Annotated in this window: 50 protein-coding genes and 1 pseudogene (2 of these 51 cut by a window edge); 18 read left to right on the top strand and 33 right to left on the bottom strand. The window is 43.7% G+C overall.

Annotated elements, in window-relative coordinates; genetic code table 11:
• Nucleotides 1–584 carry the start of a glycoside hydrolase family 127 protein gene (locus PAHA3_RS09495; protein ID WP_062834511.1) on the bottom strand. It extends 1,357 nt beyond the left edge of the window, so the window shows 584 of its 1,941 coding nt (coding positions 1–584); it begins with the start codon at nucleotides 582–584; the stop codon falls past the left edge of the window.
• A gap of 102 nt (nucleotides 585–686) precedes the next feature.
• Here PAHA3_RS09495 and PAHA3_RS09490 point away from each other — a divergent pair, with 102 nt between their 5' ends.
• Nucleotides 687–1,565: a helix-turn-helix domain-containing protein gene (locus tag PAHA3_RS09490; RefSeq protein WP_062836042.1), complete on the top strand. Its 879-nt coding sequence runs from the start codon at nucleotides 687–689 to the stop codon at nucleotides 1,563–1,565.
• 272 nt (nucleotides 1,566–1,837) lie between these two features.
• Here PAHA3_RS09490 and PAHA3_RS09485 read toward each other — a convergent pair whose 3' ends face one another.
• The 12 genes from PAHA3_RS09485 to PAHA3_RS09430 all read right to left on the bottom strand — a co-directional run bounded on the left by PAHA3_RS09485 (nucleotide 1,838) and on the right by PAHA3_RS09430 (nucleotide 14,800).
• Entirely contained in the window at nucleotides 1,838–2,971 is a 1,134-nt protein-coding gene (locus PAHA3_RS09485) for an NADH-dependent flavin oxidoreductase (RefSeq protein ID WP_062834510.1), read from the bottom strand.
• 137 nt (nucleotides 2,972–3,108) lie between these two features.
• Nucleotides 3,109–3,681: a TetR/AcrR family transcriptional regulator gene (locus tag PAHA3_RS09480; RefSeq protein ID WP_062836041.1), complete on the bottom strand. Its 573-nt coding sequence runs from the start codon at nucleotides 3,679–3,681 to the stop codon at nucleotides 3,109–3,111.
• Between the two features lie 330 nt (nucleotides 3,682–4,011).
• Nucleotides 4,012–4,869 carry a BglG family transcription antiterminator LicT gene (gene licT / locus PAHA3_RS09475; RefSeq protein ID WP_062836040.1) on the bottom strand — a complete coding sequence of 286 codons (858 nt, stop codon included), beginning with the start codon at nucleotides 4,867–4,869 and terminating at the stop codon, nucleotides 4,012–4,014.
• Between the two features lie 17 nt (nucleotides 4,870–4,886).
• The gene (locus PAHA3_RS09470) at nucleotides 4,887–6,329 is read right to left on the bottom strand and encodes a glycoside hydrolase family 1 protein (protein ID WP_062834509.1); all 1,443 of its coding nucleotides are present in this window, start codon (nucleotides 6,327–6,329) and stop codon (nucleotides 4,887–4,889) included.
• A 59-nt stretch (nucleotides 6,330–6,388) separates the two neighbouring features.
• The gene (locus PAHA3_RS09465; RefSeq protein ID WP_062834508.1) at nucleotides 6,389–8,347 is read right to left on the bottom strand and encodes a beta-glucoside-specific PTS transporter subunit IIABC; all 1,959 of its coding nucleotides are present in this window, start codon (nucleotides 8,345–8,347) and stop codon (nucleotides 6,389–6,391) included.
• Nucleotides 8,348–8,562: 215 nt separating this feature from the next.
• Nucleotides 8,563–9,465 carry a formyltetrahydrofolate deformylase gene (gene purU / locus PAHA3_RS09460; RefSeq protein WP_062834507.1) on the bottom strand — a complete coding sequence of 301 codons (903 nt, stop codon included), beginning with the start codon at nucleotides 9,463–9,465 and terminating at the stop codon, nucleotides 8,563–8,565.
• Between the two features lie 60 nt (nucleotides 9,466–9,525).
• Nucleotides 9,526–10,905 (bottom strand): aminomethyltransferase family protein, encoded by a 1,380-nt coding sequence (locus PAHA3_RS09455; protein ID WP_062834506.1) that lies wholly within the window; start codon nucleotides 10,903–10,905, stop codon nucleotides 9,526–9,528.
• A 54-nt stretch (nucleotides 10,906–10,959) separates the two neighbouring features.
• Nucleotides 10,960–11,247: a hypothetical protein gene (locus PAHA3_RS09450; RefSeq protein WP_062834505.1), complete on the bottom strand. Its 288-nt coding sequence runs from the start codon at nucleotides 11,245–11,247 to the stop codon at nucleotides 10,960–10,962.
• A 549-nt stretch (nucleotides 11,248–11,796) separates the two neighbouring features.
• Nucleotides 11,797–12,249 carry a MarR family winged helix-turn-helix transcriptional regulator gene (locus tag PAHA3_RS09445; protein ID WP_062834504.1) on the bottom strand — a complete coding sequence of 151 codons (453 nt, stop codon included), beginning with the start codon at nucleotides 12,247–12,249 and terminating at the stop codon, nucleotides 11,797–11,799.
• 44 nt (nucleotides 12,250–12,293) lie between these two features.
• Complete coding sequence (locus PAHA3_RS09440; protein WP_062834503.1) at nucleotides 12,294–13,061, bottom strand: pirin family protein; 768 nt, start codon at nucleotides 13,059–13,061, stop codon at nucleotides 12,294–12,296.
• 30 nt (nucleotides 13,062–13,091) lie between these two features.
• On the bottom strand, nucleotides 13,092–13,448 hold the full coding sequence (locus tag PAHA3_RS09435) for a DoxX family protein (RefSeq protein WP_082762756.1): 357 nt from the start codon (nucleotides 13,446–13,448) through the stop codon (nucleotides 13,092–13,094).
• Nucleotides 13,449–13,837: 389 nt separating this feature from the next.
• Entirely contained in the window at nucleotides 13,838–14,800 is a 963-nt protein-coding gene (locus PAHA3_RS09430; RefSeq protein WP_062834502.1) for a helix-turn-helix transcriptional regulator, read from the bottom strand.
• A gap of 129 nt (nucleotides 14,801–14,929) precedes the next feature.
• On the opposite strand from PAHA3_RS09430, the gene PAHA3_RS09425 reads away from it, so the two are divergent.
• Nucleotides 14,930–16,054, top strand: a complete 1,125-nt coding sequence (locus PAHA3_RS09425; protein WP_062834501.1) for a GerAB/ArcD/ProY family transporter — start codon at nucleotides 14,930–14,932, stop codon at nucleotides 16,052–16,054.
• A gap of 123 nt (nucleotides 16,055–16,177) precedes the next feature.
• Here the strand turns inward: PAHA3_RS09425 and PAHA3_RS09420 are convergent, their stop codons facing one another.
• Nucleotides 16,178–17,077, bottom strand: a complete 900-nt coding sequence (locus PAHA3_RS09420; protein ID WP_235599400.1) for a sugar-binding transcriptional regulator — start codon at nucleotides 17,075–17,077, stop codon at nucleotides 16,178–16,180.
• A 227-nt stretch (nucleotides 17,078–17,304) separates the two neighbouring features.
• On the opposite strand from PAHA3_RS09420, the gene PAHA3_RS09415 reads away from it, so the two are divergent.
• The 6 genes from PAHA3_RS09415 (at nucleotide 17,305) to PAHA3_RS09390 (ending at nucleotide 23,680) form a co-directional block, all read left to right on the top strand.
• Nucleotides 17,305–18,069, top strand: a complete 765-nt coding sequence (locus PAHA3_RS09415; RefSeq protein ID WP_235599399.1) for an MBL fold metallo-hydrolase — start codon at nucleotides 17,305–17,307, stop codon at nucleotides 18,067–18,069.
• A gap of 27 nt (nucleotides 18,070–18,096) precedes the next feature.
• On the top strand, nucleotides 18,097–18,963 hold the full coding sequence (locus PAHA3_RS09410; protein ID WP_062834499.1) for a Cof-type HAD-IIB family hydrolase: 867 nt from the start codon (nucleotides 18,097–18,099) through the stop codon (nucleotides 18,961–18,963).
• 119 nt (nucleotides 18,964–19,082) lie between these two features.
• On the top strand, nucleotides 19,083–20,078 hold the full coding sequence (locus PAHA3_RS09405; protein WP_062836037.1) for an ABC transporter substrate-binding protein: 996 nt from the start codon (nucleotides 19,083–19,085) through the stop codon (nucleotides 20,076–20,078).
• A 17-nt stretch (nucleotides 20,079–20,095) separates the two neighbouring features.
• On the top strand, nucleotides 20,096–21,850 hold the full coding sequence (locus PAHA3_RS09400; RefSeq protein WP_153028188.1) for an ABC transporter permease: 1,755 nt from the start codon (nucleotides 20,096–20,098) through the stop codon (nucleotides 21,848–21,850).
• Entirely contained in the window at nucleotides 21,847–22,896 is a 1,050-nt protein-coding gene (locus PAHA3_RS09395) for an ABC transporter ATP-binding protein (RefSeq protein WP_062834498.1), read from the top strand. Before PAHA3_RS09400 ends, PAHA3_RS09395 begins: the two co-directional genes overlap by 4 nt.
• A gap of 4 nt (nucleotides 22,897–22,900) precedes the next feature.
• Nucleotides 22,901–23,680, top strand: coding sequence for a Cof-type HAD-IIB family hydrolase (locus tag PAHA3_RS09390; protein WP_062834497.1), 780 nt, complete (start codon nucleotides 22,901–22,903; stop codon nucleotides 23,678–23,680).
• Between the two features lie 100 nt (nucleotides 23,681–23,780).
• Here PAHA3_RS09390 and arsC read toward each other — a convergent pair whose 3' ends face one another.
• The 5 genes from arsC to codB all read right to left on the bottom strand — a co-directional run bounded on the left by arsC (nucleotide 23,781) and on the right by codB (nucleotide 28,703).
• A complete protein-coding gene (gene arsC / locus PAHA3_RS09385; protein WP_062834496.1) occupies nucleotides 23,781–24,200 on the bottom strand; it encodes an arsenate reductase (thioredoxin) in 420 nt (139 codons plus the stop codon).
• Nucleotides 24,201–24,224: 24 nt separating this feature from the next.
• Nucleotides 24,225–25,526 carry an arsenic transporter gene (locus PAHA3_RS09380; RefSeq protein WP_167350864.1) on the bottom strand — a complete coding sequence of 434 codons (1,302 nt, stop codon included), beginning with the start codon at nucleotides 25,524–25,526 and terminating at the stop codon, nucleotides 24,225–24,227.
• A gap of 72 nt (nucleotides 25,527–25,598) precedes the next feature.
• Nucleotides 25,599–25,925, bottom strand: coding sequence for an ArsR/SmtB family transcription factor (locus tag PAHA3_RS09375; RefSeq protein WP_062834494.1), 327 nt, complete (start codon nucleotides 25,923–25,925; stop codon nucleotides 25,599–25,601).
• A gap of 263 nt (nucleotides 25,926–26,188) precedes the next feature.
• Nucleotides 26,189–27,457 (bottom strand): cytosine deaminase, encoded by a 1,269-nt coding sequence (locus PAHA3_RS09370; protein WP_062834493.1) that lies wholly within the window; start codon nucleotides 27,455–27,457, stop codon nucleotides 26,189–26,191.
• Nucleotides 27,426–28,703, bottom strand: coding sequence for a cytosine permease (codB, locus tag PAHA3_RS09365; protein WP_062834492.1), 1,278 nt, complete (start codon nucleotides 28,701–28,703; stop codon nucleotides 27,426–27,428). Before codB ends, PAHA3_RS09370 begins: the two co-directional genes overlap by 32 nt.
• Nucleotides 28,704–29,203: 500 nt before the next feature.
• On the opposite strand from codB, the gene PAHA3_RS09360 reads away from it, so the two are divergent.
• Nucleotides 29,204–30,154 (top strand): ABC transporter substrate-binding protein, encoded by a 951-nt coding sequence (locus PAHA3_RS09360; RefSeq protein WP_062834491.1) that lies wholly within the window; start codon nucleotides 29,204–29,206, stop codon nucleotides 30,152–30,154.
• Between the two features lie 170 nt (nucleotides 30,155–30,324).
• Nucleotides 30,325–32,043 (top strand): AraC family transcriptional regulator, encoded by a 1,719-nt coding sequence (locus tag PAHA3_RS09355; protein ID WP_062834490.1) that lies wholly within the window; start codon nucleotides 30,325–30,327, stop codon nucleotides 32,041–32,043.
• 42 nt (nucleotides 32,044–32,085) lie between these two features.
• Here the strand turns inward: PAHA3_RS09355 and PAHA3_RS09350 are convergent, their stop codons facing one another.
• The 3 genes from PAHA3_RS09350 to PAHA3_RS09340 all read right to left on the bottom strand — a co-directional run bounded on the left by PAHA3_RS09350 (nucleotide 32,086) and on the right by PAHA3_RS09340 (nucleotide 34,724).
• A complete protein-coding gene (locus PAHA3_RS09350) occupies nucleotides 32,086–32,703 on the bottom strand; it encodes a hypothetical protein (RefSeq protein ID WP_167350863.1) in 618 nt (205 codons plus the stop codon).
• A gap of 225 nt (nucleotides 32,704–32,928) precedes the next feature.
• The gene (locus PAHA3_RS09345) at nucleotides 32,929–33,963 is read right to left on the bottom strand and encodes a ketopantoate reductase family protein (protein WP_062834488.1); all 1,035 of its coding nucleotides are present in this window, start codon (nucleotides 33,961–33,963) and stop codon (nucleotides 32,929–32,931) included.
• A 14-nt stretch (nucleotides 33,964–33,977) separates the two neighbouring features.
• On the bottom strand, nucleotides 33,978–34,724 hold the full coding sequence (locus tag PAHA3_RS09340; protein ID WP_082762754.1) for an acetoacetate decarboxylase: 747 nt from the start codon (nucleotides 34,722–34,724) through the stop codon (nucleotides 33,978–33,980).
• Nucleotides 34,725–34,876: 152 nt separating this feature from the next.
• Between PAHA3_RS09340 and PAHA3_RS09335 the strand changes: the two genes are divergently transcribed.
• Nucleotides 34,877–35,764, top strand: a complete 888-nt coding sequence (locus PAHA3_RS09335) for a LysR family transcriptional regulator (protein ID WP_062834486.1) — start codon at nucleotides 34,877–34,879, stop codon at nucleotides 35,762–35,764.
• Between the two features lie 260 nt (nucleotides 35,765–36,024).
• Here PAHA3_RS09335 and PAHA3_RS09330 read toward each other — a convergent pair whose 3' ends face one another.
• Entirely contained in the window at nucleotides 36,025–39,807 is a 3,783-nt protein-coding gene (locus PAHA3_RS09330) for an S-layer homology domain-containing protein (protein WP_062834485.1), read from the bottom strand.
• Between the two features lie 374 nt (nucleotides 39,808–40,181).
• A complete protein-coding gene (locus PAHA3_RS09325) occupies nucleotides 40,182–41,588 on the bottom strand; it encodes a family 4 glycosyl hydrolase (protein WP_062834484.1) in 1,407 nt (468 codons plus the stop codon).
• Between the two features lie 175 nt (nucleotides 41,589–41,763).
• Here PAHA3_RS09325 and PAHA3_RS09320 point away from each other — a divergent pair, with 175 nt between their 5' ends.
• Nucleotides 41,764–42,615 carry an AraC family transcriptional regulator gene (locus PAHA3_RS09320; RefSeq protein WP_062834483.1) on the top strand — a complete coding sequence of 284 codons (852 nt, stop codon included), beginning with the start codon at nucleotides 41,764–41,766 and terminating at the stop codon, nucleotides 42,613–42,615.
• Nucleotides 42,616–42,717: 102 nt separating this feature from the next.
• Here the strand turns inward: PAHA3_RS09320 and PAHA3_RS30815 are convergent, their stop codons facing one another.
• The 3 genes and pseudogenes from PAHA3_RS30815 to PAHA3_RS09310 form a co-directional block, all read right to left on the bottom strand.
• Nucleotides 42,718–42,981 carry a hypothetical protein gene (locus tag PAHA3_RS30815; protein WP_235599497.1) on the bottom strand — a complete coding sequence of 88 codons (264 nt, stop codon included), beginning with the start codon at nucleotides 42,979–42,981 and terminating at the stop codon, nucleotides 42,718–42,720.
• A gap of 104 nt (nucleotides 42,982–43,085) precedes the next feature.
• Nucleotides 43,086–43,424: pseudogene (locus PAHA3_RS30810) on the bottom strand (phosphotransferase); the annotation flags it as partial.
• Between the two features lie 268 nt (nucleotides 43,425–43,692).
• On the bottom strand, nucleotides 43,693–44,619 hold the full coding sequence (locus PAHA3_RS09310; protein WP_062834482.1) for an ArsR/SmtB family transcription factor: 927 nt from the start codon (nucleotides 44,617–44,619) through the stop codon (nucleotides 43,693–43,695).
• Nucleotides 44,620–44,845: 226 nt separating this feature from the next.
• Here PAHA3_RS09310 and arfA point away from each other — a divergent pair, with 226 nt between their 5' ends.
• Entirely contained in the window at nucleotides 44,846–46,339 is a 1,494-nt protein-coding gene (arfA, locus tag PAHA3_RS09305) for an arabinosylfuranosidase ArfA (RefSeq protein WP_167350906.1), read from the top strand.
• A 398-nt stretch (nucleotides 46,340–46,737) separates the two neighbouring features.
• Here arfA and PAHA3_RS09300 read toward each other — a convergent pair whose 3' ends face one another.
• Both PAHA3_RS09300 and PAHA3_RS09295 read right to left on the bottom strand, forming a co-directional pair.
• Complete coding sequence (locus tag PAHA3_RS09300; RefSeq protein ID WP_062834480.1) at nucleotides 46,738–47,319, bottom strand: hypothetical protein; 582 nt, start codon at nucleotides 47,317–47,319, stop codon at nucleotides 46,738–46,740.
• Nucleotides 47,320–47,430: 111 nt separating this feature from the next.
• The gene (locus tag PAHA3_RS09295; RefSeq protein ID WP_062834479.1) at nucleotides 47,431–48,345 is read right to left on the bottom strand and encodes a DsbA family oxidoreductase; all 915 of its coding nucleotides are present in this window, start codon (nucleotides 48,343–48,345) and stop codon (nucleotides 47,431–47,433) included.
• A gap of 134 nt (nucleotides 48,346–48,479) precedes the next feature.
• Here PAHA3_RS09295 and PAHA3_RS09290 point away from each other — a divergent pair, with 134 nt between their 5' ends.
• Nucleotides 48,480–48,827: a winged helix-turn-helix transcriptional regulator gene (locus PAHA3_RS09290; protein WP_062834478.1), complete on the top strand. Its 348-nt coding sequence runs from the start codon at nucleotides 48,480–48,482 to the stop codon at nucleotides 48,825–48,827.
• Nucleotides 48,828–48,987: 160 nt separating this feature from the next.
• Here PAHA3_RS09290 and PAHA3_RS09285 read toward each other — a convergent pair whose 3' ends face one another.
• Together PAHA3_RS09285 and PAHA3_RS09280 are read right to left on the bottom strand one after the other, a co-directional pair.
• Entirely contained in the window at nucleotides 48,988–49,452 is a 465-nt protein-coding gene (locus PAHA3_RS09285) for an NUDIX domain-containing protein (RefSeq protein ID WP_062834477.1), read from the bottom strand.
• Nucleotides 49,453–49,563: 111 nt separating this feature from the next.
• Nucleotides 49,564–50,448 carry a LysR family transcriptional regulator gene (locus PAHA3_RS09280; protein WP_062834476.1) on the bottom strand — a complete coding sequence of 295 codons (885 nt, stop codon included), beginning with the start codon at nucleotides 50,446–50,448 and terminating at the stop codon, nucleotides 49,564–49,566.
• A gap of 124 nt (nucleotides 50,449–50,572) precedes the next feature.
• Between PAHA3_RS09280 and PAHA3_RS09275 the strand changes: the two genes are divergently transcribed.
• From PAHA3_RS09275 to PAHA3_RS09260, 4 genes are all read left to right on the top strand, one after another.
• On the top strand, nucleotides 50,573–51,583 hold the full coding sequence (locus tag PAHA3_RS09275) for an alpha/beta fold hydrolase (RefSeq protein ID WP_062834475.1): 1,011 nt from the start codon (nucleotides 50,573–50,575) through the stop codon (nucleotides 51,581–51,583).
• Between the two features lie 186 nt (nucleotides 51,584–51,769).
• Nucleotides 51,770–53,371: an extracellular solute-binding protein gene (locus PAHA3_RS09270; RefSeq protein WP_062834474.1), complete on the top strand. Its 1,602-nt coding sequence runs from the start codon at nucleotides 51,770–51,772 to the stop codon at nucleotides 53,369–53,371.
• An 88-nt stretch (nucleotides 53,372–53,459) separates the two neighbouring features.
• Nucleotides 53,460–54,350 (top strand): ABC transporter permease, encoded by an 891-nt coding sequence (locus PAHA3_RS09265; protein ID WP_062834473.1) that lies wholly within the window; start codon nucleotides 53,460–53,462, stop codon nucleotides 54,348–54,350.
• Between the two features lie 18 nt (nucleotides 54,351–54,368).
• Nucleotides 54,369–55,259: a carbohydrate ABC transporter permease gene (locus PAHA3_RS09260; protein WP_062834472.1), complete on the top strand. Its 891-nt coding sequence runs from the start codon at nucleotides 54,369–54,371 to the stop codon at nucleotides 55,257–55,259.
• Nucleotides 55,260–55,298: 39 nt separating this feature from the next.
• Here the strand turns inward: PAHA3_RS09260 and PAHA3_RS09255 are convergent, their stop codons facing one another.
• Nucleotides 55,299–56,963, bottom strand: a complete 1,665-nt coding sequence (locus tag PAHA3_RS09255; protein WP_235599396.1) for a cache domain-containing sensor histidine kinase — start codon at nucleotides 56,961–56,963, stop codon at nucleotides 55,299–55,301.
• Between the two features lie 109 nt (nucleotides 56,964–57,072).
• Nucleotides 57,073–57,671, bottom strand: the final stretch of a protein-coding gene (locus PAHA3_RS09250; protein ID WP_062834470.1) for a helix-turn-helix domain-containing protein. 1,018 nt of this gene lie beyond the right edge of the window; 599 of the gene's 1,617 nt are visible here — the last part of the coding sequence; its start codon lies beyond the right edge, outside the window; the stop codon is at nucleotides 57,073–57,075.

Below are 57,671 nucleotides of genomic sequence, written 5' to 3'. Positions count from 1 at the left end.
GTAATCCCGTATAATTTAACCAGAGCCAATTCAATTTCCTGATGGCCGCAGTAGGCTCTTATCTGTCCAGGCTTGGTTCCGAACATACGATCAATCAGATCAGCGAATTGGCAAGAGATGTCTAGCAATTTACGCTTGCCTGTCGCCTGATAATACGCAACAGCTGCTTCAATTAAATGGCCTGCACAATACAGCTCATGAGCTTCATATAGATTGGTCCATTGCTTCCCAGGTTCTTTGATCGTGAAGTAGGTATTCAGATAACCATCGTCATGTTGGGCTTGGCCAATCAATTCGATGGATTCATCGGCGATCTTCTCTAACCTCTGATCTGGATGATGACGGAGCGAATAAGCAACGGCCTCTAACCACTTGTAGAGATCACTGTCCTGAAATACCCATCCGCCAAATTCACCTTGCTCCAAGCCGGCAGCAATACGGAAATTTCGAATGGCATGACTAGGCTCAGCGTCCTCTACCCTATCGTTTAGAGCTTCCCATTGATAGGGAATAACCGTTTCTCGTACAAGATCGGAATATGTATTCCAAAATTGGTCTTGAATTTGGATCTGATTCTGTCCCATTATACACACCTCAAAAGTATAAAATTTGACTCTTTCCAAAGTCGAGTATATGCTTTTTCTTAAAGTGAGAATAGGAATGGAATGAGCTTTTTTCTATACAAAATGACACTAAAAAATGAGGTTAATTCATTGAAGGAAGAATTAATTGTTGCGTTACAAACCCCACCTCTTCCATATTATTGGGAATCGGGTCGTTCAACGTTCCGAGTAGGCGACCGTCATCCTAACCGAAGAAACTTCGGCCTGTTTGATGTACTGCTCGTGGTTGATGGGGAATTACATATCGGTGAGAACGGGACGGAATGGACACTCGGCATAGGTGATGCACTATTATTACTGCCGGAAGGTGAGCATTATTCATTCAGTCCCTGCGAACAGGAAACAACGTTTTACTGGGTTCATTTTGAGCATGTGGACTGGCATCAGAGTCCTTTAATAGAAGAATCGGAAGCAGCCATTCCGTTATCACCATTCGATAAGCCAAAATCCATACGAATACCTAAGAAATCCACGGTGCTAAGTCCCCAGCTCGCATTTGATCTAATGCAACAGCTTCTGGAGCTGCCGGTAGGTGATTCCTTCTGGGAGAAGCAGCAACTGCTGTTCCGCTTTCTGGCTATGCTCGAAAATGGCATCTCGGATATGGCCAAAACACCTGCTTCACGGCTTGGCGAGAAAGTAGCTGTTTTCATCCAGCAACACTACCAAGAAGAGATCACCAATGAAACACTCTCGTCGGCACTACACTTCCACCCCAGCTACATCGTTCGCTGTATGAAAATGAAATACGGTGTCACACCGGTTCATTACTTACTACAATTTAGGATTGAGCGGGCCAAGCAGCTTCTAGTCTCCACGGAATGGTCGATTGATCGTATAGCGGCTGAAGTGGGCTTTCAATATGCTCCTTACTTTTCTACCTGCTTCAAGCGAAGTGTTGGAATATCTCCCCTCCAGTTTCGCAAGAAATATCTTAACTAGTTAAATGCATACTCTTCTATATCATCCGAAATCAGATATTGTGCGAAATGGGCTTCCTTCAATTGGAGGAAACCCATTTCTTTAAAATTAGATAAACAGATTGTGATTAGCTTGAGATGCTTGTCCGAGATAATAACCGACACCACCAATGAACATGATTGTTCTTCACAAGGGCACGGATCATCTTCGAACGCAGTGCTGACCACTCGGACTGCATCGCTTCCGTAATATTCGATTTCTAAATCATTACATCCACAGTCTGATGGTTAATCCTATTCCTCGATATTGAACCATGGACCAGAAGCTTGAATGAAGCCCCACAGTTTTTCAGGTAGCTCAAGCTCATTTACCTTCGAAGCCTTGATCGTAGTTTGTATCTCAGACTCACGTCCACCTTGAACTTTCTCAACCCAGTCCGGATTCATGATTAACGTTTGGCCAATCGCTGCCAAGGATATGCCCTGATTCATAGCTTTATTAACATCTTCCGGAGTTACCATCGAACCTGCAGCCAGTAGAGTTACTCGACCTCTCACATGTTCAGCAATGAATTCTAAGTGTGTTTTTTCATCTTGAGTGTCAGCGGGTTTAGATGTAAAGACATCCCCCAATGAAGCATGGATATAATCAACACCCACTTCAATCAGGCGATCAATCAGCACATAGGTATCCTTCATTCTTAGACCACCTTCCTGATGTTCGTCAGGAGAAATCCGGTATCCGAGAATGAAAGGTTTGGTAGCATGTTTTTGAATGACACGTTTCATCTCATCAATGACAGCCAGCGGAAAGCGTAAGCGATTTTCTATGGAACCACCCCATTGATCCTCTCGTCTGTTGAAGAATGGAGAAAAGAAGTTTTGCAGCAGGAATCCATGAGCACCATGAATTTCAACCCCGTCAAAACCTGCTTCAATTGCACGTCTTGTCGTTTCTCCAAACGCATGAATCACGTCCAATATTTCATCATGCGAAAGCTCTCTAGGTAGAACGGAAGGTGCAAATCCTGTGGCTTCCGTCTGCACAGCACTGGAACTAACCACTTCACCATTCGGAGTGAGGTTTGGAAGTGCCTTGTTACCTGCATGAAAAATTTGAAGTACTGCAGCAGCTCCTCCACTCTTCGCAGCATCTGCCAATTTACGCAAGCTCGGAATGAACGCATCATCGTACCCGGCGAACTCATTCGTGAAGCCGATTCCGTTAGGTTGGACATGTGTGCATCCTGTAATAACCAGCCCCACACCATTTACTCTTTTTTTATAATAGTTTTCTTCCGCATCTGAAACGGTATAATCATCATTGCTGGACCATGTGGTCATAGGTGCCATAACAATTCGATTCCGAAGCGTTACTCCGTTGTTGAGTGTAAAAGATTCAAACATGTTGTTGTATTGTGCGTTCATTACATAACCTCTTTCTAATAGTAGTAAATGTAAATTAATTTTCAATCCTCATAAATAAACGATCATTCGATTAATATATAGCGTCAAAACAGAGGGATTTCCATAGTGAATGTAATTCCCTCTAAAATAGAACTTTATTAAGCTTTAATCGCATCCCAAGTCATCTGAACTAATTCGTCCAAACGATCTTGCTCCAACTCGATCCGGCCGCCAAAAACCTCTTTAACATATTGCATGGTTGGATTGAAAGTAAACATATGAAGCAGACTCGTATCCACTTGTTTGAATACCCGTTCACTTTTACCCTTCTCGTACAACTTAAATAGAGGTTCGAATAAACTGGCCCCCTCCATCAGGGACAACTTATGCAGGAGTGGTGAATTGGAGAATTGCTCGGCAAATAAAAATTCATCTTTATGGCTTAAAATAAAGTCCGAGAAATTTTTCAATGCATGCTCAAAAGCAGATTGGATCGAAATTGATTCATCATAATTGTGAAATACGGCCAGACTCATGTCTTTCTTGATGCTTAAATATAGTTTATTGAGCATGTCCTCCTTGTTTTCGAAGTAAACGTATATCGTTGAAGCAGATACGTTAGCCTTTTTGGCGATCTTGGACATTGAAGTTTCCGATAAACCATATTCATTAATTAATTGAATTGCTGCGTTAAAAATACGCTCTCTTTTATTCTCATCTTTATGTCTCATGTACATGATATTAAATAATCGTTTGATTAAAGTCAATCAAGGATGCGTTATATAAAGAGCATTCCAACGTCGTTGTTGATATCCAAGTATTCCTCCACCCCATAGACAGCGTATCATTTACTGGTCCTATAATAAACGATCGTTCGATTAAAATTAAGCATGAAAATTCTCTTCTTTATCACATATTTGAGTTAGCCGGGAATCCACAACGATGAATATAGTCTTCCAAGGGTAGTCAAACCAAACGACCGTTTTCCGGTGAAATACCAGAGAACGGTCGTAGCGACATGATCACTTCGTTTATCACTTCATTATATGTTCGCAAACTGATCAATGGGATAATTGTCCCTCATCACCTTGCTCCTCCTGCACAATTCGAGCAATGTGAATCATTAGATATAATAATTCCTCGTTTGAGATGGAGATATCCAGCATGTTTTGCACATAGGTTTTAATCATCTCCGCGCATTTGTATTCAAGTGGATGCTCCTTCACCATGTGCTGAAAGATGAAATCTTTCGGCGAATTGCCTAAGCGGCCCTCTTGTAAACGCTGGATGAAAAACTGCAGGTGTGTGACGAGTCTCACATAATGGATGGAGTTTTTATTCAATTGCATATCAAAGCTGTATTGAATAAGATTGAAAATATCTTTTAACATTTTAACGGATTGCATCGTGCGCTCCATATTCTGTTCATGGCTTTGAGCATTGACGAAATGAAAGGCAATATTGCCCGCTTCCTCTTCCGTAAGCTCAATGCCAAGTTCTTGATTCAACATATGAACTGCTTCCAGGCCCAGTTCGAATTCGACCGGATGAAACCTTTGGATCTCCCACAACATACGATTCTGTAATGATACACCTTTTTTCCAACGTTCAATGGCAAATGACAGGTGATCCATAAGCGTAAAGAAGATTTGATCATCGAGTGACAGCTTTTCTTTGGCATTGGAAATCAGTTTGTTAATGACATTCACATGTGATTCTGGCATGTTTTCGATGGTTCGAACGTAAGCCTGGGCAGACGGATTGTTTTGCAAAATGAACCGTTTCTGGATATGCTCTTCATCGAGTCGCTCGCCGACTTTTCCTTTGAATGCCAAGCCTTTTCCCATGACAATCACTTCTTGTCCCTGTTCATCTTTGGTCAGAAGCAAGCTATTATTCAATATTTTGATTACTTTCATGCATTCATCACGATCCTTTATTCTTTCGTGACCGCCTGATCCGAATTCCCGATACATCTGCCATTCTGTTTAATGACCTCCTGATACCACGAGAAGCTTTTCTTCTTCAAGCGCTTCAAGTCTTTCAGATCCTGTTCACCACGGTTGACATAGATCATGCCGTAGCGTTTCCCATACCCCTGATGGGTGCTTACCACGTCAATAACCGACCAAGGGCAATACCCAATCACATCCACACCATCCGTTAGAGCCAGTCTGATCTGCTCCAAGTGTTTCTCAATAAAATCAATCCGGTACGTATCGTTAACCGTGTGATCTGCTTCCAGTACATCCGGAGCTCCTATGCCATTTTCCGTAATTAATATCGGGAGACCATATCGTTCATATACCTTACGCAATGTAAGCCTTAGGCCAACCGGGTCAATAACCCAGCCATATTTCGTTTTTTCCGTATATGGATTCTCCGCGGCCCGGTACACTCCCTGCTCGCCAAGCATAATTTGCTGATCCCCTGCACGAGCTGTAACATCCGACGCATCCCCCATACTGGCGGCAATGGTGGCTGTTGAGTAATAATTGATAGCTACCAGATCGGGACGGCCGGACTGGATGTCCTCCATGTCGCCCTGCTCAATAACCGGCTCGATGCCACGTTCCTGCAAATAACTCCAGAATAATGGATTATACCGTCCCCACACCGATAAGTCGAGAAACCCCCATCCGCGAATTGTCTCCCAGTTATGTGCAGCGATTGCATCTGCTGGTCTGGAGGTTGCCTGATACATGGAAGTCATGTTCAATGCAGGGCCGATCTTACCTTGCGGTAACATATTGTGAAATAGTCGCATCGTTCTGCCTTGAGCTACAAACATGTGATGATTTTGCTGATATAGTTCCTTATTGGAAGGCAAACGTCCGCCTTTTGGTGTACCAATAGCACCTGGATGGAGAATCATCGTATTTTGCTCATTAATGGTCAACCAATATTTCACTTTATGCCCGTATTGCTCAAACAAGATACGCCCGTACTCGACAAAGGCATCGATCGTCTCTCGGTTATTCCAGCCTCCAGTTTTCTCAAGCTCGTAAGGTAAGTCGAAATGGTACATCGTCACAATCGGTTCAATGCCATGGAGAAGCAATTCGTCAATCAACTGGTGATAAAAATCGAGTCCTTTTTCATTAACTTCCCCTGTGCCTGAAGGCAAGATTCGAGTCCATGCAATGGAAAAACGATACGCTTTGAGGCCCAGCTCTGCAAAGAGCTTCACGTCTTCTCTGAATCGGTGATAGTGATCGCTCGCAACTGTGAAATCGGCGGTTCCAGCCGGATGATCACACATATCGATGACGGACAGGCCTTTGCCATCTTCGTTCCAGGCTCCCTCCACTTGATAGGCCGAGGTGGAGCCTCCCCACAGAAATTCATTGGGGAATGGCTTGATGTGTTGATATAACATCTCAAACACTCCTTCATTTTAATGATGATCAAGAGATATGACGTACCGCATTACGGTTGTTACGAAAGGTGCATAATGGTCGCTCCAACCTCCACAGAACGCTGCTTTTCCAGCTTAATGTCCGGGAAACGATCCGAATTGGCGATAATGATCGGGGTTATGACTTCATAACCTTCCGCCTTGATGGCGTCGATATCGAAGCTGATCAACAAGTCACCCTGTTGTACCTGATCCCCTACTTTAATGGAAGAGTCGAAATGTCTCCCCTTCAGGTTGACGGTATCCACGCCAATATGAATGAGTATCTCTTCTCCATTGTAACCATTTAGTTTGACTGCATGTTTGGAGTCCATGAAAGCCGTAACTTCACCTGCGATCGGTGCATACAGTTCTCCTTTTACAGGAATAATCGCAGCGCCTTTACCCAGTAATCCCAAAGAGAAGACATCGTCTGGTACACGGTCCAGATGCACTAATTCCCCTTGCATAGGGCTGGCGATCATAAGTGAGTGTATCTCATTTTGGTTCAGTACATTTGCATTTGTTGCTGCAGCAGACTTCGTGTCTGGGGTGTTGTCTTGAACAGGCTGGCTGGAAAGCGTCTTGTCATCGTTAACATTGGTATTGCCTTCTTCTTCATCATCCACTGGATCCTCAAAACCAATGATACATGTCAGGGCAAAGGTCACGATAAAGGCGATCAGACACGTTACAATGGCATGAACGATATTCATCGGATTGCTGCCAATAAAGGCAGGTAACGCGGCAAGCCCTGGAGAAACGAAGGCATAACGTACTAATCCGGTCAGACCAGCGTATATTCCTGCTACGCCACCACCGATCATTGCAGCAATCAAAGGTTTCTTCAGTTTCAGCGTTACGCCGTACAAGGATGGTTCCGTGATGCCCAGTACAGCGGTGAAACCGGATGAAGCAGCGAGCTGTTTCAGTTTTTTGTTTTTGGTTTTTAATGCTACAGCAAGCGTAGCCCCACCTTGAGCAATATTGGACGCGAGCATTCCCGGACCGTTGATCATTTCATATCCATTTTTGGTCAGTTGGCTAGTTGCAATTGGCGTCATGGCCCATGCAGTGCCTGTCACGATCAGAAACGGTTGCAAAGTTCCCATTAACAAAGGAATCAGCCAACTGGCTCTGGCATTAATTGCTTCTGCACCCATCGCAACCAGATCATTCAGATACGTTCCGAAAGGCCCGATCGCCACTAATGCAAGTGGTGCTGTAATCAATAGTACAATCATCGGTTTTGTGAAAAATTTAATCATGGAAGGCGATACTCGATCTGCGAAACGTTCAATATAGGACATGAGCCAAACGACAATAATAATCGGCAGCACGGAGCCTGCATAATCGGTTAGGCGAACTGGAACACCGATGAAAAACACATCTTTTCCTTCCGTCATCAGTGCGCTCCATCCCGGGTGTAACAACACTCCGGCAACCGTCATCGCCATAATTGGACTTGTTTCAAACTTAATGGAAGCTCCATAAGCCAACAGAATAGGCATGAAATAAAAAGCCGCGTCCGCAATGGTATTAAGGATATAGTAGTTTTGGCTTTCGGTCGTTACGAGGCCTGTCAGTACAAGTACGGCCAATATTGCTTTGATCATACCCGCGCCAATGATTGCCGGAATGACCGGAGTAAATGTCGTTGAGATTACGCTGATGAATCTGGAAATCCAGCTCTGTTTTTGTTTTGGTCCGTTATTTTTGCCGGAATCTGATTTGGAGTCTGCACTCCGGGTTGCCGAACCCATCTGCTGAGTAATAACACGATAGACCTGCTGCACCTCATTGCCCACAACGACCTGGTATTGTCCACCATTATTCACAACGGTAATGACGTCTGGAAGAGCTTTGAGTTTTTCTGTCTCCGCTTTGGAGATGTCGTGCAATTCGAACCGAAGTCGGGTTGCGCAGTGCGTAAGCCGAGCGATATTCTCCTTCTTCCCAACCAATTCCGTTATGTCTTGTCCCAACTTGCGATAGTCCATACCTTTGCCCCATTTCTGAATTTGGATATAAAAAAGACCAAAACGATATGCCTTCCCCTACTCACATAAGGAAAATGCAAAATCATTTTGGTCATGCCTGCTTTACCAGTAACAGCCAAACACTGCTAATATTCAATTCGTTATCGATGTAAACGTTTACTGGATCATAATATCACACAATAAATTAGTTAGCAATCACTTTATTCGACATTTTTCTATATGAAAACAACGGTTTTATTGTTATGCACGATAACACGGTCTTCCACATGCCATGCGACCGCGCGAGCAAGTACAGTTCGTTCAATCTGACGACCGATCCGTTTCAGATCTGTAACATGGTTACGGTGGGTAACACGTTGTATATCCTGCTCTATGATTGGACCACCATCAAGCTCTTCTGTTACGTAGTGTGCAGTTGCACCAATTAGTTTTACCCCACGGTGATGTGCTTGAGCATAAGGATTGCCACCGACAAACGCAGGAAGAAAGGAATGATGAATATTGATGATACGATTACGGTATTGCTCAATAAATGTTGACGGTATGATTTGCATATAACGTGCCAAAATAATGATGTCAACATTCGCTAATTTTACTGCTTCCCTGTGCTGAGATTCAGCTTCCGCCTTGGTTTCGGGTGTAACGGGAACATAAAGGTAAGGTATTCCGAAAGACTCAGCGATCGTTTTCATATCCAGGTGGTTGCTGACGATGAGCACGATGTCAGCATCCAGTTCTCCGGCACGCCACTGCCATAACAATTCGAGCAGACAATGATCCTCTTTCGAAACAAAGATCGCTAACCGCTTCCTGTGACTTGCTGGAGATAATAACCATCTCATCCCAAACGGGTCCGCCAACGTTGCAAAATCCGATTGAATTGCAGCTAAATGTTTGGATGACTCATGTAAATCAAATTCAATTCGCATGAAAAATATACCTCCTGCGGGGTCCATCGTGTACTGATCCGAGTGTACAATATTTGCTCCCTGATCAGATAAAAATTGCGATACAGCCGCAACGATACCAGATTGATCCGGACAAGAGATAAGCAGTCTTGCACGATTTTGTAGTTCCGGTACAGAAACGTGAACTTTATTACTATTCATGTGCTCCATAAATCTATGAATGCCTCCTAATTATGTGATTAGCTATTACTATAAAAAAAGTAAACTTGCTTATTTCATTGGTGCCCCGCAAGGAATGGCGTTTACATCGACATGTTCATTGCGATGTTCATTGAGGAATGGAAAACGTGATATCGTAGCCCGAATTACTTTTTGACGTGTTCCTGGATTTCCCCAGAGAATATGAACTTCGTCCCCAATTACGGAATATTCTGAATTAATGGAACAAAGAGAAATCATTTGCCGATAGTAATAACTGTACATTCGTCCTGAACTGACACCAATCAAGTTACCATCCTTCAAAACTTGGTCAGCATATAATACCGTTCGTCCATTTTCCTGAGATAAATGTACGGGTTCCATCTCCATATAAGGTTCACCCGGTTGATACTGGGATGCTTGTACATCCAGGATATCTTCTGTGTTCCAGACCAAAGTAACCATTGTGCGGCGGGGGTGTGCTACTTGTTTTTCTAATGCCTCACGTCCAATGAACTCGTGATCAAACTTAATCATTTTTCCCCATCCCAATTCAACGGGATTGCGGTAACGTAGCTCGATGTCTGTACCCATGCTCCCCATTAACAATGTTGAAGGGCGACGAGTCTTCTGCGACTTCCCTAGATATTTCATGAAACCTGAGTCTTCTCCCCATGGACATGGAAAATGTACGAAAGACTGCGGAAATCCACCTTCGGTATGGTTCATCTTATACGCAGTTAGCCCAAGTTTTCGAATGCCAAAAGGTTCTCCCGCTGTCATGATGGCATTATAAATGGACAGTACATATTCGTTCTGACCGTGAATCTCATAAGCAAGCGTACCTGCCATCCCCATCCGGGTAACCCGAATCTCTTGCCCAGAAACACGGCTCATCCGGTAGCGTCCAAATTTCAGATCGTGCAGACATTCTCCGGTCGCAGATTCTATTATTTCAAGTGATTTAGGTCCGGCAAGCTGAAAGACGAACTCATCGCGTATATATTCTCCCTGTGCATCATAATTTCCAGTGTCTAATTTATAGGCAGCGTAGGGTGCCAGGAAATACGAAATGAATTCTTCCTCGCCTACTCTGAGCAACACGCCATGTGTCATAATGTAGCCTTCTTCATTACACATGATCGCATGTTTTAGAGAACCGATAGGGAATTGAGCGAAGCTGTTGACACACGTATCAGCAAAGAACTTTATCGCATCTGGTCCAGTGACGCGGTAAGCGCTGGCTGGATTCAGGCCAGTATGCAGATAACATGTTTCCTTCCATGACATGGACTCGTCTCTCCAGTTACTATATGCCAAGGGAAGAGCAGATCCAAAAGCCATCGCTTTACTATCCACATAGAAGTCAACTTGAGGATCATACGGTTCATAAATGGGAAGCAGCAGTTTCTCATTATTTTGATCTAAACCGATAGGAGTTTCATTTTTCACGATTCATACACCTCCTTATATGATTTGAAATCAAATTCTTTCTAAGGTATGACCTTAGTCGGTTAGGAATTTTGAGTTGTTGTATTTACGCTGACTTGTCATCATTGCTGACTGTTGAAGATTCAAACTCAGTAACATCGCTCCAATGTATCCAGCCAGAACCATCATCATGGGTACCATCTGGTTGTTCATCCCATTGACCGGATTAGAATATGTGATATCAGAAGTAACCCGTTCTGACAATGAATCAGCAGTACTTGCCAATTCCTGCTCCGTTAAAAGATTTCCTTGCAGTACATTTTTCGCACTAATGACAATCGCTTGTTTATTGACTGTCTTCATGATTAGGATAATCCCCTTTTAGTACAATTCTGCAAGATAATAAACAGTAGGTCTTTACTTTCCCCTCACAAGGTCGATGGAGTTTCCCGGGTCTCATCATCCACTATTGAATGGAAAAGAAAAGAACAATTGAATAATAACATCCCCCTGTCAATACCCTGCATAACTATAAAATGATTTCAAGATGTTTATTTTTGAAATATAATAGATAACTTATTTCATAGTGTGAAATACCATAGATGTCGTCTATTATACGAGACTTTTTTGTGTTTAAAGACTTCGCTCGTTTTTCCATAATAACCCAAAAAAAGAGGAGGCATAATGCCTCCCCAAAGTATGTTTTTCTTATCCTTGTTATCAGGTTATTCTTGTTACCGACATGATTTATGTGTGTCTCTTAATAGCAGGCATAATGATTGTTGCGAGTAGTTCTCGCGTAAGGCTGTTTAGCTATCTTCTGCCACGTACATGAGACTCGTTGTGGAGATGGGTAATCCTGCTGGAACAAAGCCTGCGTTTTGTGCAACCAAAAGTCGGTTTCATCTCAATTCATTCGTTGATCCTACTAGCGCCTAGTCCGAGTTTCTTGAGAAGATTAGTTAACTGTATTTTTTCTTCATTGGTAATCGAAGACAGATTCTTGGATATCACCTCAACGTGTTGAGGAAAGATCTCTTTAAATAAATTTTGACCTTGATCCGTTATGACTACATTTGAAGATCGACGGTCTGTTGGACTTGGTTCTCGCTTTACTAATTCTTTCTTTTCAAGCTTATCCACTACATATGTGATGCTCCCGCTTGGGATCGAAAATTTCTCGCTTATATTTTGGACCGTGTGTGGTCCTTTATTGTAGAGTAGTTCCAGAACCATAAAGTTCTCATTACTAATGCCGGATCGCTCTATATCTTTTACAACATCATCAAAAATAGTTTTACTAGCCTTTACCCACACACGGAAAAGCCGTAAATCGATCTGACTTTGTTCATCTCCTTGAAACATGTACAGGACCTCCTATTAGATACCTTCCCAAAAAACAGTATTTGTCATCTTGGTTTTCTGTATAAAGGATAATCAACTTCAGTCGGAACTTCAATAAGCAAAATTCGAAGGTCTTGATCAATAGCTTGTATGGCTACTTTCTCTTCTTCCTCTGGTTGAACGATAATAAAATCCTTCTGTGAAAAATGAGTTGTTTCGATTGTATCTGATAAAAGAGATCCGTCTCCTCTAATGGCTAAACCAGCCAATGTACGACCCAAGGAAAGGCGATGCGTATATACTGTTCCCTTAGAAATACGTACATCCCACATTTGAGCATCAGTCACAATTTGCATAGGAGAATCGTTTCCTAAAAGTGTTTTAATTTTCACACCATCTATATCTACTAACAAAAACTGATTAGAATCAAATTGCGAATAAATAGGTGCACGTTTCACGGCTTGGCTTAGATGTGGTTCAAACCAAATTTGAAAGGCTTCAGTCGGTTCCTTTAACGCCTCAGCATGTTGCACACCAGAGCCTGTTTGCATGAGCTGGGCTCCTCCTTCTTGTACAACACTTTCCGTACCCAGTGTATCCCGATGATATGCCTTACCATTGATTACATAAGTGATGATTTCGAAGCCTTGATGTGGATGGAAGCCGATTTCTGCTGGTTCCTGAGAATGAGCCCAAGCCCAGTAAAATAGGGGTCCTAGTCGAGTAATGATCGAGCCTTCTCCGGAAAAACCAATTGGTTTTTGTTCTATTATTTTGCCGCCATCAAACTGACCACTTGCTTGATCTTTGGGTTTAATAATTTGGATTCCCATTATACTCACTCCTTAGGTTTAACGGACTATTCACTCAAACAAAGATCCGTAATTGATTAGCAACACGACCAATCCCAGAATTAATAAAATGATTGGCATGAACATTTGTTTCAATTGGTCTTTTATTTTAATATGAGTAATGATCGCACCGATCATCGTAACCACGATAAGTAAACCACCCCATGCAGCGAAACCCTCACTCCAAATACCTGCAATAACTAAAACTCCTGCAATGACTTCAATCAACCCTGTAAATACTCGGAATGCTCCAGGATATCCATAGTTCTTAAATCCTTCCACCATCTGCTTGGACCCAAACTTCATAAACCCAAACATGAGAAAACCTAACCCTAATATCACTTGCAAAACAATGGATAGAATACTCATAAATTCAATCTCCTCTTTATCCTATTATTATTTATCCTAATATTAGTGTAAATATATCCTAACATTAGGCTATATGTCAACTAAAATTCTTTCGCATCATAAAAACCTCCTCTCCGAAGGAAAGAAGGCGTTATGTTTCGTTAAGATAAATTTATTAATTCAATCAGTATACTGCTAGTACTTCTACCTTAAAGGGGTTCATTCTAAACTCCACTATTAATGGGGTAATCGATGTAACGCCGTTAGGCGTACCATTCATTGTATATTTTCCTGATACTGCCTTGTATTTTGTCTGTTCGCTCATGTGTCTACTCCGCCTTTCTTCTCAGTAATCCGAGATTGTCATCATTATAAAATAACTTCACTGACATCTACTGTCAGTGAAGTTATTAAAGTTGATAATATTCCATTAACTCGGATACCACAGCAACCAGTCTGTCCTTCACATGTTGTGGTTCGATAACTTGAATGGATTTTCCGTAGGATAGGATAAAATAAGGGACATATGTATGAATTGATTCCTCCTCAAATAAAAAGATAGCTTGATTGGGCGTCCGCTCTTTCAGATAGTGTCCCATAAACCAATGTAACCCCAAGTCATCTAATGCCTCAGATCTACCTTTGATAACTAAGGAAATTAACCCCGCCTTGCCCACTACATCGGGTAACAAATTTTGCATAAAATATTCACGAGCTGAAAAAGCTCCCGAACGCTCAAAGCGGAGCGAAGTAGGCTTGATTCGTAGAATACGATCTGCCCGGAAGCTGCGGAATTCCTTTCTCAGGTGGCAAAACGCAATGGTATACCATTTATTATTCCAGTACACCATTCCATACGGATCTATTATTCTATTCTTGGGTTGTTCTTCACCGCTTCTGCGATAATCAATTTCCACAGAGCAATCATTAGCCACGGCTTGTTCCAATTCCGCCAAGATTGGCTGAACGGAAGGGTCTCCCATGCGATTGATCACGTTGAATCCAGCTAAATGACGACGAAGTGTGTCTTCCTGCTCCTCATTCGAATACATTTTCAACTTGGATGTCGCATTGTCCAATGCCTCACTCAAAGGGTATCCAGCTTCTTTTGCAAACACAGCAGCTTGGAGAAGTGCCTTTTTTTCTTCAATATCGAATAACAGAGGTGCTTTGATATGCTGATTGAGCAAACTATACCCGCCGTTGTGACCTGTATCGGAAATGATCGGCACGCCACTGGTACATAATGCATCAATGTATCTATATACGGTTCTTATATTGATTTCTAACTTTTCGGACATTTGTTTTGCAGTTACTTTAGTGCCTGAATTCAGCATCCATAGAATGGCTAACATATTATCGTTCTTTGGCATAACCTACATCCTCATCTTCAAATAGTTATTGCACATCTTTATTTTATATCAGTACAGCACAATTTACATAAAAGAACTTCGTTGGGCGATACTACCTACAAATAAATTCTCCGGTTTGGAGTGAAGCCAATGAAGCAAGCCACAACCCAGATCAATACCTCTGAGGTTATTGTTGTGGTTATCAATTCAATCCTCGGAGCTGGAATTCTAACACTCCCTCGGACAATTAGTAAAGCAGTAGGAACACCAGATGTATGGATCTCCGTCATTCTGTCTGGGTTGATCGTGATGGTCATCAGCCTCATGCTTGTGACGTTGTGTCGGAGATTTCCCGGTAAAACGGTGTTCGAGTTTCTTCCTGAAATCATGGGCCATTGGATTTCTTATCTGTTGGGACTTGTAATTATCGTATATTTTGTTGTTCTTTGTTCATTCGAAGTTAGAGTCATGGCTGAAATTACGAGCATGTATATTCTTGAACGCACGCCTACCTGGGTGACCATCATGGTTAGTTTATGGATTGGTATATATATGTTAAGTGGTGGTCTTAAGGTCATCACCAGAGTCTTTGCACTTGTAATGCCGGTTACTCTGGTTTTGCTCGCGTTGGTTTTCCTTTTAAGCACTAAAATGTTTGAACTCAACAATCTCAGACCGCTCCTTGGCGATGGATTCATGCCTGTGTTGAAAGGGCTTAAGCCTTCGTGTCTCTCGTATTCCGGATATGAAGTATTGCTAATTATTACGGCATATATGGCGGACCTAAAAGCCAGCAATAAAGCAGCTATATATAGCATACTTAGTTGTACGATTATATATTTGATCACAATTGTTACCGTGGTGGGGAATTTATCTTTGCCAGGAATTCAGACGCGGATGTGGCCGACGTTCGACATGGTTCGAAGTTTTGAAATTGAGGGTTTTCTTTTTGAGCGCTATGAATCACTGTTCATCGTGTTTTGGCTGATGCAAATTTTCGCGACCTATGCCTTTAAGCACTATTTTGCATCCATCGGTATTCGAGATTTATTTCGTCTCAAAAATATTACCGGTATACAATTCGCGATGTTGCCGGTCTTGTATGTCATTGCTTACTTGCCTAAAAACCTGGAGGAAACGTTAGCTTTGGGTGATTTTCTTGGCAATATGTCCATTTTTTTATTTGGCCTGTTGCCACTGTTGTTGCTGATCATCAGTTTCATTCGTAAAAAAGGCGGAAAGCAGGCATCTAGTGGAGCCCTAAAGGCAGGCTGAATGTTGAGTTCTTAAGGGATGTGTAGCTCAGGAGAACTTTTTCGTTCTCCTGGCTCCATGGAGCAAAAATTGGCCTCAGTTGCAACTTGTTTCAAAAAAGATCGATATGATAACCTTTGAATATTAAATTTTCGTAATTTGAGTAGCTGTCGCTTCATCCGTAATGAGCATATTAATATATCCCCCGCGTAAAGCAGCCAGGATGCAGTCGATTTTATGCAGACCAAAGGCCATACCTACCACTGTTTTTGTCTTCTTTAACTGCTCAAGCCCAAGGCCAATCACTTTATGATTAATGGGATGATCTGTGATCGTACCTTCACGATTGATAAATACGGAATTAATATCCGCAACGGTATTCAAAGCCTCTAATTCAGATAACACTTGCTCATTTAGATAACCTGATCGTTCCATCGTTGACATGGAATACGGGTTTCCAATCCCCACCAGAGCGAGATTGATATGCTCCCCCTCTTTCAGAACAGCCGAAATATTAGACATGCCAATAATTTGCTCCCTTAGCTCTTCTGTTTCAACGACTGCGGGAGCATACAACGTCTCGCAGGTCACACCCATTTTTTTGGATAACTCATAGGCGATCTGGTTAGAGTGCATTTCATTTCGTGAATTACCTGTTCCACCAACCAGTGGAATGATTTTGACATTCTCTTTTTTCTCCAGAGGAAACTCTCGCACCATATGATAGAGCGTATTGCCCCATGAGACACCGACACGATCACCGTTTTTGATCAGTTTTTGAACAAATTGTGCGGCAGCCTTGCCTACTGCACTCGACAACAACTCTTTATTGAGATCCTTTGTTGGAACAACCAGTACCTGTTTGAGTTTAAATAAGTCCTCTAGTTTTTTCTCCAATTTGGACGTTTCGTAATCATCATCATGAATGACAATTTCAATAATGCCCTCTTCCCTCGCACGCTGCAGCATCTTGGATATGACTGGTCTGGATACACCAAGCTTCTCAGCAATCTTCTCCTGTGTCCATGATTCATAATAGTACATCTTACAGACTCTGATCATATTTTTTCGTTCGTCTATATTCACATATAAGTCCGCCTTTTACATTTAAATTTCCCTGCTAACACATTTCCCACTATAAAATGGGATTCGCGGCGGAGTCAAGCCAGGATAACTTTTCCAAAAGCATTTTTACAAAAGATTGACTTTCGTTTGACACGAGAGTAACAAACCCTTTTTACAATTGTAACTGTACGGAACATTTGTAAAGAATGCAGATCAAGACAGACAGAGGTGCAAAGATGAATGTGAAGATATTAGGTTACTGGGGTGGATATCCCGCCGCTGGCGGAGCAACTGCGGGATACCTTGTAACCACAGATGAAGGGCAGATTTTGTTGGACTGTGGCAGCGGCGTGATGAGTAAGCTCCCCACCGAGACATGTGTGGAAGATCTATCCGGTGTTATTTTGTCTCACCTGCACCATGATCATATCGCGGATCTGGGAGTCCTCCAATATGCAGCAGCAGGAGCGATTCGCAATGGTCGTATGGGGAATAAACTGAAGTTGTATGCGCCGGATAGTCCAGTGGAAATTCTAAATGGTCTATATGATGAACATACCGAGGTCATCTCCATTGATCCTTCATCCAAGATTCAGCTTGCTGGCGCGGAGATCGAATTCGTACAGGTGCAGCATACCATTACATGTTACGCCGTTAAGATCACATATAAAGGCAAGGTACTGGTGTATTCCGGAGACACCTCCTACTGTGATTCCCTGATCGAAATTGCTCGTGATGCAGACATCTTTCTATGTGAGGCTACGATCTGTGAGGGCAGTGTTCACACGACCGGCAAAGGACATATGAATGCCCTTCAAGCAGGCATGATTGCTGGTCAGGCAAACGTCAAGCAGCTTGTCCTTGTTCATCTTCCCGGAGATGGCGATCTGGAGTTTATGCGGGATGAAGCAAGTCGGTCTTTCCAAGGGCCTGTGGATATACCCGAACCACTTCGTATGTATGTTGTGTAAGTTAACCAATTCGGGAGGAATATGTTGATGTACAAATTGTTAGCCCTTGATCTGGACGGTACAATGCTTAATCCAGCCAAAGTGATAACGCCTATGACACGAAGCTCCATTCAACAATTAATGTCAGCGAATGTGAATGTCACGATTGCCTCTGGACGCTTTCCCGCCTCCGTATGGCTACATGCTCGGGAAGTCTCGATGAATTTCCCACTGGTAGCATTGAACGGTGCAGTGACAGTAGATCCCGTGACAGGACAGATGCTTGAAGGTGTCGCAATCAAAACAGAAGATATGCTATTCATGTTGGATGTCATCGAGCAAGAAGGAGCCTACATCCATTTCTATGGATACAATGTCCTCTATGTTCAAGAGATTAATGATATCAATAGAAACTGGGCCTTGAACAATAGGGTCAACAGACCGGAGTTAGATTCTCCCGAAGAACTTGATGAACATGTTGCAGAACAGGCTGATTTTATTCGCTTCGTCGAAGTTGGACAGGATTTCAGAGCCTTTGTAAGCCAGATGCCAGACATGCTGTTCAAAGCAGCCGTGATCTGTTCAGACCACGACTCACGCGAAAAACTATTTCATATCCTTGAAGAATCAGCGTTATTCCAATGTACACGAACAGGAAGTTTGCGATTTGATGTTAATTCCGTCGGAGTTAGTAAACGTGGAGCGCTGGAACGATTGTGTCTTGAACATCATATCGAACGTGCGCAGGTAGCTGTAGCCGGGGATTATGATAATGATCTGGACATGCTGCAATGGGCAGGATTAGGAATCGCCATGGGAAATGCAGAGCCTCATGTGCAGGAGATCGCTAATGTTGTTACTGGCAGTAACACCGAAGATGGTGTTGCGCAGGCTATCCATACTTTCTTGTTGTAATTTGCTCTAGTTATTTCTTTTCCAATGTCATAACCCAATACATGATCAGCTAGACACCAAAGGAGAGATTATCTGTGATTCCATTCAAAAAGTCGTTACTACTACCCCTTCTGGCAGGCATGATTGTATTCAGCGGTTGTTCTGCACAAGGACAAGCCACGCCAGATCAAAATGGTTCAGGAGGAGCTTCAAGTACGGTGTCAGGCAAACTGTCCTTCTATACTTCCCAGCCTGAAGAAGATGCAGGCAAATTGGTCAATGCGTTTAACGATAAATATCCAGATGTTCAAGTCAGCATCTTCCGTTCCGGAACAGAAGAAGTCACTGCGAAACTCCAGGCAGAACGCCAAGCCGGCAAAACTCAGGCAGATGTACTCCTGCTGGCGGATGCAGTTACCTTTGAAAATCTGAAAAAGGATGATCTTCTTCAAGCTTACAAGTCCCCAGAGCTGAGTGCAATCCCGACCGATTTGGTTGATCAAGACGGTATGTACGCCGGTACCAAGGTAATGGCAACGGTACTCGCTACCAACACCCAAAAGGTTACAACTCAACCGACATCTTGGCAAGTGCTGACCCTGCCGGAGAGCAAGGATGCAAGTATTATGCCGAGTCCTCTATACTCTGGTGCAGCAGCTTACAACATCGGTGTGTTTAGCCGTACAGATGGATTTGGATGGGATTTCCTTCAGGAGACCAAGATGAACGGCATGGCTGTAATTAAAGGAAACGGTGCGGTTATGAAGGCTGTAGCCAGCGGTGAAAAATCATATGGCGTTGTTGTGGATTACCTCGTGGCGCGTGAAAAAGCGAAGGGTTCTCCTGTTGAACTGATCTACCCTGAAGAAGGTGTTCCCATCATTACTGAACCAATCGGGATCATGAAAGAAGCTGCCAATGTGCCTGCTGCGCAAGCCTTTGTAGATTTCATTCTCTCTGAAGAGGGGCAGAAGTTATCTGCAGAGATCGGTTACTCCCCTATTCGTGAAGGCGTTTCTCCACCTGAAGGATTGAAAGGTGTATCGGAAATGAAGATTTTGCCTGGGGATGCGGCCAAACTTGCAGCTGATCGGGAAACAGATAAACAGCAATTCATTAATGTGTTTGGCGAGTAAGGATTGGAGCTGTCGGAATGGAGAAATTGAAGAGAAATATGATCGTTCTAAGGGGACAAGAGAACGGACGCAAGTCCGTTTTCTCTCTCCCCAGCCTGTTTCGTTGGAATCGATTGATTGCCCTGTTGGGTGCTATAGCTGTCCTGTTATTCTTTGTATACCCCATCCTGAAGCTGGTTCTTCTCAGCTTCCAGGGGGAACAAGGATTGACGTTATCTCATTATAACGAATTGCTTCAGCAGGAACGTTTCTGGTCCACATTGCGCAATACCGTATATATCGTCATCGGTTCCACCTTGTTCTCGTTAGTACTTGGAACTGCACTGGCCTGGGTCGTCGCTTATACGGATATACGACACAAATCGGCTCTGCATATGGGAATCATGCTTTGTTTTATTCTTCCCTCTTATGTTCTCACGTTGTCCTGGTCTTCTTTTACCGGGTCACAGAGCTGGCTTGCACATGTATTGCAATGGATTCATCCTGATCTGGCTCCTTGGAGCATGTATAGTATGGGCGGTATTGTGTTTGTGATGGGGATTCACCATTTTCCATTAGTGTATATGTTCACGTTGGATGTACTACGTAAAATTCCGCGTGATCTGGAGTGGGCGGCTAGAGCCGGCGGTGCAAGCAGGATCGAAGTTTTCCGCCGGATTACGTTGCCACTTGCCCTTCCGGGTCTAACGGCAGGCGGATTGCTGGTTTTCCTGGCTTCGCTGGACAATTTCGGCATACCTGCCTTCCTTGGCACGCCTGTGAATATTTCCGTTCTCAGTACACTTATATATGAAGAGATTATTGGGTTCGGGCCTTCGGCATTTGCCCGTGGCGCATCCTTATCTATGCTTCTCGGTGCTGCTGCGGTGGTCGGCAGTCTGTTGCAATGGATTCTTTTACGTAAAAGTCATGCTTCGGATACGATGCAACCTGATCTTACCCCAAGATATAATTTGGGTCGCATGCGGAAGCCTTTAACCTACACCATATGGGCAGGTCTCGCACTGATTACGATTATTCCGTTGTCTTCAATGATCTCGATGTCTTTAAAAAGAGCTTATGGTCTCGGTCTAACTCGTGCCAATATGACCCTGGACAATTATAGATATATTCTCTTTGAAAATGAGCGTGTATGGCAGGCGATCCAGAACAGCCTTGTCCTCTCTCTAGTCACGATGCTGGCTTGTCTGATTATTGGCTCAGGATTTGCTTATATCCGGGTACGTAAGCCTAATCAATTCAATAAAATAGCCGAGTTGGCCATTGCCGTTCCCTATACCCTGCCCGGCATGGTGTTCGCCCTGTCCATGATCTTGGTATGGATGGAGCCGATTCCTGGCTGGAACCCTGGCATATATGGAACCATGACGATCTTATTTATTGCTTACATCTGCCGATTCCTTATTCTTCAGATCCGTTCAAGTGTCACTTCGTTCATGCAGTTGGATGCGTCTATGGAAGAAGCTGCACGGATCTCCGGAGCCGGTTTCTGGCGCAAGTGGACTGCTGTTCTGCTGCCCTTATTGCTGCAGGGTATTCTAACAGGAGGCATGTTGGTCTTCCTGACTGCCCTGACCGAGCTTACGGTATCGGCATTGTTGTATTCATCAGGTTCACAGACCATTGGTGTCACCATATTTAGTTTTGAACAGGCAGGAGATACCCTCTATTCAACTGCCTTGTCCAGTCTGATTGTCGCACTTATTGCGGCAGGCGGCGTAATTCTGCTCATCGCTCAACGCTGGGCAACTCGTAAGGGAGTGAAGTCATGAGTATTCAGATTCAACAGGTTAGCAAATCCTTCGGAAGTTACCAGGCCCTTCATTCCATTAACTTAACGATTGAGGATGGAGAATTCGTGGCGATCCTTGGACCATCAGGCTGTGGAAAAACCACATTGCTGCGTATCCTTGCCGGATTTGAGCAACCAAGCAGTGGTAATGTTTTGATGGACGGTAAAGTGGTGGCAGGCTCAGGTACATTACTTCCTCCCGAAAAACGCAGAATCGGCATGGTGTTCCAGTCCTTCGCACTTTGGCCACATATGAATGTATCCGAACATGTCCGTTTTCCTATCCGAACGCATAAATCAACACCTTCCCATATTAAAAATAACGAGCAGAACCGCATTCAGGAAGTCCTGAACATGTCGGGGCTGTCCCATCTGGCAGAACGTATGCCGCATGAGCTATCTGGAGGACAAAAACAACGCGTTGCTATCGCACGCGCCATCGCCCCCCAACCGTCTTTGTTGCTGATGGATGAACCACTCAGTAGTTTGGATGCCATGCTTCGTATGGACATGCGGCGTGAGATTCAGCAAGTACATCGGAATACGAAATCAGCTGTAGTCTATGTGACGCATGATCAGGGGGAGGCCCTTGCCATGGCTGACCGAATTATCGTAATGAAGGATGGCCGGATTGAACAGGCTGGAACTCCGCAGGAGATTTATTTGCGGCCAGAGACCGAATTTGTGGCGAGGTTTGTATCGAAGTCCAATTTGGTCAAAGGTCATTGGGATGCAAACATGTTCATCCCTGAGGGCGGTACGAATATTGCTTGGCCCGGCAAGCAGGTTGCAAACTATTTTAAATCCAACGGGTTGTATCCCGTGAGGCCGGATCAGTTCCATTTACAGCCTTCAAGTCAAGCTGGAATATTGGGCGAGATCGCCAATGTCCAGTTTCAAGGAAAAGAATTTCACTATGATATTCGCAGTGATACGAAACGTTGGGAAGTCATCTCCCCTCTTCCTTTCGGCTTAAATGAGCAAGTCAGTCTGAGTCTTTCTTCCGTCCGCGGGGAAGGAGTGTGACGTTGTGGCTCAAAGTCCAAAACTGATTTTCTTTGACATTGATGGTACGCTGCTCGACCGCCACAATCGAATTCCCGCTTCTGCGAAGCAAGCCGTTCTTGCCTTAAAGGAAGCCGGACATGTCGTAGCTCTAGCCTCAGGGCGATCTCCGTTTATGTTGGAACAGGTTCGGCTTGAACTGGAGCTGGAGTCTTATGTTAGTTTCAATGGACAATATGTGATGCATCAAGGAGAACTTATTCACAGTAACCCCATTTGTTCGGATGCTTTGAATCAACTGTCTGCTTTCGCTGAGCTGTCGGGACACCCACTCGTTTATCTGGATCATTCACAGATGAGTTGCAGTCAGGAATATCATGCACATGTAGACCTTTGTCTAACTTCGCTTGGTGTCACGCATCCTGGGTATAACAAGAGCTTTTGTACAAACAGGCTCATCTATCAGACAATGCTATTCTGCTCTTCAGAAGAGGAAACGGTATATCGAGATAGGTTCCGTGAGCTGCACTTTGTACGTTGGCATCCGTTGTCCATGGATGTTCTACCTGCCGGAGGCTCCAAAGCCGAAGGAGTTTCCCGACTCGCAGACTGCTTGGGGTTTTCCCCTGACCAGGTGTATGCTTTTGGCGATAACTTCAATGATATGGAGATGTTCCGTTATGCAGGCTGCAGCATTGCTATGGGCAATTCCCCTCATCCTCTTCAACAACTAGCGTCACATGTTACAGCAAGTGCGGAGCAGGACGGGATCTGGCATGGGTTAAAATGGGCAGGCTTGTTGTAGAGAAGATACAGTTGAAGTACTGTAGCACAAATATGAATGTTAAAAGACCTCCTCCATGTTTTAGAGAGGAGGTCTTTTTATGGTCTGAGTTATTTATGTCTTACTTGCCAGTGTCTGCGAAAGTTTTAATGCGCTCCCCAATCTGGTCCCGAACGCTTTGGAACACAGCCCATTTTTCTTCATCTGTACCTTGGGCTTTGGCAGGGTCATCAAATCCCCAGTGTTCCCGCTTCACATGTGCTGGCGTCATTGGACATTTATCAGCGGCATCGCCGCATAATGTGACCACAAAATCAGCGTTATTCAACAACTTCGAATCAATAATATCAGAAGTTTGAGTTGAAATATCCAGGTCAACCTCTTTCATGGCTTCAATTGCTTTGGGATTCAAACCGTGTGCCTCAATTCCCGCACTATAAATGTTCCAGTCCTCGCTCAGATATTTCTTGGCCCAGCCTTCAGCCATTTGACTCCGGCAAGAATTGCCTGTACATAGGAAGTATAGTGTTTTTTTACGCATGTCATCGTCTCCTCGTTGTTTATATTATAGAATGCTTAACCACAGATACAGACCCACTAGCGTAATCAGCAAAGTGGGAATGGTGATCATGATACCCGTTTTGAAGTATGTGCCCCATGAGATTTTGACACCTTTGGTGCTAAGCACATGAAGCCAGAGCAGTGTCGCGAGTGAACCAATCGGGGTAATCTTCGGTCCGAGATCCGAGCCAATAATATTGGCGTATATCAGTGCCTCCCGAACAGTTCCCGTAGTCGATGTAGCATCAATGGCAAGCGCATCAATCAGCACGGTAGGCATGTTGTTCATCAGGGATGAAATGATCGCAGCAATAAAACCCATACCTATCGTTGCAGCAAACAATCCTTGATCTGCCACCGCCTGAATAACGACAGCCAGAAGGTCCGTCAAACCGACATTACGTAGACCATACACCACTACATACATGCCGATGGAGAAGAATACGATTGCCCAAGGTGCTTCTTTGATAAGCATAGTAGTCGGCACAGCAGAACTGCGGGAAGCCATGATGAGGAAGAATATTGCGACAACACCTGCCACAAAGGATACGGGTATTCCGATAAATTCACTGGTGAAGTATCCAATGAGCAGAACCCCCAACACCACCCACGACAACCGAAACATTTTCATATCCTTAATCGCAGATATCGGAGGTTTCAATTCATTCGCATCAAAGTGTTTTGGAATACTCTTTCGGAAAAAGAGATACAGTACGCCGATACTCGCCGCCAGTGAGAACAGATTCGGGACAAACATCCTTCCTGCATATTCCATAAACGTAATACCAAAGAAATCGGCAGACACGATGTTCACCAGGTTACTTACAATGAACGGCAAGGATGTCGTGTCCGCAATAAATCCACTGGCTATAATAAATGGAAATACTTTTTTCTCATCAAAATTCAGCGCACGCACCATGGCTAGAACAATCGGTGTCAAAATCAATGCGCCTCCGTCATTGGCAAAGAAAGCAGAAACCACTGCTCCCAATATGGAGACATAAACAAACATCCGGACACCGTTGCCATGAGCAGCTTTCGCCATATGTAAAGCAGCCCATTCGAATAATCCAATACGATCCAAAATTAACGAAATCAGAATGATTGCGACAAATGCAAGTGTGGCATTCCATACGATTTGCGTCACATCCCATACGTCTTGGAGATTGACCACACCCACCAGTAAAGCAAGAATTGCTCCGCCGCAAGCAGACCAACCAATGGACAGATTTTTAGGCTGCCAAATTACAAGCACAAGTGTAATTAAAAAGATAATGCAAGCGAGCAGCGTAGATAACAAACACATCCCTCTTTTCTTTTCTATTCATCTCATTTTATATTAGTATATAACTATGTACTTATATATAGATCGAAAAAATTAATTACACGTTGAAGTATAGTTCTCTTTGTTTAAAGACTTAAGGATCTCCACCGAATCCGGCATGAATTCCAAAACTGACTTGATATAAGGTGTATTCTCTACATTCAAAGAGTAATATACCCATTGACCGCGTTTGCTCTCTTTAACCAAACCTTGATCCTTCAACTTGCGTAAATGCTGACTAATGCCCGGTTGTGACATGTCCAAAATTTCTACAAATTCACATACGCACCATTCACGTTCCTTGAGGAGTGTAAGTATCGTAAGACGTGTTTTGTCACCCAACAATTTTAGCTTATCAGCTGCTTCTTGAATTGAATCCATATCACTTCCTCCTTCCGTAGAATATAAGTGCATGCTTATATTATAATGCAACCATCCTAAAGTCAATCTTCAAAATACATATATCTGCTCGCTATCGCGAGATTCCAGTGTGAACGGAGAGCTTAGATCCATAGCAACTTCCTCCATCACTAAGATGTTATATCATAATTAATATACCGATTAAAAGCAGCTCTAATAGCGGCTTTTAATCGGTATATGATTTCTGTGTGATTTAGGTTGAGACCGAGGTTATGAAAGAAAATTTATTTATTGAAAGTAACCTTCTCTGTACCACCTTCAAAAATGATGGATGTATCTCGTGGCTTCGATTCCGCGATTTTACGGCCACCTCTGAAGGAATAAAGTACACCGGATTGTTTGCGAACAGCCTCATATTCATTCTCTGCTTCAAGTACGATGAAGTTGGCAGGTTTGCCTTCTTCAACACCGTATACATCCTCGATGTGTAACGTTCTTGCACTGTTTTTCGTAATAAGGTCGATTGAATTCACGATCTGGTCATAACCAAGCAACTGGGAAGCGTGAATCCCCATATGCAGCACTTGCAGCATGTTGCCTGTGCCGAGTGGATACCACGGATCGAAGATGTCATCATGGCCGAAACATACATTCAGACCTGCTTCCTGCAATTCTTTGACACGCGTAAGCCCTCTTCTCTTCGGATACGTGTCGAAGCGTCCTTGCAGGTGAATGTTGACCAGCGGATTGGAGACAAAGTTCAAATCAGCCATCTTAAGCAGACGGAACAATTTGTACGTATAAGCATCATTGTATGACCCCATCGCTGTTGTGTGGCTTGCCGTTGTGCGTGAACCCAGTCCACGCTCGTAAGCCTCCTTGGCAACGACTTCAACAAAACGGGATTGCTCATCATCGATTTCATCGCAATGGATATCGATGAGACGATCGTATTTTTCGGCCAGATCAAACGCAACTTTCATTGAATCAACGCCGTATTCACGTGTGAATTCAAAGTGTGGAATGCCGCCGACTACATCAACGCCCATTTTCAACGACTCTTCCAGCAACTCTGCACCGTTTGGATAAGAGTGAATGCCTTCCTGCGGAAAAGCAACAAGCTGGATATCCATATATGGAGACATTTCTTCTTTTACTTCAAGCATGGCTTTAACGGCGATCAAGCTTGGATCGGTAACGTCTACATGTGTCCGCACATGTTGGATACCCTGTGCCAATTGCCATTTCAATGCCGTTTTGGAGCGTGTTTTGACATCCTCATGTGTCAAGAAAGCCTTGCGCTCTGACCAGCGCTGAATGCCTTCGAATAGCGTTCCGCTTAGATTCCACTCCGGCTCGCCTGCGGTGAGCGTTGTATCGAGATGAATATGTGGTTCAATGAATGGTGGCAGCACAAGCGATCCGTTGACATCCAGGATCTCCTCATTTTCGGTCACTTCCAGCGATTGTGTGATTCGTTCGAACTTCCCGTCTTTCACAACGATATTCCATAGTCCTTCTTTACCCCGCAATTTTGCGTTCTGTATAATCATTTATTTTCCCCATTTCTTTGGATTCTTTCGCAGGAACAATCAGCATCAAGATGATATAGGCTACTGCTGTACCAAGCAGTGCGTTCAATGGTGTTACGCCAGGAGCCAGTTGGGCGAATGCCACGCCGATGGCCCATGCGGCCATCGCTACCCAGTTTACATTTTTGAATGACATGTCAGCAAATGGCTTATAGTTTCTACGTTTTACAATGAAGTAATCTGCGATAATAATGGCCCCGATGGATGGTACCGCCGCGCCAAGTACGTTCAGGAAACTGACGAAATTGTTGTACATCCACATTGCGAATACAGTACCAACGATGCCGTTAACGATGACGAAGAATTTCTTCGAAATTTTGGTGATGTTGGCAAAACCAAGACCTGAAGCGTACAGTGCATTATCGTTGGTCGTCCAGATATTCAAGCCCAGAACGATGATTGCAGGGATGATTAATCCTTGCAGGAACATGACCTCTGAGATATCGGCTAGGTTATAGGCCATTGCTCCAACTGCACCGAAGAGAAACATGAGTGAATTACCCAGAAAGAATGCAATAACTGTTGCGGTAACGGCCTGTTTGGATGTCCGTGAAAACCGGGCAAAATCGGGTGTCAGCGTTCCGCCGCTTATGAATGATCCGATACAGATCGTTAATGCCGCCGCCGCGGTAAGTGTCTGTGTTGGCGTGTAATCAAGCAACCCTTGCAGACCACCCAGCGAACCTGCACCTTCGAACATGGAGTAACCACCGAGAATAGCAATCGCAGGAACCGCGATATAACCAAGAATGACGAGTGACTTCATGCCGAAGATGGCTGACGCTGTCATGGCAAGTCCAAACACGATAATCAACAGGTACACGTTCCAATCCATGGCTTTGGCGACCGGAATCGCGAACATGGCTACGCCGACTCCGAACCATCCAACCTGTGTGAAGCCTAGCAGGAACGAAGGCAGATACGACCCTTTTGCACCGAACGCATATTTAGCAAGCAAATGTGTGGACAGGCCCGTTTTGGCAGCGATATGTGCCAGTGCCCCTGTATAGATACCGAGCACCAGATTGCCTGCAAGCACGATGCCAATGAACTCCATGAACGTCAAGCTTACGCCCAACGTGCCTCCTGCCAACATACTGGCTGAGAAAAATGTGAAACCGAGCATGACGGATAACGTCTTCCAAAAGTGGTTTCTTTGCGATTTCGGCACAGCTTGCCATGAAAACTCTTGATCTTGTTTGCTCATCAGAATACCCCCAACGTAAAGTGTATCTGATACCATAAAAAGCAGAAAAAAGAGGCTACTCGTCAAGTTATACACTGACAAGTAGCCTCTTTTTGCATCATAACCCGCGCGAAGACACAGAGCATCCCATGACGGAATATGCCCTGATTCTCGCGTGATTATGAAATCCGCTGCCCTTGCCAGCCTCTCTGGACTGAATTAAAGGTACCAGTATTCAATTACATTCTATTATTTTGGAAAAACCTGCAGTTGTCAATGTCATTATTATCCAACGGTTATTAATTCCTTATATAGCAAGCTGTTTTTGATCACGCCTACTCCGATGACAGCGCATCTGCGGATTGAAAATAATGCAACGAACAAATAGATGAACGCATTGACATTTGTACAAATAAATTCACTGCGTTTTTTTCATTGTAAGCCGCTGAAAAGGCACCTATAATTACGTTGTAATTGATAATGGTTATCAATGAGAAAAGAGAATTCAGGGGGAAACAATGATGAACAGTACAATTAAGAAACACCTATTCATATGGGGAGCATGCTTCCTTCTTCTATCCGTCCTTGCAGCATGCAGCCGTTCGGAGAGCACCTCTTCGCAAGAACCTGTGAAGACCAACGAGCAAACGACAAAAAGCTATACAACCCAAACAGGCGAAGTAACTGAAATACCAACTCAACCACAACGAGTGATCTATCTTGGTTCAACCCTTGGAGATCTCCTGGCAATGGATCTCCAAGTCGTAGGAGCAAATCTGGTCCATGCTTCCGAAAGCTATATTGTAGACCGATTAGAAGGTATTGAAGATGTCGGGAACCCTGGTGATTTGGAGGCAATTACGGCCTTGCAGCCTGACTTGATTTTGAATGGTTATAACCAAGATGCTGACCGGAACGCTGCTTTTTCGAAGATTGCGCCTACCATTCCGTTCAACTCGGCGTTGCCATTTACAGAACGCGTACGTGAGCTTGGCAACATTTTTGGCAAACAGGATGAGGCAGAGCAATGGATTAGCAGATTTGATACAAAAGCGGAAGCGATGTGGGACAAGCTGAATGTGGCTGAGGGCGAGACAGCGACCATCTTCTTGCAGTTAGGTAAACAGCTCTATGTGATGGGCAATCGTTCCTTGGGTGTAGTCTTGTATCAAGAGCACGGATTTGCAATTCCGCCAGCAATTCAGCAAAATATTATCGACAAGGACCAAACATTTGTCCAACTTTCGGAAGAACTAATGCCGGACTATGCAGGAGATCATCTCTTTGTCCTAACGCTCGATAATGACGAAAGCCGAGCTGAATCTGAACGCTTGTTACAAAGCACTTTGTGGAAAACGTTGCCGGCCGTTCAGCAAGGACACGTCTACACAGCATCAGCCGAATGGAATACCGACAACCTGCTGGCACTGGAGCAATTGCTTGATGAATTGCCAAAATGGATGAATCAATAATAACGCTTGATAACGTCGAAATCCTCCACCCCCTTTGGGCTATGGAGGATTTTTTGATTTTGTAAATTTGTACTGCGTGTAATAAGGTCTGCAACGAAACATTTTCTAAGGTGTAAAATGTGGTAAACTAGTAATTGAGAATTGTTATCACTAGATTGGAGTGCTCCCGAATGCAAATGGCTTCCCTATACATCCAACTGCAGCAGCGTGATCTGCTTCAACTCACACCACTTGAGGAAACCAATCATCATAATCCATCAACTAAGAGCAAGGATGCCAATGAATACACACTGCTTATTACTCTGGATCATGGAATTCGCCTGTTGACGAACAACATTTCGCAAGATCTGAGCCAAGGTAGTTGTATTCTTCTCCCTACTCAGCAATCCTACATACTTAAAACGATAAAAGAGCAAGCGCATGTAGCTCGGTTGACCTTTCTTGCTTTTCAGGTGGATCAGTTGACTCTGCTTCCGGCTTGCCCTCCTCTTATTCTGGGCTTTCCTTACAGGCTATCTCTTTCTACTATAAAATTGGCATTGGCAGGAGAGGACTGGGTAGTTCCATCCCTTTTGCTATCCAACAAGCAAAATCGGTTGCAGGAGAAAAAATACCCTCCTACTCATCATTCAAAATTAGCAGTTACTCAGGCTCGCCTGCAACTGATACTTGGCCTGATGGCTCAGCTGGAAAGCCCTCCTCCGCCAGTGCAAAGTGATCAAGCGGTACAGCGTACACTCAGATATATGGAACAGCACTATTACGAAGATCTGACGGTAGAGTTCTTGGCCGAAATGGCCGGGATGGTTCGATGGCAATATAGCAAATTGTTTAAGTTGATGACAGGTAAGAAGCCGACGGACTACCTGACAGAGCTCAGGGTCCAGCATGCTAAAAGGCTACTGTCCAGCTCTACCGAGACCTTACGTGAAATATCCCGACAAGTCGGTTTTAAAGATGAATATTATTTCAGTCGGCGCTTTCATCAACTCACAGGACACCCTCCACGGGAATACGCCAATATACTAAGACGGACCAGGCAAAGAACGATCACCGATTCCCTTGGCAGGCAGATTTCCCTCCCTGATGCGGCTGTACGAATCGTGGCCACAGGTACCAATACCCTTGGTGAGTTACTTGCTATCGGTATCCACCCAGTCGGCGCGGGTATAACTACAATGAAATCACAAGTCATATATCGAAACAAACTGCATCACATCCCGGACATTGGACTGCAAGGCGCACCGGAACAAGTCTCCCTGCTGAAGCCTGATCTTATACTGCTAGGCAACTATAGTGAGCAGCAGTTACCTCGTCTGGATGCCATTGCCCCAACCATCGTCTATCGCGAATCAACCAGCACTTTTGAGCGTCTTCGTTATATTGCGGGTCTTTTCGGTCGAAGCAGAACGGCTGAACAGTGGATCGACCGCTATGAGGATAGTGTCAGGAGGATCCGGCGACAATTGGCGGATGATTATACTGCTGGAGAACGAGCTACTGTCTATCTGGTGCTAGGCAAGAATATATATGTTATGGGACAGACGGGATTTGCCGCTACCGTGTATGAATCACTTGGCTTTCGACCCACTGAATCCGTAAATCAGCTGATCGTTGATGGCAGACCGTGGATACAAATCGATTTTAATAAAATCACGCAATACACTGGAGACCGAAACTTCGTGATGGTACCTCAGGAGGAGATGAATGTACATATCCCTTCTACGCTCCAAAGTTTGGTTGGAATGCTGGCACCCAGTAAAGTACATATAGTAGAAGCTGGCTGGAACTACGATGATCCCCTTACCCGTGAGAGGTTATTGACGGTTCTACCCTCTATTTTTGCTAAGGATAGACTGGCCCTTGTGCCAGCAAATGAAAAAAAATAAACCGTGGAGCACGGTTTATTTTTTTATAATATTTTTACCATTTTACGATAAGTGTCCAACAACTTCTGGTAATACTCTTTCGTATTCCTTATATAAAACATAACGATCAACACCTCTGGAAGAGTTAAGTGCTGCATGTGCGTGCTGGATGGCGGTATTGCGGTTTTCTGCTTTGAGTTCAATATAGGCAAGCAATGTTGATCGCATCCACTTTTTCTTAATGGATTGAAGTCTTTCCCGTGCCTCATCACTTCTCCCGTCTTCCAAGAGTAAAATGGTTTCATAATATGTACGGTAGTCCGATAATCCAATATGAGGTACAGCTTGCCGAATAGCAAACATATCTTTGCGATATAATCCATAAGCTGCCTTGAACGAGGCCTGCGTCGATTTCCGTTTATATTTCTGCATAATTTGCTCCATGACTAGTTCTGCCTCATCATCAAGTCTGTTCGCAAGAACATAAATAATGTATGTCCCAGGTGTATTTTGCTGCTCGGATAAAAAGGACTCTAGACGATCTATACGCTTATCAAATACTAAAGGATAAAAAACATGCTTAATAAATGCGATAAGAATGGTAACGACTACAACCCCCATAATCAGAAATAAAGGATATTCGTTTATTTGCATAAACAAGACAAACATCAATACAACCAAATAAAACCCGAATTCCCACCAAGAGTACCTCATAATGAATCTCCTTCTATTAGAAAAATAACCAGCAAGTCTATATTATACCAAATTCAATTCCTCTTTTTGTATAATATTAGGAAACAAAAATTACGAAGAATATTCTATCCCTCATAAAATCAAGCCTGACAAGATTTTCGGATACAACAAAAAAGCCGCTATATTAGCGACTTTCAGTTGGAATAGTTGAATTTATTTTGGTGCACTTAATAGTTCTTCAAAAGCTTTAATATTCGTGTCAAAATCAGGAACGGTTTGAGTTTCTTCAGCAGATTTGACCAGTTGTACAACTAAATCATTATAAGGTGTCGCAATACCGGTACCTTTTGCTCTGCTTGACACAATCCCGTTAATATAATCAATCTCCGTTTTGCGGTTTTTCTCCAGATCTTGAAGCATGCTTGCTTTGAGCAGTCTGGAGGGCTCCATCACGTAACGTAGAGTTTTCACCCGTTCAGGGATGTCTTCTTCGCTGTTCAGTTCAAGTGAAGCGATGTCGAATCCATTCATTTTAACCAATGTCACTCCATTGGCGCGAGCAACTTTAATCGTTTCGTCCGCTATATGAGCTGCACTAACTATGCCGGCTTCATGATCAATAATGTCCCCGTACTCACCATTCAATGCAGCCGATAAACCACTGAAGGCATTGTTAATCAACAATTTGGACCATTTGGTTCCAACCAGGTTATCGGAAATATGTGTTCCGCCCACAAGATCCAACACCGATTTCACGCGTTGAATTCGTTCGGTGATTTCACCATTTAATTCGCCAATCTGAAAAGCATACTGTTTAAATTGAGTATACTCGGTAGTCAGACTTGATACACCTGGTTCAATGAACGTAGCGCCAAATTCAACGGAGCCAGCGATAACTCTTTTTTCACCCACGATGGACGCCACTTTTTCTTCCGGAATCCCGTTCTGCAAGGAACACACCATACTGTCTTCTTTCAAGAATGGAAGTAGTTCCTGAAGGATGGAATCATTATATAGTTGTTTGGTTAAAAGTAACACGAGGTCATATTGTCCTGATTTTTGATCAGGATTAATGGCTTTTACTTTGGCCTGAAACTCTGTGGTACCCGTTACTTTAGCACCTGTCTGATTTAGAGCATTTACATGTTCCTGATATGCATCAATTAACTCAACGTCAAGTCCGCCATCTGCAAGGTATGCACCTACGATGGTTCCCAAAGAACCTGCCCCTACAATTGCAATTCTCATTTTATTTTTCCTCCTTATTTCTCTTCCAGATAGTTATATACAGGTTGTGCAGCGTTTAAGGTTAGGTTCGTAAGGATATGAGAAGCGGACACCACTTCCAACACAGGCAGATCTGCAAGAGGTGCCAATGCATGTTCGAACAGTTGAAGCCGGGCAGGTCCTGTCCAAGCCTCCTTCACTTCGATGTCCGTAATTTGAGTACGGATCAGATCACATATTCTTAAATTCCCGGTATAGTCCGTAGCAATCTTAATCATAAAATTAGGTCGGCATATTTCACGTTTGGCGAGCTCCTTATCCATCTCCACATGTTTATAGCCCATCGTTGCCGTAGCTACACGCAGTGTTCCATAATCAAGTGTGCCAACAAGTGTATCCGAATCGGTATATAACTTGGGTGCCCCCAGCTTTTTCGGATAGGCGGTGAGCTCTCGACCACTCGCAATCGCGGGGAAATTGTCTACATACATCGAATGCACATAATCGCCTTCCTCTCCATTAAATTGCACAGGGATAACTTGTCCAGCTTCGGTATAGGCACCCAGCCCAGAAACATCCGGCATCCACATCACTTCAAATTTAACCAAAGGTTCCGTAATTTCCAGAGGCTCTGGCACGGCTGCCCGCAACGCTTTTTCATCGGTTCGGTAAATAATATTCAAGTATTCACGATTCACGAATTTGTACGGTGGCATCGGGTATGCCGGAGCCGTTAGGGGTGTATTCAGATTTTTAGCTATGTTATTCACATCGATTTTCATCAAAGACACCTACCTCATAAATTTAGTTAAGTTTTGTTATATAAAAATTTGATCTGTATCTCATAAAAAAATTCTACATCAATATTTAAATTTAATATAATACATAATAAGTACTATATATATTTATCAGAATAAATAAGGAGTGCAGATCAATGGAATTACTACAGCTCAAATACTTTCAGACCGTTGCCTATACTGAACATATCTCTAAGGCAGCTGCGCAATTGAATATTGCTCAACCTTCCCTAAGCTTGACGATTAAAAGACTTGAGGATGAACTGGGTACCCCCTTATTTCATAGGAGAGGACGAAATATTCAATTGAATTCCTCAGGTGAAATTTTATTGAAGCATGTGAACAGGATTTTTATTGAAATTGAAAATGCAGAGATGGAGATTAAAGCGGAGGAAAAGCAGATCTCCAATACGATCAGGATCTCGATTACCAATACCCGATTCCTCACTGGACTTATTAGTGACTATATCAACGATTCCCCCGAAACCAAGCTTCATCAAGGTATTGGGACTCGTAGTGAAATTATTACAGGATTGAAGAAAGGCGACATGCATATGGGCATTACGGGGCATCCGATTCAGGATGAGGAGATTGAGAGTGTTGTCCTGGTCGAGGAGGATATTGTTCTGGTTGTGCCCATGAATCATGCATACGGCGGAGAAACAAGCATCTCATTAAATGTTGTTGCAAATGAGCCCTTTATTTCCCTTGCCGATAATAAGGAGTACAGCCGATTTACCATTATGCTCTGTGAAAAAGCAGGCTTCCTGCCCAACCTTGCATTTGAGGTTGATTCTCATACCCTGCTTGAAATTATCAGGCTTAATCAGGGTGTTGCATTACTTCCGATCTCCGTGTGTAGAGCACTGGGGTTACGTTATGTAAAAATTGATGATGATTCAGCTATATATCCAATTAGCCTCTCCTGGGTCAAACAAAAATGGTTATCTCCTGCTGTTGGGGAATTTCGTGATTTCATTACTTCGTACTATGAAGACCATGCTGGCTTGTTTAAAGTGGAGTAGGATTTCTTGATACATGACAAAAGATAAAAACAAAGACTTTGCTTCCTCTATATTATGCAGATATTAGTGTGAAACCCTTTTATAACGGAGATTCGACAAGAGTTGCAGCTGATGAACTACATTATCAATGTCTAAATTTAAACGACCGATTCCCAGGTGAAAATATTGGGAATCGGTCGTAAGCCTATTTTAGAGTATGAGATTTCAGGTTCACCAGTTTACCCAGCATCTGTTCGATCGGATCTTCATTCGCTATTTCTCTATTCTACGTTTAGCGAATGATCAAGACTGGCATTCAGCATACGTAAGATCATGAGTAACGACTCATATCTCGTAGCATTAGCATTCGGTCTGAATACACCATCCGGTGTACCCTTTACAATCCCCATATCTGATAATGTACCAATCTCTGCCTCTGCCCAGTGACCTATAACATCTTTGAACTTATTGTTTCTCACAAAAGAAGTGTTCATTACTTCTGAAAGCATAGCTACGATTTCCGCTCTGGTGATCGACTGATCCGGTTTGAATGTTCCGTCTAAGTAACCCTTAGCAATGTCTAATGTCTTTAATACAGCAATGGCATTGGCCGCCCAGTGACCTTGAGTGTCTTTAAATTCGGGGGAACCTTCTGACGTTAATCCAAGTGCTCTTACTAGCATAGATGCAAACTCTGCTCTAGTTATCGTAGCACGAGCACGAAATGAACCATCATCATATCCGTTGATAATCCCAAGCTTAGTCGCAAACCCGATTGCTTTAGCATTTGGGGTAATCGCCGGCACATCCTTAAATGATACTACAGGTGCAGAATTCGCTTTTGCTACCAGTGCTTTAATTACATCCATATTAACTCCATCAATGTAGAATGGTTTAGGTGGTGGAATTGAACCTATTTCTTTCTCTGGCTCCGGTGCTGGCTCTGGTGTTGGTGTTGAACTTGGTACTGATGCAGAACCTGAACCTGGTGCTGGTGTCGTTTCACTTACCGTGATTGCAAGCGTCTGTGTTGCTCCTCCGCTGAATGTGAATATCAAGTTTGTCGTACCGACTGACTGACTCGCCAAGTACGCCTTCAGGAATGTAACTGTGTTGCCCACAACCGTGTAATCCGTCCCTAACGTTAGCAAAGTTAAACCGTTCGCGACACTTGTTAATGTGTTACCATTCAGCGTCATCGTTGTCCTTACGTCTGTTTGGGCAGATACCTTCTTATCAAAGTTTACGCTCACAGGGCTGATGAACACCGTTGAACTAATCTCTTCATTAGCAAAAACTAATTCTAAATACTTAGGAGTATGTGAAGCTGTTAGTGTTAATGGAATGGCATTCTCTACAACAGCTCCTATTGGCGTAACAGTTGTTGGAGTGCCGTCCACACTTGCATTTCTACTCAGTAGATATCCTGTTGGCGCCGCTACCTCTTTAACATAGTAAGGCAAGTCATATTTAATTCGATTGAATTCCAGTTCTCCATTTACGGTTACTTTTTCTTGAACCTTATTCCCATATTGATCATACAAGGCAAAGGTTGCACCAGATAATTTAACGTTGTTATCATCTAAATCTGCCTGTTTAACAATTAATTTACCAAGATTACCGTATCCCATGCTTCCAGCTTCCAAGAACGTTACTTGGCGTGAATCGTTAGACTGGTAAGCACCATTGATTGGAACAGCAACATTATCTTTAGAGCCAAATAGATTAATCATGTTGGAAAAGCGAGATCCAGAGGCTACCGTTTCCGTTACATACGTACGGAAAGAAAGCTTATATGCCTTATCAATCGTATCATTGGGAATATTAAATCTAAATTCTCTAGTGGTAGCATCATAGACAATATGAGAGCCATCAAGTAGTACTGGTGTACCTGCACCTAAACCATCATTTCCGTTTGCTGGTAAATTGTCAGGTACGTTAATTGCTCCACCGTATGCGATTAATTCCACGCTTGTTGTATCTAGCTCAAGACCTGCTTGCAGGTTATCAATTAACCAGAATCTATCAACATCTAGCAGCTGATTAAGATTTACTGCATTAGAGTTCAAATATACAACCCAATCAATATACTTATTTCCATTAGTGGTTGGAATACCTTTTTTACTTACAATATGGTTGCTGACGGTTTGAGTTGCTGAATCAGTAGTGGATCTTGTCGTTTTATCATGGATTAATGTCGCTTCATTCTTAACATTAAAATTACCATTATTCAACGTACTATTTTGTGATATGAATTTGGATAGATCCGTAATGGCAGTATCGAAGTAGATCGTGTATTGCTCCGTAATATTGGAATTAAAATCGAAGGTTACGACATCTGTTCCGCTTACCGTTACCAGACCCGTGACAGGATTACTGTTGCGATCAAGTACCCTGACGCTACTGGGTATAAAGGTAAGTCCGGCTGGAATAGTATCGACAATACTTACATTTGGGAGTGCAATAGCAGCGTACAAACTAGGATCAGTTCCTGCTTTCGGTGCACTTGGAGTTGTTGCCCCGTTTTCATTGACAGTCAACTTCCACGTAATCTTACGCCCAGCTACATTTAGATCATAGCCTTCTGCATCCTTTTTCAACACATTGCTTGTATAGCTCTGCGTGCCTGTACTATTACGGGTAATTGTGCCGCTAGAAATGCTTGCTGTGTTTGAAAAGTGACTACTAGAGCTGCTAATAAAGTTAGCTGTAATGTTGTCTGTATTTGCTGGCTTTGTATCAAAGGTAATGGTGTATCGTGAATTAATAGCAGAACCAAAAGTATAACGAAGTGTTGAAGTTCCAGTATTGTAGTTAAATGCGCCGCCAGCATAAGCACTACCTTGATGATCCACAATTCGAACAGAGCCTTGAATATACTGTTGCGTGCTTGGGATACTATCCGTAATCGTTGGTGCAGCCCAATTAATATTTTCACTATTAATATCAATTGACCAAGAAATGACACCGTTCGCTCGGTTATAACCCGCACCTGACGTGTTGAAAAAGTTACTTCCAACTCCTACTGAAGCATTTTTTTCTACTCCGGTTCCAGTAAGGCCATCCCAAGTAAGGACTGCTTCGTTTATGAAATTATATGAGCCATTTGTTTGGAAACGAGCAGGCTCAATTTCAGTTTCGTACGTAATCGTAACCGCGTTTGTAATATTACCCAGGTTGAAGGTAAGTTCTGAGCCGCTTGTTACGGGAGTAACACTAGTACCATTTACAGTTGCTGTTCCAGCAATGTAAGTTAGCCCGGCAGGAAGCGTATCCTTGATAATAGCATTGTTGAATGCCAGTTCGGCTTCATTCACGACAATCGTCCAAGTAATATTTTTTGTATTATTCACTGTCGTTGTAGCATCATAGCTTCCCGATGTACTTAAAATATTGAGTGGAATAGTTACCGTCTTCGGACTATCCACATTCGTTGTCTCGTTATCGTCATGCTCAAGATAAGCGGTATTCCTTACAGGAATGGACGGATCTCCTGCTTCTAGCGCCGCAAGTAATGCTGTTTCCTTTAATGACGTAGTAAAGGTAATGACCTGTCGCGTTGTAATATTGCCCAATGCAATAGATAAGCTGCTTCCATTATCTATTACAGATCCTGGTGGTAACCCTCCATTCACTCGTATCGATAATTCATTCAGAATCTGGCTATCTGGAATCATATCAACGAGCACTGCATTATTAACAGCAACATTTTCCTTGTTTACTGTAATTGTCCACCCAATGTCTGTTCCATTAACTAATGCTCCATTCTTTTGCACAGTAACTTTATCTGGCTGGAGAGCAAGATCCGCCTGAAAAGCCTGATCTGCCTTTAAGGTTAACGGTACCGTATCTTTCTCTAGATCAGGTGTATCAATAAGTGTAGCTCCTGACATTGTTCCTACCTTTGTTCTTATATCTACACTTTGAATAAATTGAGAAGCTACTTCCCTTGTCACATCGGTACTAGCAGCTGATACGTATGTAATGAATACGTTTGAAAACGAACTGATCAGCAGGACAATAACTAGTAAAAACATAAATAAAATCTTTGCATATTTCCGCACTATGTTCTCTCATCCTTCCACAAACTATTTGATAGATTTTCTTTAAGTCTACCAAGACATTTTAAAGCCAACTAAAGGAGATTATAGTCCTACTAAAGTAGTATGCCGCAACAATTCTTATTCACTTGTGATGCGCTTCAGCGTGAATGAGCTTCAACGAACCTGACCGTTAACATAATGAATTAACGCAAAACAACGATGAGATATACGCCTAATCGGTATTGGTACAAGTTCTTGTCTACTCTGGTCGGTACAAGAACTTGTACCGATAAAATAAAAAAGCCGCTAATATAGCGACTTTAATGGGAACATGTTCTTGTCCCACGACAAGTCCCTTGGAAGGAACCGACGTGTTCTTTGATCGTTATCTATTCTTAGCTATACTGCAGTCTATCCTTGTACCAAACGTCCGGAATCATCTCACGCTCCAGTTCCAACAATTCATGGATGATCTTGTCCGCGTCACTAATGGAATTCACGAGCGGGTCGGTGAGCATCGCCCTTCTCAGCTTCTCGTAGCTCTGTTCCAGAACAGCTTCAACCGTAAGCTCATGCGTATCCAGTACAAGTTCTTGCATGCCTCTTATCCCACGCGGCATCTCGCCTACATGGAGTGGTTTCGCCCCATCCATATCTACATCGCATAGTAGTTCCAGGAACGAATCCGCATTCATATTGGTTACCGCGCCTTGATTGAGCGTATTGATGAAGAATTTTTTGCCCAAGTTCCCCACCATATTCTCGATGATATCAGTTGCATGATCCGGCCCAAAAGTACTCATGTAATCGGAAATCGGGATGTTTCCTGTAAGGAAGTTATCGACCTGCTGCCACATCTCATCGTGGCGCTGATACCTGTCCTCTGTCTCCCAGATCGATAATGGCGGGATGGTGTCCGCAGTTTTGCCAAGACCCTGCCAATACCGAACGTATTCCTTCGTATGCGCCGTGCAAGTGGGAATGATTCCGAAAATATCATATAGTTCATAGGTAATCGCATCGTTAAAAAGAGCTTTTGCGCCGCGATCACCGCCATTATTCTCATCACCTGCCAGCTTGTGCATGGCTTCTGCGATTGTAGGCATCACATTTTTTCCTTCATACTCGGCTTTGAGCAACCAAGTGAAATGATTGACACCAGCGATGCGAAAATCGAAGTTCAGGTTGATCTCTTCCGTGAACTGGCTATTGTCTCCAATGATGCCGGCTCGTACGGCATAATAGGCTTTCTTATGCGGCATATGATGACTATCGCACAACGCAAATGATTTGAGCTTCGGTGCATAACGATGTAAAGCGATGCCGTGAACGGTAGACGGGTTAATATAATTGATCACCCACGCATCTGGACATAACTCCTCGATATCTTTGGCGCATTCCATGATAACCGGCAGTTCCCGCATCGCACGAAAGATTCCACCAGGGCCAATTGTATCGCCGGAACACATGCGAATCCCATACTTTAGAGAAACCTGGCAGTCGATCCCTCGATATTTCACCGATTGCTCCGCAAAGCTGAGTACAACGAAGTCGGCTCCCGGAAGCACCTGTCTTCGGTCCACCGAGCCTTCAATCTTTAAGGATACGTTGTTCTCCTGCGCAACCCTTTCCGCCAGTGTTACCATTTTCGAGAGCCGTTCCTCGTCCGTATCCACCAAAGCCAACGTTCCCTGATTTAAATATGGGGAGTGTACCATCTGCCAGATGGACTGACGACCAAAAAATAGGCTGCCCGCCCCAATAACGACTACCTTTGGATGCTGTGTGCTTGTAGCATTCATCAATAACCCCTCCTCGTAACGATATAAGTTCATTATAGGTGAGTGAGCTGAAATCAGAATGGGTGATAGTTTTCAAAACATGTCATATGGTACGATAGTTAACAAGAAATAAATCCTTTGTTATGATAGCTAAAAATGAAGGATGTCATAAAGTAGAGAGGATGAGTTGGATTAGATGCATCCGGAGACTGTAAATATGAGTATAATTGACGAACTTTCGGAGTATATCACACTTCGCATGAGCTCTTATTTGGAACAAACGCACGACAGCAATTGGACGGAGCACAAGTCTCATTCCGATTATGATCTGTGGTTCATTACAGCAGGCTCCGTCAAGATTACCATTGATGGAATCGAGCATATGGCGGGCCCGGGCGACGTGGTGTTTTTTTATCCGGACATGCCTTACACTGCTTCCACGACCGGCGAGCTGTGCCGATTCGTATACATGCACTTTGATTTCAGCATCGCTGAGCAAAAGCGAATTCTCGGCGAGTTTCAACTCCCGGGCATCGTACCTGGCAACCTGATTCAGGAGGAATCAATGCTGTTCACTTCGTCCTATCGAAGATTCAAGCAGAGTAGCGGCGCTTCCGGAAGTCCACTCTACTTGAAAGCCTCTCTGCTTCTCGTCATCGCCAAAATTTTTGAATTACACAAGCAAGGCCTGTATCACGGTGAGTTTCTGAAAGATCGAAAACTGAGGAAAATCGAAGGAAGTCTGGAGGTTCTGCAGAATGTCTTCCCATACGTGGATGCGAATCTGCATCGGGCCATCCGAGTTAGCGAGCTTGCAGCTATTGCTGGCGTTTCTGAGAAATATTTTATTTCGTTGTTCAAGAAAATTCTAGGTATTACACCAGGGCAGTACATCAATCAGATCAAAATGAATCGGGCCAGAGACTATCTGTACGAGAAAAAATATACGATCCAGCAAATTGCCGGATTTCTGGGGTATCCCGATCCCTTTACGTTCTCCAAAGCATTCAAAAAATTCTACAACGTGTCTCCTTCCAAATTCGAATAACATGCCGCAGAGAAACAAAGAGGTAACCGGTCGATCCGGCTGCCTCTTTGTTTTGGTTGATCATTAATTATTCGTAGTGTAATGTGCGTCCCTTCAGCGCTCCTAATACTCAAAAGGAGCTTCAGTTGAATACATCTCATGGAAAAATCCTTTATATGGTATATCCTCTTCCAGACATTTAATGAGATACAACAGTTCTTCGTTAGCTTCCGGTTCTTTGCCAGCACGCTGCATTTCCTCAAAATGATCCACAATATTCTCCAGAAGGTTGACTTGAATAAATAAAGGCAGCTTCTCCAGCATGGTATCAGAAATCGGGGTTTCTGATGTGTATCCGGCGAGCGCGGTTTGGAAATAGTCATCCATGAACTGTTACGTTTGTCCGCTTCAGGTTCAAATTGAACCCAACCAACTCCGTTTATCCACAAACTTGCGAGGTCAAACATGTACCAGCTAAAACAGGAATTGTCGAAATCATATACCGTGATCTGTCCCGTATCAAAATCGATCGAATAATTCCCGTCATAATAATCGAAATGGATCATGCCAAATGTCTCCTGGCTCGCCCCCAATTCTTTTACCACTTGGAGAAGTTCCACCATTTTGCTTCTGAGCAGAAAAAATGATTCAGGAACCAACCTCTCGATATACTCTGCATTATATTTGTCCAAAAGATGATACCTGCGATGAACGGGTACATAGCTTTTCGACAGCTGATGCATTTTGCCCAGAATTTTGCCGCTATTATAATAGTATTCGGTAAGTGGAACACCTCCCCGGTACTGATAATGGTTCTCTGCTTCTGTCAGATAAAAAAGACACCCGTAGAATTAGCAATTCACGCCCCTCTTGCTCGCAAGTGTAAACCACATTACGTCCACCCTCATGAGGCGGAATAAGCTGAATATTGTAACCCTCTAGATGAAACAGCTCGGGTACCAGCGTCAGTACATGTGTATTGCTGATGTTAACAGCTTCGTTAAAATTAATAATAATCTCTTCCAGTAAACATTGTTGGGACGGTTTCCCGCACTGCAATGTCCACAAAAGGAATCTCTGTAACGATTCCAGATTATTCTATTCCTTTTCCGACGCTGTAGCCTCGTAATAGTACCGAATCAAAATGTCCTGATCGTAGTTACCGAACCCTCTCCCGAACAACGTAAGTCCGCCTCGACCGGGCACCCCTTCTTCCGGTCTTAATCCAAACGTCCAGTAGGTGGAAGAATCCAGTTGCAAATCATGGACACGCACATCCGAGATGCGCTGTCCATCCATAAACGTCCCTTCTCCATTGATACGCAGCACCTTCAGCACGCCATACTGGTTGACGTCCAATTTCCACCATAGCGGTGTGTGTTTGCCTTTCCGATCCCCAAAGTCCCCTAGGCTTGTCCATGTTCCCAGGTTTTTGCCATTAAGGGAAAAGCGGATGTCCGACGGCCAGTTTTCATTGACTTGGGGTGCTTCCGAACTGAGTTCGAGTGAAATTTCAATTTCCTGGAGATGCTGTTCTGCATTCAGATAATTGGGAATCTTATATTCCAGAAAACCTCGTGCCAACCAAAGAATACCCGCATTCACCCGATCCGGGTCCATGAAGCAGGCTGGCGTGTCGTATTGTCCAATCATTTGCGTCGTTGTTGCAATGCCACAGGTAGGCCAAGCTTCGTAATCCGTATACTGACCAACCGGAATAGAGACTTCATGGTAAGGAGCATCCACTGGTTCAGGAGAGAGATTAATAGTCATAAATTCTTGCATAATAAAGCAGTATTTATACGTTCCACCATTCTCACGCTTCATGCGACTGCCTACGATGCCTGCTTTTTGTAATTTGCTCACATGTGTACTAACGATAGCTTTGCTCAGATACAGCTCTTTGGCAAGCGCATTGATATGCATCTCCCTGTTTTGCAATAATAAGCGAACGATATTTAAACGGGCCTCGCTGGCGAGCGCCTCATATATGATCAAGGATGAGGAATCCGTGCCAAGCATCATGAACTTCACTTCCCTATCTCTCTAGAATTCAATATATTATTGATTAAGAATTCGCTATTTAGCGAACCCTGTAGAATAAGCTTGCTCAATATAATAGCATTATGATACACATTAGATAACAAATCAATAAGTTGATTTTGCTTTTATGCGAACTCAATGTGAAAATAAGGTTTATTATACACCTAAAATTAATTCTATGGAGGTTTTCTCATTGCTTACATCCAAAATGCTTATCGATAAAGATTTTCAGATTGCTGAAGTAGATCCGCGTGTTTATGGTTCATTTATAGAACATCTGGGACGGGCCGTATACGGCGGTATTTACGATCCAGGTCATCCTACTGCCGATGCTCAAGGTTTCCGTCAGGACGCCATTGAAGCGATCAAGGCTCTGAACGTACCCATCGTTCGGTATCCGGGAGGCAATTTCGTATCCGGTTATAATTGGGAGGACGGCGTTGGTCCCGTAGCGGAGCGTAAACGCAGACTTGAACTGGCATGGTGGACCATTGAAACGAATGCCGTAGGAACGAACGAATTTGCAGACTGGGCCAAGCTGGTTGGAACCGAAGTGATGATGGCAGTTAACCTGGGTACTCGGGGTATCGACGCGGCGAGAAATCTGGTGGAATACTGCAACCATCCATCCGGCACATACTGGAGTGATCTGCGGGTCTCTCACGGTTACAAGGACCCGCATAAATTCAAAACGTGGTGTCTGGGCAACGAAATGGATGGACCTTGGCAGATTGGTGCGATGACTGCATATGAATATGGCCGTATTGCCAATGAGACCGCTAAAGCAATGAAATGGGTTGATCCGGATATCGAACTTGTGGCGTGTGGCAGCTCCAGCCGCGACATGAGTACATTTGCAGATTGGGAAGCAACCGTGCTTGATCTCACCTATGAAAATGTAGACTACTTGTCCCTGCATCAGTATTACAATAACAACAGAGACAACACGTATGACTTCCTGGCGACATCGCTGGATCTGGATCAATTTATTGATAGTGTTGCTTCGATCTGTGATTTTGTACAAGCCAAGAAACGCAGCAAGAAGAAATTGATGCTGTCCCTGGATGAATGGAATGTCTGGAAATCCATTGGCACAAGCCGTATGGAAGAACGCTGGCAGATTGCTCCTCCTGAATTTGAAGATGTATACACGCATGAAGATGCACTAGCCGTGGGCTGTTACCTTATTACCATTCTCAAGCACGCCGACCGTGTAAAAATGGCTTGCCTTGCTCAGTTGATTAACACCATTGCACCAATCATGACTGAAAATAATGGAGCAATCTGGTTCCAGACGACGTATTTCCCGTTCCTGCACGCCTCCAATTTCGGACGCGGTACAGTGCTGCGGTCCATCACAACTTCACCTAAATATGATTCCAAAGACTTCACGGATGTGCCTTATCTGGAAGCGATCAGTGTGCATGATGAAGAGAACGGCACGATCACAATCTTTGCGGTGAACAGACATCTAGATGAGCAAATGGAACTGAATGTAGATCTGCGTTCCTTCGGCGAAACGACATTCGTGGAACATATCGTATTGGAGAACAACGACTTGAAAGCCACCAATACCAAAGAAAACCCACGTAACGTTGTTCCTCACAACGGCGGATATACAACGGTTGACCAGGGTAAAGTGCAAGCAGTCTTGAACAAAGCATCATGGAACGTGATTCGCCTCAAAACCAAACAGGCATAATAAGAGCGGGAAAGAATTTTCTCCTACTCTGCAACATCAGCATTGTTTTTCGCACCGCGTGCAGCTCCCTGCGCGCGGTGTTTTGCTGTATGACGGTGGTCGGTCGGACTAACGATCACAGGAAACGCTATGTTACAGAATCAGCACCTTTTTCACACGATATCTCGCATTTTGCCACGAATAAGGTTTCTGAGGTTCATCAGCTTCCTTCTTCCGATGTCGTTTCTCGTATGTAGCAAGATAAACAAATAAGCCACCCTCCGCTTAAGATACGGAGAGCAGCTTGCAGTGAACCATCGAATGGACAATATGTGGAGCGCATCACCCAGCACTACAGCATTGCTTTGTTCATGAGTCAACGAAGGTTGTGTTCTATATCACGATTTTCATTTCAAGTATTATCCTTGTTGTGCTTCCTCTTCATCTTCGGTTTCAGCCTGAGCTGCTTGGCTCTGCGGAGCCATCAGCCCTTGAACTGCCCCCATAAATGGCTGAATCTGCTTAATCATGCCATACCCCATTTTGACCACAGGTGTAAACCGCTGGATCATGCCAAATAACCGCATACCACCGCCTAACATACCTCCAATCGAGCCTGCACCGCCAACTCCGCCGAAGCCACCTAACAATGAGCCTAGCATAGGCATGAAAGATGATACCTGAGCTGGCCGAGAGGTTGAACGAGACATCGAACGGGATCGCACCTGCGACTTGCGAATGCTGTTCGCCCGTTTACGGTTCCGAGAGGAGACTGTTTTTCTCGTAGCACCTGCTTTAGGTTTGGTTTTGTGAGTACTTCCTCCAGATGAGGGTGCTGTGATTGCAGCCTGAGTAAGCTTTCCGCCCCCGGTAAGCACTACGCCTTCGCTGTTAACACCAGAGATGTACCCGACGTACGTTTCGCCATTATGAAGAGTTACGCAGACTGGGTGATCCTTAAGCCGTTTCACCCGGACGTGTATTTCATTGGTTTTAGCCATGGAATTCACCTCACTTGACTTGATCTACTTCAGTCTACGCAATGGGTGGACGACTTGCCTGTGCGAATAACACATCCGTGTGCCTAAGCAAGAAGATTCTTACATGCTTCCTCAAATATGCTCAATATACCTCTCATTCAAAATATGACCCATACGATATGTGTGCTCTGCCAATTCAGATTTCACATATGAATCTACATCACTCTTTTCGATATTGTACATGACTTCCAATTCTTTAGAAAAAAGAAGGTGTCCCAGTCTGATTTTCTGCTCCAACGAGGTTATCTGTTTGGGTTTCAGATCACCACCCAGCACCTGCTGAAGGGCTTGCACATAGGTTTCAAGAGAACGCGCTCCGACAACTTTCAACCCTTGGTTCTCTTCATTCACAATGATTATGGATGGGAAACCTCTAACGCCCAAACTAGCCACACTCTCAAAGTCTTCCTCTAATAAATCTTGTGCAGATTGCTGTGCAGCCGCTTCAACCAATTCTTTTCCATTCAAGCCCAGTTGATCGACGATATCCGTCAGCACATCATCTTCTCCAATATTTCGATTAAATGCAAACACGGCTTCACGGGCACGTCTTAAAAAGTCATGCTCTTTACCAGGGTGAGCACTCTGAATGACCTTAAATACCCGAGATGGCGGATAGGAAGAAAGTATGGGATTATCGTGCCATAAGGAACCGTCGATGGGCATGCGTGAATGCTCACCTACTTCCTTCCAATGCGCTGCAACGTCCGAGGGCTTCTGAATCCCATTAGCGCCATCCGAGAAACCATTCCAGTTAGCCAGGAGCCCACCCATTTTGATTTGCATCTTAAAGTAATGACCGTATTCCTCAACAAACCGATGAAGCACAGGCTCAAGCGCCCAGCAGTGAGAGCAAATCGGATCTGTTGCGTAATAAAGAGTTATCTTTTTCTCAACGTGATTCAGATTGATTTCTTGCATCGCTTCTTCCTCGCTCACACCACATACGCCTGTTTCCAGATCACACATCATAGATTCGTTACTCACACTTATCCCGCCTTTATCTTGTCTTATGAATTGATTTTCTTGTGTTAGTTTGATTATAATGTCTACAAACTTCTGAACAAGTACGATTCTTTTTCTGACTTAGTATCAAAAAGTATACTATTGGAGGGTATCAAGTGAAATACGAGTTTAATTTTGATCAGTTATGTCCAGCGACTTATGCATTTCAGGTCATTGGAGGCAAGTGGAATCTTCCGATCTTGGCAATCCTTAGTGAAAATGACTGTATACGTTACAATGAATTAAAAAGAAGACTGCCTGGCATTACTGGAACGATGCTAACGAACTGTTTAAAGGATTTGATTCATTACGGCATCGTGAATCGGGAGCAATATAACGAGGTTCCACCGAGAGTGGAGTATTCGCTCACAGCATCGGGCAAGGAATTGGTTCCTTTAATTGAATCCGTGGTCATGTGGGGTCAGAAAAATATGACTGCAGGCGTCAAGGGACAAGATATATAACCCCTGGCCTACTGTAACCCCTAAGCCTAGATCTTCATTTTTGAATCGCTATGCACAATTTGTTCAACGGCAAAAAGGCTATTTTACCGGACCATTATGTCCTTTGAAATAGCCTTCCTCTATAAATACAAGACGCCGCTTGTTTACGACGTGTGCATGTCTAACCATTGAGGTCCTCATCTTCCTCATTTCCTAAATACATAACCGTTGTTTCTCCCTCAACCAATCTAATGATCTGCTTTCGTAATTTTGAGGGCAATAAAGGTTGTTGGATCAGGTTTTTAATGTCAAGCCATTCATATTCTACTTGATTTTCGTCACTTGGCAGAATAGATCTATTATTGTCCATTAAACCTATGTATTCGGCTAAAAAAACAAAATCTACACGATGAAGAGCTGCGCCATACACACCTTCAATAACGAATTCCAATGATAACGGTTCTACGTCTACTCCGATTTCTGCTGCTACTTCTCTCTTCACGGCATCAGTCAGCGTTTCACCTGCATTCTGACTCCCGCCAGGCAAGAGATAGATTACATCGCCATTATCTTCCTGCCTAATCGCAAGCATTCTCCCATCTTTGATAATTAATGCTTTTGCAGAATTTCTAATCTTTCTCTCCATTGCTAATCCCCCATATATATCTGTATCAAAATGTTGAAGGTTCATTACATTTCACTTCACGATCTCCATGAAGCGTATTTTAACATATACGTCTAAACAAATTCTGAACAATCATTGTAACTCATTCTTAGCGACCTGAATGAAAGCAGTCATGGACGGAGATAGCCACTTCTCCCGATGCCAGAGCATTTGTGCAGAAAAGCATATTTCAGACAGATCCCACGGTAAAGCAACCAGTTCCGCCTCGCTTAACTCTTTCTTCAGAGCCATTTCAGGCAACAGCGCGATCCCTAGACCGGCCACAGCGCATTGTTTAATAGCTTCTACACTATGAAACTCCAGTTCTGTCAGAGCATCCGCACCTTTTTTCAGTAGAGCTTGATCAAAGTACGTGCGATACGAACAGTTCTTTTCGGTTAACAAGAAATGCTGTTTGTGGAAGTCATCAATAACCAACGCAGAACGTGATGCTAGCACATGATCGGAAGAAACCACCAATTGAAAGGTCTCATCCTTTAAAAACTCGGAATGAAGATCTTTGGAAGTAACCGGCTCATCCAATACAAAAACGACATCGGCCTGTCCTTCTCTCAGACTCGTTTTAAGCTCTTGGCCAGACAACGGACGGAATAATAACCGCACACCAGGATACTCCGCACGGAAGCGTTTGAACAAGGATGGAAGAAGATAAGCACACAGCACTTCATCTGCCCCGATGACAACCGTTCCAGCCAATTCCCCCTGTTGACTAGATATGCATTTTGCTTCCTCTACATCGTTTAAAATCTTAGTGGCATATGGCAAAAATTGTTGGCCAGCATCCGTTAACACGACCCTTTTTCCTAATCGATCCAGCAATTTCACACCGAGTTCTTCTTCCAGCGATTTGATTTGCATGGTTATGGTAGACGGTACATAGCTCAATAATTCAGCAGTTTGGTTAAAGCTGCAGGTCGATGCAAGCGTGCAAAAGGTTTTTAATTGGCGTATTTCCATGAATCAGGCACCTCCTTTGTTCAAAATAAATGAATGTTTCGTTCAATTATGTTTCATTGAATTGATGATAGACGTATTGTAGAGTGAAATCAAGTTATTACTATATTGTAAGGAGAATCTAGCCATGAATGATTATGAAACCTATAACCTTGGAGATACACTACTTCAATCGGGACAACAGCTCCCTCAAGCCTTTATTGCTTACAAGACCTATGGAACGTTAAATGCCGCAAAAGACAATGTTATTGTCGTTCCAACCTGGTTTGCTGGACTTCACACAGATAATGAATGGTTGATTGGAGCACATAAGACACTGGATCCCAGTCGATATTTTATCGTCGTGCCCAATATGTTGGGTAACGGATTATCATCCTCTCCCAGCAATACCCCTGCCCCATATGATAAGCAGAACTTCCCCCTCATCTCCATGTATGACAATGTGCGTGCCCAACATCAACTAATCACTCAAAAGTTTGGTATCACCAAAATCCAACTCGTTGTGGGCTGGTCTCTGGGTGCTATGCAGGTTTTTCAATGGGGAACGAGTTATCCCGAGATGGTCGAACGGATCGCCCCTTTTGGCGGAACGGCAAAGAGCAGACCGCATACACAGCTCGTGTTCGAATCCATGATCGCAGCGTTACAGGCCGATTCGAATTTTAAAAATGGTAGATATGAGCGCCCTCCAGTTGCCGGTCTCGCAGCAATGGGAAGAGCTTATGCTCCATGGGGGTTTTCGCAGGCGTATTATTTGGAGAAATTGTATCACACCGAAGGCTACGATACCTTGAAATCTTATGTAGAAGATTACTGGGACCAGGTGTTTTTATCCTTTGATGCTAACGACTTGATTACCATGCTGCGTACTGGAATATATGGCGACATCAGCAATAATCCCCTAGATGACGGCAACTTCGAACTGGCGTTAAGCAGGATCACTTCTCCTGCACTCGTTATGCCGGGGTCAAGTGACTTGTTCTTCACGCCAGAAGATAGTGCCTATGATGTTCAACATATGCCGAACGCTGTTTTTCAACCTATAGAGTCCAAGTGGGGACACTGCTTCGGCATCGGAGCTAATGAAGCAGATTCACTCGTTATCGATCGACATCTCAAGCAATTTGTGGAGACATGAGTAAAAAAAGAAGGAGTAAAAAGTAAAAAAAGTGCACTGAACTCATTAATCTTTTCTCCGCCCTGACTCGAAAGTAAAAAAACATATGGGTTCTCGTCAATAACTTTTATATCACGTTCCCCCTTTCTCGTTTAGAATATTTTCAAGAAAGCGTTATTGAAATATGACTGATAAGGGGGAAAAGAAATGAACAAGAAAACCAAAACTTTAGTCTTGTCTTTATGCATGTCAACCTTATTACTCGCAGCCTGTAGCAATGGAAGCAGCACGGAGAAGGATGCAACTACGGACCCCGATTCCAACGAGGCTGGAACGACAACCATTCACACCGTGACGTCAGAATACACTTCTGCCAAGTATCCAAAGGGCGATGATATCACAAACAATGTGTGGATTAAGCGCTACAAGGAGAAATTCAATATCGATGTCAAAACAGACTGGGTCAGCGATGAGTATGATACAAAACTTAATTTGGCTATCGCATCCAACGATCTTCCTGACGTATTCAGGGTGAATCCATCACAACTCAGACAGTTGGTCGAAGCAGACATGGTCATGGACCTTTCCGAGGTCTTTAATCAACACGCTTCAGATCGTCTCAAAGGTTATATGGAAGCAGATGCAGACAGTTACGAATCTGGAAAGAAGGACGGCAAGCTGTACGGCATACCACAGATGCACTGGGGATTAATTGAACAACCAGACTTCATCTGGATTCGGAACGACTGGAAAGAAGAATTGGGAGTCCAGGATCCGAAGTCTGTGGAAGACATCAAGAATATTGCACTGAAATTCATGGAAAAGCACGGAGGTTATGGTATAGCGGTAGATCAATCGTTAGATTACCTCAACCTGCTCGCCATTGCATGGAATGCGCATCCGGATATGTGGATGGAGGATAACAGTGGAAAATTAGTGTATGGATCAGTGCAACCCGAGATGAAGAATGCGCTGGCTGAGTGGTCAGAATGGTACAAGCGAGGCATCATTGATCCGGAGTTTGCAATCAAAGACTTTAATGCGATGAACGCGGACATTGTAGCCGGCAAAGTGGGCATGCAACCTTATTACCAATGGTGGGGTTATAATCCGGGTGTCGATACGGTATCCAATCTGGGTAAGGACGCCATCTTCTACCCTTATATCATCCCTACCGTCGATGGGAAAGAAGCAAAACAATCCATCTTCTTCGCCAACAACAATTATATCGTCATGAAAAAGGGATTTAAAAGCCCTGAAGAAGTGATCAAAATTTTGAACGACTATGCTTATATTGTTGATGAAGGCAATGGCAAGGAATCCACAGAAACGCTATCTGCCTTGCTGGACAACGATATTGCCCATGTAGTTGGAGCGTTCCGTGTACTTAATCCGAATTCCGATTACGAGCAATTTGAGGCGGTCTCCGCTGCTCTTCAATCCAAGGATACCAGTGGACTCACAACTTCGGGTATGTGGCAAAAATATAACAACAGTGTGGAGTTCATGGAGAATGCTACACCAGGAGCAGTCGGCGACTATTTGCAACAAGGTGCTCCAAAGAATGCGTATGGTCTTGCCAAGAAAGTACTCGACAGCGAGAACTACACCAAGACGGCCCTATGGGGGGTTACGCCAGAAATCCTGTCAAGCTACGGCACAACCTTGGATGATATCCTGACCGAAGGCTTCACCAAGATTATTATGGGTAGCGAAAGTATCGATTATTTCGATCTGATTGTCCAGAATTGGCGTGCAGCCGGAGGCGATGACGCAACCCAGGCAGTCAATGAGGCATACGGAAAATAATGAGTCTGTTGCCAAGAAGGGATGGGAATGTTCTCGTCTCTTCTTGGTAGCGGTTACAATATATCGCACCAAGAACGGAGGAATACGAATGCTGAGCAAATGGAAGCAACAGCGTGCTTACCATCTCATGTTGATCCCAAGCCTGGTTCTGGTCTTCATCTTTAGTTACATCCCTTTCTACGGACTTATTATTGCGTTTCAGAAATACAATCCGGGCCTCGGGTTCAACTCGCCATGGGTAGGATGGGATAATTTTAACCACATCTTTAATCAGCCGAACTTCGTAAGAACGATCTGGAATACACTGTACATGTCTGTCTTCAAGATAATCGGTGGTATAATCGTGCCCGTTATTTTCGCATTACTGCTCAACGAAGTCCTGCATAGTGGAATTAAACGTACATTCCAAACACTCGTCTACATTCCGAACTTTCTCTCTTGGGTCATTATGGCCGGCATCATGCTGGATATCCTTAGCTCCGACGGCATTATCAATACATTTCTAGGCGTTTTCGGGATTGCACCGATCTCCTTTCTTGGCACACCCTCTATTTTTCCTTGGACGATGATCGTGAGCGATATATGGAAAGGCTTCGGCTTTGGTACAGTTGTTTATTTAGCAGCCTTGACCAGTATTGACCCGGGACTTTACGAGGCCGCTGTGATCGACGGAGCGAAACGGTGGAAGCAGACCATCTACATTACGTTGCCCCTTCTCATGCCAACGATTGTTTTAATGACTGTATTGTCGCTTGGAAACGTACTCAATGCTGGCTTTGACCAAATCTATAATCTCTACTCCCCTGTTGTCTATCAGACCGGTGATATTATTGATACCTATGTATACCGTCTGGGAATTCAGCAGGCACAGTATTCAATTGGTACCGCTGTTGGATTATTCAAATCCATCATTTCCAGTGTTCTCGTTGCTGTATCGTACATCCTGGCCTACAGGGTAGCTGGTTATCGCATCTTCTAAAAAGGAGGGACTAACACTATGATCTATGATAAAAGTATGAGTCGGCGTTTGTTTCTTATCCTAAACTACACCATATTGCTTCTGATCTCTCTACTCTGTATCCTGCCGTTTATCAACCTGCTTGCTGTTTCATTCAGTAGCAGCGCGGCTGTATCGGCGGGAAGTGTTACGTTCTGGCCTGTGGAATTCACGACAAAGGCCTATGAATTTGCATTAACTGGAGGGTCCTTCTTCTCCTCTCTCTGGGTGGCCATCCAGCGAACCGTTCTCGGAACGTTAGTGAATCTGATTCTGATCGTGCTCACGGCTTATCCCCTCTCCAAGTCAAAACAAAAATTAATGGGACGTAATATCTATATGGGATTTTTCATCGTAACCATGTTATTCAGTGGAGGACTCATTCCAACCTATCTCGTTGTCGTCAAAATGGGACTGATCGATTCCATATGGTCTCTGATCCTGCCTGGGGCTCTCCCCGTATTCAGCATGATTATTCTCATGAATTTCATAAGGGGGTTGCCTGAGGAAATTGAAGAATCAGCAATTATTGATGGTGCAGGACCTGTACAGGTATTGCTTCGTATTCTACTCCCGCTCCTCAAGCCCGCTCTCGCAACAGTCGGTTTGTTTAGTATCGTCGCCCACTGGAATTCATGGTTCGACGGCATTATCTATATGAACAATCCAGCCAATTATCCATTACAAAGCTACCTCCAGACCCTTTTGCAGAGTTTTGAGCAAATCATGCTGAAATCTGGATCAGATTATACGCAGCTGTTATCCATGATGAATGCCAGAACGGGGCGTGCCGCTCAAATGTTCTTGGGTGCCATTCCGATTTTACTCGTGTATCCGTTCTTACAGAAATACTTTACCAAGGGGTTGGTGCTAGGTAGCGTCAAGGGGTAAACAAAAGGGCTTGCAGTTCAACCTGCGAGCCCTTTTGTTCTATCTAAACTCTGAGATGGCCGGCAGCAGAATCGAGAAAATGGTACCTTCACCTATTTTACTCTCCACCTGTATTCCATGGGGTTTACCAAAATGAAGTTGAATCCGCCGCTGCACATTATGCAATCCAATGCCATTCGTTCCCGTACCTGCACTGGACTTCTCTTCCATTAAATTCTGCATCGTATGATGATCCATACCGACGCCATTGTCGCAGACTTGGATCACAACTTCATCCTGCTGTGGTTGAATCCGAATGGTAATGATTCCGTCTTCTTCGAGTTCGGCGAGTCCATGAAATATCGCATTCTCCACAATGGGCTGTAGAATCATTTTGGGCATGCGATAATCCAGCATTCGATCCTCCACCTCATATCTCATTTGAATACAATCATAGTACCTGACATTCTGAATCGTTACGTAATTCGCTATATTATCGAGTTCTTCACGAATGGTTACGAGGGTTCCATCGGATTTGGTTGCATAACGAAGCATCGAGATTAGTGCATCGGTCATTTCCACGATTTTGTCAGCCTGTTGCATCGAGGCAATCCATTTCACCGACCCCAGTGTGTTATACAGAAAATGAGGCTTGATCTGGTCATGGAGCGCGCGCATCTCGGCCTTGGCTTTCTCTATCTCTTCCTGCTGCATCCGTTCGACCATCCGCTTCAATTCATGCGACATTCTGTTGAATCGAATGGATAAATGTCCAATCTCATCTCTGGAGGCAATAGGTTCAACTTGTTCAAATTGGCCTTTCTCGACCAAAGCGATATTTCGGAGCAGCTTCTTAATCGGAGTTGTGATGACATGAGATAGAAAGATGGATATAACCGCAGCAAAAAGAACAATGACAATGGCGAGTGTCACCAGATTACGGCCCAATATTTTGCCATCAGCAGTTAGCTCATCCAAGGGCATATATAAGTACGTTGTCCATTTTTGCTGACTAAGGGGACTGGTCACTACGACATTTAATGCTTCAGGCGGACGAACGTTGTCACGGAATAGTGTACCAATTAATCGGTCGTTTACGTTATATACAATCTTGTCATTCTCATCAACAATCATGAATCTGGAACGTAGCCCTTCCTGTAAGTTTCGATTGACGATTTCGATGAATTTGATATCAATGCTCACAACGATCACGCCAAGCAGTTCACCACTAGCCACATCATGAATTTTGCGAGCATGTGACACTGCCAGTATTTTATTCTCCAATTGCTCATCGATTCGTGTTGTGAGCGTAATGGTTCGATCATTATCGTGCATGAACTTTTTGAACCACAATTCGTTCGCTACTTTGAAATTTGGATCAATAGGTTGATGTGGACTGACGAACAGGTCTTCTCCCCCGTTCATATTGTAGAGGTAAATGGAGAATACGCGATCCTTCATCATGATATAATTCATCAGAATATTGTATGCGGCAATCTCATTTTGTTCGTTACCCTCCCGTAGAAAATCCTGGATCGGAAAACTTCCTTCATGGGTCGCAGATAGATTGTTGCTAAGGCCATTGCTGGCTAACAGCGTGATTTTCTCAATCTCCTTGAGGAACTCGTCGATACGAATGTTCGTCTGTTTGGCCAGATCACTTAGCAACGTTGTATAGTTCTGTGCCAATAACCGCTCTGACGAGTAGTACGAATTGATTGTCATTACCAATACAGGAAGGATAATGACTGTCATACAGATCACCATAATTTTGTGCTTGATTTGGAAGGGCTGGACAAGCTTCATATGCTGCACCTCTATTCACCGATTACATTCATGCCTGCTGTCGTTCTCGATATTCCTCTGGAGTGACACCTACCGATTTTTTGAAAATCTTACTGAAGTACGTGTAATTATGGTAGCCTACTTTTTCTGCGATTTCGTACACTCTCATTCCTCTACTCAATAGATACGCCTTGGCATGTTCAATCCGAACTCGTGTCAAGTACGTGATAAAGTTCTCTCCTTTTTCCTGCTTAAACAATCGGCTGAGATACGACGGATTAACACTGATTTGGCTAGCGATACTTTGCAGCGAAATATCCTCGGCATAATACTTGTCGATCAATGCAATGGCGAGGTCTGTATAGGTACTTTCCTGCTTCGTTTGGGAATCGGTTTTAAAGTAATGCGTAATGTGAGCAAGCATATCCTGGTGGATATCCTCCCAGTACTCACCCTTCAGAACAGTTTCATATGGCGATTTCTCTGTTAAAGAAGGCGCACCTCTTTCCGTAGCTCGGGATAGATGGGAGTGTATCGTTTCCATTACCATGATATATTGCTTTCGAATGCTATTCTCATCCGCCTGCTGCGCTTCCAGGTCCGAGCGAATTCCTTCAAGGAACTCCTCCGCCTTTTGGATGTCTTTAC

The sequence above is a fragment of the Paenibacillus amylolyticus genome (assembly GCF_001570725.1).
GTDB classification, from domain to species: Bacteria; Bacillota; Bacilli; order Paenibacillales; family Paenibacillaceae; genus Paenibacillus; species Paenibacillus amylolyticus_A.
The sequence above is the reverse complement of the archived record's forward strand: the minus strand, read 5'-3'. Positions and strand labels throughout refer to the sequence as shown.

What these genes read in the sequence shown, in the direction of transcription:
- PAHA3_RS09490 (WP_062836042.1), top strand. Translation starts at nt 687, where the DNA reads ATGACACTAAAAAATGAGGTTAATTCATTGAAGGAAGAATTAATTGTT.
- PAHA3_RS09485 (WP_062834510.1), bottom strand. Translation starts at nt 2,971, where the DNA reads ATGAACGCACAATACAACAACATGTTTGAATCTTTTACACTCAACAAC.
- PAHA3_RS09480 (WP_062836041.1), bottom strand. Translation starts at nt 3,681, where the DNA reads ATGAGACATAAAGATGAGAATAAAAGAGAGCGTATTTTTAACGCAGCA.
- licT (WP_062836040.1), bottom strand. Translation starts at nt 4,869, where the DNA reads ATGAAAGTAATCAAAATATTGAATAATAGCTTGCTTCTGACCAAAGAT.
- PAHA3_RS09470 (WP_062834509.1), bottom strand. Translation starts at nt 6,329, where the DNA reads ATGTTATATCAACACATCAAGCCATTCCCCAATGAATTTCTGTGGGGA.
- PAHA3_RS09465 (WP_062834508.1), bottom strand. Translation starts at nt 8,347, where the DNA reads ATGGACTATCGCAAGTTGGGACAAGACATAACGGAATTGGTTGGGAAG.
- purU (WP_062834507.1), bottom strand. Translation starts at nt 9,465, where the DNA reads ATGGAGCACATGAATAGTAATAAAGTTCACGTTTCTGTACCGGAACTA.
- PAHA3_RS09450 (WP_062834505.1), bottom strand. Translation starts at nt 11,247, where the DNA reads ATGAAGACAGTCAATAAACAAGCGATTGTCATTAGTGCGAAAAATGTA.
- PAHA3_RS09445 (WP_062834504.1), bottom strand. Translation starts at nt 12,249, where the DNA reads ATGTTTCAAGGAGATGAACAAAGTCAGATCGATTTACGGCTTTTCCGT.
- PAHA3_RS09440 (WP_062834503.1), bottom strand. Translation starts at nt 13,061, where the DNA reads ATGGGAATCCAAATTATTAAACCCAAAGATCAAGCAAGTGGTCAGTTT.
- PAHA3_RS09435 (WP_082762756.1), bottom strand. Translation starts at nt 13,448, where the DNA reads ATGAGTATTCTATCCATTGTTTTGCAAGTGATATTAGGGTTAGGTTTT.
- PAHA3_RS09430 (WP_062834502.1), bottom strand. Translation starts at nt 14,800, where the DNA reads ATGCCAAAGAACGATAATATGTTAGCCATTCTATGGATGCTGAATTCA.
- PAHA3_RS09425 (WP_062834501.1), top strand. Translation starts at nt 14,930, where the DNA reads ATGAAGCAAGCCACAACCCAGATCAATACCTCTGAGGTTATTGTTGTG.
- PAHA3_RS09420 (WP_235599400.1), bottom strand. Translation starts at nt 17,077, where the DNA reads ATGTACTATTATGAATCATGGACACAGGAGAAGATTGCTGAGAAGCTT.
- PAHA3_RS09415 (WP_235599399.1), top strand. Translation starts at nt 17,305, where the DNA reads ATGCAGATCAAGACAGACAGAGGTGCAAAGATGAATGTGAAGATATTA.
- PAHA3_RS09410 (WP_062834499.1), top strand. Translation starts at nt 18,097, where the DNA reads ATGTACAAATTGTTAGCCCTTGATCTGGACGGTACAATGCTTAATCCA.
- PAHA3_RS09405 (WP_062836037.1), top strand. Translation starts at nt 19,083, where the DNA reads ATGATTGTATTCAGCGGTTGTTCTGCACAAGGACAAGCCACGCCAGAT.
- PAHA3_RS09400 (WP_153028188.1), top strand. Translation starts at nt 20,096, where the DNA reads ATGGAGAAATTGAAGAGAAATATGATCGTTCTAAGGGGACAAGAGAAC.
- PAHA3_RS09395 (WP_062834498.1), top strand. Translation starts at nt 21,847, where the DNA reads ATGAGTATTCAGATTCAACAGGTTAGCAAATCCTTCGGAAGTTACCAG.
- arsC (WP_062834496.1), bottom strand. Translation starts at nt 24,200, where the DNA reads ATGCGTAAAAAAACACTATACTTCCTATGTACAGGCAATTCTTGCCGG.
- PAHA3_RS09380 (WP_167350864.1), bottom strand. Translation starts at nt 25,526, where the DNA reads ATGTGTTTGTTATCTACGCTGCTCGCTTGCATTATCTTTTTAATTACA.
- PAHA3_RS09375 (WP_062834494.1), bottom strand. Translation starts at nt 25,925, where the DNA reads ATGGATTCAATTCAAGAAGCAGCTGATAAGCTAAAATTGTTGGGTGAC.
- PAHA3_RS09370 (WP_062834493.1), bottom strand. Translation starts at nt 27,457, where the DNA reads ATGATTATACAGAACGCAAAATTGCGGGGTAAAGAAGGACTATGGAAT.
- codB (WP_062834492.1), bottom strand. Translation starts at nt 28,703, where the DNA reads ATGAGCAAACAAGATCAAGAGTTTTCATGGCAAGCTGTGCCGAAATCG.
- PAHA3_RS09360 (WP_062834491.1), top strand. Translation starts at nt 29,204, where the DNA reads ATGAACAGTACAATTAAGAAACACCTATTCATATGGGGAGCATGCTTC.
- PAHA3_RS09355 (WP_062834490.1), top strand. Translation starts at nt 30,325, where the DNA reads ATGCAAATGGCTTCCCTATACATCCAACTGCAGCAGCGTGATCTGCTT.
- PAHA3_RS09345 (WP_062834488.1), bottom strand. Translation starts at nt 33,963, where the DNA reads ATGAGAATTGCAATTGTAGGGGCAGGTTCTTTGGGAACCATCGTAGGT.
- PAHA3_RS09340 (WP_082762754.1), bottom strand. Translation starts at nt 34,724, where the DNA reads ATGAAAATCGATGTGAATAACATAGCTAAAAATCTGAATACACCCCTA.
- PAHA3_RS09335 (WP_062834486.1), top strand. Translation starts at nt 34,877, where the DNA reads ATGGAATTACTACAGCTCAAATACTTTCAGACCGTTGCCTATACTGAA.
- PAHA3_RS09325 (WP_062834484.1), bottom strand. Translation starts at nt 41,588, where the DNA reads ATGAATGCTACAAGCACACAGCATCCAAAGGTAGTCGTTATTGGGGCG.
- PAHA3_RS09320 (WP_062834483.1), top strand. Translation starts at nt 41,764, where the DNA reads ATGCATCCGGAGACTGTAAATATGAGTATAATTGACGAACTTTCGGAG.
- PAHA3_RS30815 (WP_235599497.1), bottom strand. Translation starts at nt 42,981, where the DNA reads ATGGATGACTATTTCCAAACCGCGCTCGCCGGATACACATCAGAAACC.
- PAHA3_RS09310 (WP_062834482.1), bottom strand. Translation starts at nt 44,619, where the DNA reads ATGATGCTTGGCACGGATTCCTCATCCTTGATCATATATGAGGCGCTC.
- arfA (WP_167350906.1), top strand. Translation starts at nt 44,846, where the DNA reads ATGCTTATCGATAAAGATTTTCAGATTGCTGAAGTAGATCCGCGTGTT.
- PAHA3_RS09300 (WP_062834480.1), bottom strand. Translation starts at nt 47,319, where the DNA reads ATGGCTAAAACCAATGAAATACACGTCCGGGTGAAACGGCTTAAGGAT.
- PAHA3_RS09285 (WP_062834477.1), bottom strand. Translation starts at nt 49,452, where the DNA reads ATGGAGAGAAAGATTAGAAATTCTGCAAAAGCATTAATTATCAAAGAT.
- PAHA3_RS09280 (WP_062834476.1), bottom strand. Translation starts at nt 50,448, where the DNA reads ATGGAAATACGCCAATTAAAAACCTTTTGCACGCTTGCATCGACCTGC.
- PAHA3_RS09275 (WP_062834475.1), top strand. Translation starts at nt 50,573, where the DNA reads ATGAATGATTATGAAACCTATAACCTTGGAGATACACTACTTCAATCG.
- PAHA3_RS09270 (WP_062834474.1), top strand. Translation starts at nt 51,770, where the DNA reads ATGAACAAGAAAACCAAAACTTTAGTCTTGTCTTTATGCATGTCAACC.
- PAHA3_RS09265 (WP_062834473.1), top strand. Translation starts at nt 53,460, where the DNA reads ATGCTGAGCAAATGGAAGCAACAGCGTGCTTACCATCTCATGTTGATC.
- PAHA3_RS09260 (WP_062834472.1), top strand. Translation starts at nt 54,369, where the DNA reads ATGATCTATGATAAAAGTATGAGTCGGCGTTTGTTTCTTATCCTAAAC.
- PAHA3_RS09255 (WP_235599396.1), bottom strand. Translation starts at nt 56,963, where the DNA reads ATGACAATCAATTCGTACTACTCGTCAGAGCGGTTATTGGCACAGAAC.